Source organism: Polaromonas aquatica (assembly GCF_042659145.1).
In the GTDB taxonomy this organism is placed as follows: Bacteria; Pseudomonadota; Gammaproteobacteria; order Burkholderiales; family Burkholderiaceae_C; genus Polaromonas; species Polaromonas aquatica.
In genome coordinates this window covers 171,471-227,593 of record NZ_JBHSRS010000083.1, presented here as the reverse complement: position 1 = coordinate 227,593, position 56,123 = coordinate 171,471, and the positions used below count along the sequence as shown (strand labels likewise).

Sequence of the window (56,123 nt, the reverse complement as noted above, 5' to 3'; positions counted from 1 at the left end):
GGGCGAACGAGAAGCCGCCTTCCACCTCGATGGCCACTACAAAGATAGCCAAAACAACGTGTTGTTGCACGACCTGCGGTTCCAGATCGATGGCGAGGTCGCCCAAATTGATCATTTGGTCATCAACCGCACCGGCTACATGGTACTGATCGAGACCAAAAACTATTCGGGCGACCTCGAAGTCAACGCCCATGGCGAATTCACTGTCCGCTACGGCAGGGAGCGCTACGGTATTCCTTCCCCCTACGAGCAAAGCCGCCGCCACGCACGCATCCTGGGCAAACTTCTGGAGCGACTGGAAATCAGTACCCGCACCGACAAGCTGCCCGAGTTCCATAACGTGGTGCTGATGCACCCGCAAGCCATCATCCAGCGGCCGGACGCAAAGGCGTTTGACACCAGTTTTCTCATCAAGGCAGACCAGTTCCGCGCCTGGCATGAAAAGCTGGTGGACCGCATCGGTACGGGTGCTGTGCTCAAGGCCATGCTCAACATCCGCAGCCCAGACACCATCAGGGAGTGGGGCGAAAAGCTCAAGCGCCAGCACCGCCCGCCAGACCTGCTGGATCTGCCCGACTTTATGCAGCCCAAGCCCCAGTTGGCCAAGGCTGTGATGGAACCTCGGCCTCCAGCGCCGGTGTTTGCAGCAGAACCAGCCGCCCCGGCGCCCACACAGCCCGACGCATCATTGGCCAAAAAACTGATCTGCGCTCATTGCCGTGAGAAGATCAGCTACTCCGAAGGCAAATTCTGCTGGAACAACGCCAAGCGCTTTGGCGGATTGCAGTATTGCCGGGAGCATCAGGGGTTGTTTGCTTAGAGTGGGGCAATTGAATTCGGCGTTTTAACTTCCGAGTTCCATATTTTTGATCAATGACAGACATTCAACTTAACTTAAGCGTTCTCGAAAACCATCTATGGGAGTCTGCCAACATCCTTCGGGGCCCAGTAGATGCGGCTGACTTCAAGACCTACATCTTCCCGCTTCTGTTTTTTAAGCGCATATGCGACGTTTGGGACGAAGAATTCATAGAAATAGTCGCCGAAACTGGCGATGAGCAACTGGCCTGGTTTCCCGAGTCGCATCGATTTCAGATCCCAGAAAACTGTCACTGGAGCGATGTTCGCAACAAGGCCTCCAATGTAGGCAGTGCACTGCAACGGGCAATGCGGGAGATCGAAAAGGCCAACCCCGATTCCCTCTATGGTGTTTTTGGTGATGCCCAGTGGTCAAACAAAGACCGGCTGTCCGATGCTTTGCTGAAGGATTTGATCGAGCATTTTTCCAAGCTTCCGTTCGGAAATCAGAACGTGAACTCCGACCTACTCGGTGATGCCTATGAGTATCTGATCAAGAAATTTGCTGATGCCACCAACAAGAAAGCTGGCGAGTTTTACACGCCGCGCAGCGTGGTGCGGCTGATGATCGAGATGCTCGACCCTCGTGAGGGCGAGACCATTTATGACCCAGCCTGCGGTACTGGTGGCATGCTGCTTGCCGCAGTTCAGCACGTGAAAGACACCCATGGTGATGTCAAACGCCTATGGGGCAAGCTCTTTGGCCAGGAAAGAAACCTCACCACCTCAGCCATCGCGCGGATGAACTTGTTCTTGCACGGCATTGAAGACTTTCAGATCGTGCGCGGGGACACCTTGCGCAACCCGGCTTTTTTTGACGGCGACCGCCTGGCCAATTTCGACTGCGTTATCGCCAACCCACCGTTTTCGCTGGAAAAATGGGGTGAAGAACAGTGGGTCAATGACCCGCTCGGCCGCAATTTCGCCGGTCTGCCGCCCTCCAGTTCTGGCGACTTTGCCTGGGTGCAGCACATGGTCAAGTCGATGGCCGAGGTCAAAGGGCGCATGGCCGTCGTGCTGCCGCAGGGCGCGCTGTTCCGCAAAGGTGCGGAGGGCGCGATTCGCCAGAAACTGCTGGAGATGGATTTGGTCGAAGCCGTCATCGGCCTGGCACCCAATTTGTTCTATGGCACCGGCCTGGCGGCCTGCATATTGGTTCTGCGAAAGAAGAAGTCCGTGAAACGGCGCAAAAAGATCATGATTGCCGATGCATCCCGTCTTTTTCGACGCGGCCGCGCGCAAAACTACCTGGAGCCAGAACAGGCTCTGGAAATTCAGCGCTGGTTTGAGAAATTTGAAGATGTGCCGGACGCCGTGCGCATCGTCAGCATTGACGACGTCAAGGCAGAGGAATGGACTCTCAACATCTCTCGCTACGTTTTGCCGCCCTTGCAAGAAGATATTCCACCTTTGCCAGAGGCCATCGCCACCTTCAAGGACGCACTTGTTCGCTGCCGTGAAGCCGAAACCCGGTTGGCCACTGTGATGGTCGAAGGAGGATGGTTGCAATGACTGTCGAACGTTCATCCAAGCCCAACAAAATCTTCACCGAAGAGATGGCGAATGCTGCAAGATCTCTATTAAAGAAAAAGCTTTCTCAAGTAGAACCAGCAAAGGCTACCGATGGCACACGCATCACCCAACAAGAACTAGAAAGCTACCTCTGGGGGGCTGCAGTTTTGCTGCGCGGCCTGATTGACGCTGGCGATTACAAGCAGTTCATTTTTCCGCTGCTGTTCTACAAACGCGTTGCTGACGTTTGGGAAGAAGAGTACCAGGCAGCCGTCGCCGGCACGGGCGGCGACTTGTCGTACGCCAAGTTCTCTGAAAACCACCGCTTCCAGATTCCGGACGGTGCGCATTGGAATGATGTGCGCCAAACCCCGAAAAACGTGGGTGCCGCCATTCAGCGCGCCATGCGTGCCATCGAATCGGCCAACCCCGACATGCTGGATGGCATCTTTGGCGATGCGCCTTGGACCAATCGCGAGCGCCTGCCAGACGAAACGCTGAAAAACCTGATCGAGCACTTCTCGACCCAAACTCTGTCGGTTGCCAGCGTGCCCGAGGATGAACTGGGCAATGCCTACGAATATCTGATCAAGAAGTTTGCGGACGACTCGGGCCACACGGCTGCCGAGTTTTACACCAACCGTACCGTCGTCCACCTGATGACGCAACTGCTAAGCCCCCAACCCGGCGAGTCAATCTACGACCCCACTTGCGGCACCGGTGGCATGCTGATCTCTGCGCTGGACGAAGTCAGGCGCTCTGGCGGCGAGTACCGCACGCTTAAGCTCTATGGGCAAGAACGCAACCTGATTACTTCCAGTATTGCGCGCATGAACCTGTTCTTGCATGGCGTGGAAGACTTTGCAATCATCCGTGGCGACACACTGGCCGACCCACGGCATATTGAGGGTGACCGCCTTCGGCAGTTCGATGTCATCCTGGCCAATCCACCCTATTCCATCAAGCAGTGGGATCGTGAAGCATGGACACAAGACAAATGGGGGCGGAACTTCTTTGGCACACCGCCACAAGGCCGGGCTGACTACGCATTTCAGCAGCACATCTTGGCCAGCCTGACCGCCAAGGGGCGCTGCGCAGTGCTGTGGCCGCATGGGGTGTTGTTCCGCAATGAAGAACAGGCCATGCGCGCCAAGATGATTGATCAGGACTGGGTCGAGGCCGTAATTGGCTTGGGACCAAATCTGTTCTACAACTCCCCGATGGAGTCATGCGTAGTGGTCTGCAACCGAAAAAAGCCTGCCAAGCGCAGAGGCAAGGTCATCTTCATTGACGCAGTGAACGAAGTCACCCGCGAACGGGCGCAGAGCTTTTTGAAGCCGGAGCACCAGCAGCACATTTTGCGAGTCTTCAAGGCCTTTGCGGATGTGCCCGGCTTCGCCAAGGTCGCCACGATCGCCGAAATCGATGCCAAACTGGGAAACCTGTCGATACCTGTTTATGTGAAGCGGGTTGCTGCTGCGCCGGTGACAGATAGCTACGGCGACGCAGTGACGTTGCACTCAACCTGGAAGGAATGGCAGGCGACAGGACCAGCCTTTTGGCAGCGCATGGATACCTTGGTAGAAATGCTCGATTTGCGTGTTGCCGAGAAGCCCGCTGCCGAAGTAGTACCGTTGCAAAAGAGTGCGAAGCTGCCTGTTCAGCCAGCTTTCAAGCGAGCCGTGCTGGCAGCTGAAATAGTGCATCAGCTCTACTCTCAGCAGCGCTTTGGTAGCGTCAAGCTGGAAAAATTGCTTTTCCTAAGCGAAAAGCACTTTAGCCTAGAGGCAGACATGCAAAGCCATTACTACCGGCAAGCGGCAGGGCCTTATGACCCCAAGGCAATGCGCTCCGTCGTGAGCAATCTGAAGTCGCACAAATGGTTTAGCGTCTCCAAAGTGAATGGCCGGACGCACTATGCCCCGCTAGAAAAATCTGGTCAGCACGCAGACTATTACGCGCGCTACTTTAAACAGGTGAGAGACCGTATTGATCTTTTAATTTCTCGCTTCAAAACGGCTACCACCGAGCAATGCGAAATCGTCGCCACGCTGTACTCAGCCTGGTTTGACTTGAAGTCCAAGAGGGAACCATTTTCTGATGAAGACATCCTCCACGAAGTGACTCAAAACTGGCATCCTAGCAAGCAGCGCATTGAGACAGAGCGCTGGCACAAGGCGTTAGCCTGGATGCGTAACCACCGGCTTACTCCTGAGAATTTGGGGGAATTGATATGACTGCACGCCGGGTTAAGTTTGGCGATGTTGTGCGGCTATCGAAAGCTCGCAGTCAAGACCCGCTGGCCGAAGGCGTGGAGCGATACATTGGTCTGGAGCACTTGGAGCCAGGCGAATTGCGGATTCGCAATTGGGGCAGTGTTGCCGACGGCGTCACCTTCACGAGCGTCTTCCAACCCGGGCAGGTGTTGTTCGGTAAACGTCGCGCTTACCAGCGCAAGGTGGCGGTGGCGGACTTTTCTGGTGTGTGTTCAGGCGACATCTATGTGATAGAGACAAAGGATGCACAGGTCTTGCTGCCTGAGTTGCTGCCGTTCATTTGCCAGACTGATGCCTTTTTTGAACATGCGGTCGGCACATCTGCGGGCTCATTGAGTCCACGAACAAACTGGACAAGTTTGGCAGATTTTGCGTTTGAATTGCCGTCGTTGGACGAACAGCAGAAGATTATTGAAGTGCTAGCAGCAGTCGGTGAACTATCGGAAAGTCTGCGGTTAGCCAAGGCGGCCATTAGCAGGCTGAAGTCTGCGCTGGTTGAAACGACATTTCCAATATCGGAAGCGCGAAACTACCTGGAAGCACCGAGCGAGTACAAGGGAAGGCAACTAGTAAAACTTGGCGAGATCATGACACTTCAAGTTGGTTTCCCGTTCAAAAGTGCGATGTATTCAGTCGAAGGTGATCGCCTTTTGAGGGGCTCAAATGTTGGCGTCAATCGACTTGTTTGGGACCCTGAGGTTACCTGTTACTGGCCAACTGACCGCCGAGGTGATGTGCTTGACTATGTATTGAATGTGGACGATTTGGTAATCGCAATGGACCGTCCTTTTATCTCAGAAGGCTTCAAGATTGCCAAGGTTAAGGAATGCGATTTGCCCGCTCTGCTCCTTCAGCGAGTTGGCCGATTCCGTCTCACTAATGGCATCAGCTCTGATTATCTTTGGGCCTTTTTACACTCTGAGTCGTTCAAGTGGCAGTTGCAGCGAATGCAAAAGGGTACAGATTTGCCGCACATCAGCAAATTCGATATTGAGGGCACATTGATTCCGGTCCTGCAAATGGATGACCAAAATGAGGTTGCCCGACAGTTTTCTGCAATTGACTCTTCGGAATCAGAATTGCTAAAGCGATATGTGGCGGCAGAGCATCATAGAAAAAGTGCGCTCCGTACTTTGGTCACATAAGGAGGAATATTGTTTAACGAAGCCAATACCGTTGAAGCCTTCGTCCGCGACCTGCTCGCCGGGCAGGTAAAAGCAGTTTCTACCAATGTTGCGCAAGAACCGCAGGCCAGTTATGGCACGAGTCCAAAAGGTATCGGCTGGCGTTACAAGGCCCCGGCCGAGGTGCCACGCCAGATTCAGGAAGTGTTGGTTGAATCCTGGTTGCGTGATGCGCTGATCCGCCTAAACCCCGAAATCGCCGCTCAGCCTGACCGTGCGGATGAGGTACTCTACAAGTTGCGGGCCATCGTGTTGTCGGTGCGCTCCGACGGGTTGATCCGTGCCAATGAAGAGATGACCGCCTGGATGCGTGGCGAACGATCCATGCCCTTCGGCGACAACAACCAGCATGTGCCGGTGCACCTGATTGACCTGGACGACCTGACGCAAAACCAGTACGTCGTCACCCAGCAGTACACCTACCGGGCTGGACCCACTGAGCGCCGTGCCGATCTGGTGCTGCTGGTCAACGGTCTGCCATTGGTGCTGATTGAGGCCAAAACGCCTGTCAAAAAGTGCATCAGCTGGGTGGATGGTGCTGTGCAGGTAAACGCAGACTACGAAAAGTTTGTCCCCGAGCTGTTCGTCTGCAACGTGTTCTCAGTGGCAACCGAGGGCAAGGAATACCACTACGGCTCCATTGGCCTGCCAGTAAAGGACTGGGGTCCATGGCACCTGGACGAAGGCAAAGAATCAGATGGCGCCCAACACCACCCGCTGAAAACGCTCAAACTGTCGGCTGAGAGCATGTTGCGGCCCAATGTGGTGCTGGACATTTTGGGCAGTTTCACCCTCTTTGCCACGGACAAGAAAAAGCGCCGAATTAAGATCATTTGCCGCTACCAGCAGTACGAGGCCGCCAACAAACTTGTGGAGCGCGTGGTGGCTGGCTATCCAAAGAAGGGGCTGATCTGGCACTTTCAGGGTTCAGGCAAGTCCCTGCTCATGGTGTTCGCGGCGCAAAAGCTGCGCATGCACTCACACTTGAAGAACCCGACGGTCATCATTGTGGTGGACCGCATTGATCTGGACAGCCAGATCACTGGCACATTCACCGGTGCCGACATCCCCAATTTGGAGAAGGCAGACACCCGCGAGAAGCTGCAACAGTTGCTTGGGCAGGATGTGCGCAAGATCATCATCACTACGATCTTCAAGTTCGGCGAAGCCACCGGCTGCCTCAACGACCGCAGCAACATCATTGCGCTGGTGGATGAAGCCCATCGCACACAAGAAGGCGACCTGGGACGCAAGATGCGGGAGGCACTGCCCAATGCGTTTCTGTTCGGCCTGACCGGCACGCCGATCAACCGCTCCGACCGCAACACCTTCTACGCTTTTGGTGCGGACGAAGATGCTTTGGGCTACATGAGCCGCTATGGGTTTGAGGAGTCCATTCGCGATGGCGCAACGCTAAAGCTGCATTTTGAGCCGCGACTGGTCAATCTGCACATCGACAAGGCTGCGATTGAGACGGCGTTCAAGGAACTGACAGGTGGCTTGTCAGACCTGGACCGGGACTCGCTGGGCAAGACCGCCGCCAAGATGGCTGTGCTGGTGAAAACGCCCGAGCGAATTCGGCGCGTGTGTGAAGACATCGTGCTGCATTACCAGAGCAAGGTGGAGCCCAACGGCTTTAAAGGGCAGATCGTCACCTTCGACCGAGAGTCTTGCCTGCTGTACAAAGCGGAGCTCGACAAACTGCTGCCACCCGAGGCAACAGATATCGTCATGTCGGTACAGGCCGCCGACAAAAAAGAGCACCCCGAGTACGCCGCCTATGACCGTAGCCGCGATGCTGAGGAACGATTACTGGACCGTTTTCGTGACCCTGCGGACCCACTCAAGCTCATCATCGTCACTGCCAAGTTGCTGACCGGCTTTGATGCGCCCATCTTGCAAGCGATGTATCTGGACAAGCCATTGCGCGACCACACGCTGTTGCAAGCCATTTGTCGGGTCAATCGCACGTATTCTGATCAGAAAACGCATGGCCTGATCGTTGACTATCTGGGTATCTTTGATGATGTTGCAGCCGCACTAGAATTTGATGACCAGAGCGTCAAGCAGGTGGTCAGCAATATTCAGGAGTTGAAAGACAAGTTGCCCGAAGCCATGCAGAAATGCCTGGCATTCTTTACTGGCGTGGACCGCAACCAGACTGGCTATGAAGGCTTGATTGCGGCGCAGCAGTGCCTGCCCAACAACACGGTGCGCGACAATTTTGCTGCCGAATACAGCCTGCTGAGCAAGATATGGGAAGCCCTGTCGCCAGACGTTGTGCTTGGTTTGTTCGAGAAAGACTACAAATGGCTGTCTCAGGTGTACCAGTCGGTCCAACCATCCAGCGGCCACGGCAAGTTGATCTGGCATTCACTTGGTGCCAAGACGATTGAGTTGATTCACCAGAACGTGCATGTGGATGCTGTGCGAGACGACCTGGACACGCTGGTGCTGGATGCTGACTTGCTTGAGGCAGTGCTGTCTAACCCGGACCCCAAGAGCGCCAAGGAGATTGAGATCAAGTTGGTGCGGCGTATGCGCAAGCATTTGGGCAATCCGAAATTCAAAAAACTGTCTGAACGATTGGACGCGCTGAAGGACCGGTTTGAATCCGGGCAGATCAACAGTGTCGAGTTTTTGAAGCAGTTGCTGGAGATTGCCAAGGAAACGCTTCAGGTCGAGAAGGAAATGCCGCCCGATGAAGATGAGGACCGTGGCAAGGCTGCGCTGACAGAACTGTTCAACGAGGCGAAAACTGCAGAGACGCCGATCATGGTCGAGCGTGTGGTGGCTGATATTGATGAAATTGTGCGGCTGATCCGCTTTCCCGGGTGGCAGAGCACGCAGGCCGGCGAGCGCGAGGTGAAGAAGGCTCTACGCAAGGCGCTCTTCAAATACAAGCTGCATGCGGATGAGGAGCTGTTCGAGAAGGCCTACAGCTATATCAAGCAGTACTACTAACCACCTGTGTGTGCGTTTGTTCATAGCGAAAAGCCCGCTAAGCTTTCACTTGGCGGGCTTTTTATTGGTGATAAGTCAGTTCTGACTTACTTACCCAGCTTCAAAAAGTCATCCCCCTTGCCAAGTTCCAGCATGCCGGCATTGGAATAGATCCCCAGCTTGGCTCGCGTATCCGTAATGTCCAGATTGCGCATCGTCAGTTGCCCAATGCGGTCCAGCGGCGAGAACGGCGCGTCTTCCACCTTCTCCATGCTCAGGCGCTCAGGCGCGTAGGTCAGGTTGGGCGATTCGGTGTTGAGCAGCGAGTAATCGTTACCGCGGCGCAGTTCCAGCGTGACGGTGCCGGTGATGGCGCTGGCCACCCAGCGCTGGGCGGTTTCGCGCAGCATGATGGCCTGGCTGTCAAACCAGCGGCCCTGGTACAGCAGGCGGCCCAGCTTGCGGCCGTTGTCGCGGTATTGCTCGATGGTGTCTTCGTTGTGGATGCCGGTGACCAGGCGCTCGTAGGCGATGAACAGCAGCGCCAGGCCCGGGGCCTCGTAGATGCCGCGGCTCTTGGCTTCGATGATGCGGTTTTCGATCTGGTCGCTCATGCCCAGGCCGTGGCGGCCGCCGATTTCGTTGGCCTTGAGGATCAGGCTCACCAGGTCGGGGTACTGCACGCCGTTGAGCGCGACGGGGCGGCCTTCTTCAAAGGTGACGCTGACTTCTTCGGCCTTGACGACGCAGTCGTCTTTCCAGAACGGCACGCCCATGATGGGGTTGACGATTTTGATGCCGCTGTTGAGGTTCTCCAGGTCTTTGGCTTCGTGCGTCGCGCCCAGCATGTTGCTGTCGGTGCTGTAGGCCTTCTCTGCGCTCATCTTGTAGCCAAAGCCGTTGGCCGTCATGAATGCGCTCATCTCGGCGCGACCGCCCAGTTCGTCGATGAACTGCTGGTCCAGCCAGGGCTTGTAAATCTTCAGCGCGGGGTTGGTCAGCAGGCCGTAGCGGTAGAAGCGCTCGATGTCGTTGCCCTTGAACGTGGAGCCGTCGCCCCAGATGTTCACGTCGTCCTGCTTCATCGCGGCCACCAGCATGGTGCCGGTCACGGCGCGGCCCAGCGGCGTGGTGTTGAAGTAGGTCACGCCAGCGGTGGTGATGTGGAAAGCGCCGCTTTGCAGCGCGGCAATGCCTTCGGCGGCAAGCTGCGGGCGGCAGTCCACCAGGCGCGCCTTGATGGCGCCGTATTCCATCGCTTTGCGCGGGATCTCGTCGTAGTCGCTCTCGTCGGGCTGGCCCAGGTTGGCGGTGTAGGCGTAGGGCAGGGCGCCCTTCTGCTTCATCCACAACAGTGCGGCGCTGGTGTCCAGGCCGCCGGAGAAGGCGATGCCGACCTTTTGGCCGGCGGGGATGTTTTGCAGAATGGTGTTGGACATATTTGAGGCCTGAATATCGCTGTAAGCCGCGCAGAACTTGCGCAAGCAGCTATGAAAAAAGGAGCGGTTTTTGGTGGGCTTAGGCGCTTTTTAACCGAAGTGGCAAATGTAGTGGTAGCCCTCGGCACTTTCAACGCGGATGTCGAATTTTGAATTGCCGGGAATGCTGAATTTTTCGCCTGCCGTGGACTTGACCCAGGCATCGCTGCCGGCCAGCTTGTACTCGCAGGCACCCGCCACGCATTCCATGATTTCAGGCGCGCCGGTACTGAAGGTCAGGCTGGCAGGCAAGATCACGCCCACCGATTTTTTGGTGCCGTCGGCAAAGGTGATGCCGTGGCTGATGCATTTGCCGTCAAAGTAGACGCTGGCTTTGGTGGCGACGCTGATGTTGTCGATTTTTTCGGTGGTCATGTTTGGGATGGGTAGGCGATGAAAAAGTAGCGGCTGCCGCTTCGGGCCAGGCCGTCATCCCCCGATTTTAGGGCACCCGGCTGCCCGGAGCCTGTTCATCCGGTCCGGGACCGGCGAGTGGGGGTAATCCATGGGGCTGAATCCGTTGCCGGGCTTCAGCCGTACCTTGGTAATGCATGACAATGAGATTCATGAAACCAGAAAGCCCGGATACCCAATTGATCACGCTTATTGACCGTGTCGCTTTGGCCGATGAAAAGGCTTTGCGGGAGTTGTACGAGTTGACCTCGTCCAAACTGTATGGGGTGGCGCTGCGCGTGGTGAGCAAGCGGGAATGGGCCGAGGACGTGCTGCAGGAGGCGTTTATCAATATCTGGCGCATTGCGGGCGATTACAAGTCCTCGCTGTCGCCGCCCATGGCGTGGATGGGGCTGGTGGTGCGCAGCCGGGGGCTGGATTTCCTGCGCCGCCGGGCCTCCGAGCGGGCCGACGTCATGCAGGAGCTGGACGACGTGATTTCGGACACGGTGGCGGGCAACTCGCCCAACCCGATGGATACCGCCCAGGCGAGCGAGCAGGCCTGGGCCCTGCACCAGTGCCTTGGCCGGCTGGAGAACAAGCAACGCGAGGTGGTGAGCCTGGCGTATTTGCGGGACATGAGCCATGGCGAACTGGCGGAACAGCTCAAGTTGCCGCTGGGCACGGTCAAGACCTGGATACGGCGCGGGCTGGAGCAGTTGCGTGCCTGCATGGCGAAGCTGGCATGAAGGGGACTTCCATGAACACTTTTTGGTTTCGTTTGAGCGCCGAAACGCCGGAAGAAGGTAGCGTATGAATTTGACCCAAAACCCCTCGCTGGTCGAGCAGCTTGCGGCCAGCTATGCGCTGGGCACGCTGCGCGGCGGTGCGCGCCGGCGGTTTGAGGCGCTGGCCAGGGAGCACGCCCAGATACGCGCGGCGGCCCTGATCTGGCAGGGGCGGCTCGCCTCGGTGGCGGAACTGCAGCCGCAGGCCGCCCCCAGTCCGGCGGTGTGGAAGCGCATTGAAAACCTCGTCAGGGCCGAAAAAGAGGCCAAAGCCATGCAGGCGGCGCGGGGGGCTGTGACTGCTGTGGCTGCCGGCCCGGGCTGGTGGGCCAGCCTGAACCTGTGGCGAGGCGCAAGCTTTGCCGGTGCTGCAGTTGCGGTCCTGGCTGTCGTTGCCGGGGTCAACCTCAGCAGCACCAACAGCCATCTCGACGGACAGGTTGCGAGCCTGGGCGGACAGGTGAAAGAGTTGTCTGCAAAACTGTCTGCAACGCCGGAAATCCGCTATGTGGCCGTGCTGGCCGACGACAAGTCGGCGGCGTCCATGCTGGTGACGTTTGACCCGAAAAACCAGAGACTGCTGCTCAAGCGGGTAGGGGGCTTCCAGGAGCAGCCGGACAAGTCGCTGCAGCTCTGGGCCTTGCCGCAAACCGGTGCGCCAAAATCCCTGGGGGTGCTGGGCAACGAGCCGGTGGTGCGACTAGCGGCGACCGGCAATGACGTGAGGGAAGTGCCTGCGCTGGCCATCAGTCTGGAGCCCAAAGGCGGTGTGCCTGCGGGGAGCGGGCCCACCGGGCCGGTGCTGTTCAAGGGTGCCTTGATCGAGACCGCTCTCTAAAACAGCTGCTGTCCGGCAGCCGCCAAAGAAAAAGGGTGCATTCAAGCACCCTTTTTTATGTGATTCTCGGCTTTGCCTTTACGCGTCTGCCGTTAGCGCCAGTGGCGATGCCCGCCGCCGTAAAAGCCCCGGCTGTAGCCAAAGTTCAGTGACAGGCCGACGGGCGGGTAGTACGGGGCGTAGTAAGACGGGTAATAGACCGGAGCCGGGTAAGCCACGGGCGCCACCGCCACGGGCTGCACGTAAGTAGCCTGGGGTGCCGGCTGCACATAGGCTGTTTGCGGCTGCGGTGCCACCGCGCCAACCGGGGTGACCTGCAGCCGGACGTACGGGCCGGGATCGTTGACCATCTGCACGTTGTACTGGGTGCCCTGGTATTCGTAGACCACGTTGTAATGGGTGGCCTGGTTCTCGTAGTAGGTCTGCGTGCCGCATTGCTGCACGTTTTGCACCTGGGTATTGGGGCCTTCGAGGCGGTCGCCCACCATGGCGCCACCAACTACGCCGACCACGGTAGCAAGAGCCCTGCCGCCACCGTTGCCGATGGCATTGCCGAGCGCGCCGCCCGCAACTGCGCCAAGGACAGCCCCACCACCGGATTTCGGTGTTTGCACGACCATGGGCTGGTTGTTGCAAACTTGCCGGGGCACAGCGACCTGTTGCACGACAGGGGTGCTGGAGATGACGCGGGCCAGGATGTCGGTTGCAGATGCGTTAAACGACAGCAAACCGGCAGCGGCTGCGGCGGATAAAACAAGTACTTTTTTCATGATTGAAACCTCTTTTCAGTCTTCTGGAACGGCCTTGTTCGGGGTACTCCATTGACACTTCCAGTTTAATGAGTCAGAGCCGTTTCAGGCAGCCAAGTTCAGTAAATCAAGGTAAAGGTGCCGTGCTGCTTGCTTTACAAAGCATGTGCGATGTGCCCCGATGCGTTGTTTAGAGCTGTTCCGCCCAGCTTTTGGCGTCAAATCCGACTGTAATCCGGTTCGCCCACTCCACGACAGGGCGCTTGATAACGCTGGGGTTGGCAAGCATCAGGGCTTGCGCACCGGCGGCGTCTGCGGCGCTGGCCTGGGCTGCGGCGTCAAGCTTGCGCCAGGTTGTGCCCTGGCGGTTAAGCAGCTTGTCCCAGCCGACGGCCTTGCCCCAGGCCGGGAGTTTTTCGCCGGGAACGCCCTGTTTTTTGAAATCATGGAATTCATGCGCCACACCGTGCCCGGTCAGCCAGGCGCGGGCTTTTTTGACGGTGTCGCAGTTGGGAATGCCGTAGACGATGATCATGGGGCAAATTTTGCCATGGATGCCCTGTCCGGGCCGGCGCCGGGCTTGCCAGGTGCCATTCGCTTTCAGGGCGGCAGTATCGTGACCAGCGCACGATACAGATGGCTGGGCGTGATGGGTTTGTGCAACAGCGGGATACCGCTGGCCAACGCTTCGCGCAATCGATCGGGTGCCGTGTCGCCGGTAATCAGCAACGCGGGCAAGTCGCTGCCCAGCAACTCGCGCAGGGCTGCGATGGCTTCCAGGCCGGTGCGTTTCTCGCGCAGGCGGTAGTCGCTGATGACCAGATCCGGGGCGTGGCGGGCTGCCAGCGCCAGGGCCTCTTCAATCGACTCTGCCGCTTCACATTCGCAGCCCCAATCGCGCAGCAGGTGGATCATTGCGGTGCGCACGGTTTCGTCGTCGTCAATGACCAGGGCACGGGCGCCCAGCATCTGGGGTTTGCCGTGCTCCATGGAGACCGGCTCAACCGTCAGGGACGCACTGGCAATTGGCAGGGCCAGCCGGAACACGCTGCCGCGGTGCAGGGTTGATGCCAGCGACAAGTCGTGCCCCAGCGTGCGCGCCAGGCCGTCGGCAATGGCCAGTCCCAGTCCCAGCCCCTTGTGGCGATCCCGCTCCGGATTGCCCAACTGGTGAAATTCACGGAACACCTCGCGTTGCTGCGTTTGTTCTATGCCAATGCCGGTGTCCCATACCTCCAGCACGGCGTGGTCGCCGTGTTTGCGGCAGGCCACCAGCAATCCGCCGCACCTTGTGTAGTTGATGGCGTTGGAGACCAGGTTTCGAAGAATCAGCTCAACCAGCGCCGGGTCGGACAACACGACCAGCGTGTTCTCCCTGGAGCGGTAAGTCAGGCCCCTGGCATCGGCTTGCGGCTCGAACTCCCGCTCGATCTTGTTGAGCAGCGGCTGCAGGCGAAATGCCCGCACCTGCGGTTCAATCACGCCGGCTTCAATGCGCGAAAAATCGAGCAGGGTGTTGAGCATTTCGGCGGACGCTTGGCTGGCACTGCCCACGCAGGCGACGAGTTCGCGCTGGTGCGGGGTCAGTTCCGTGCGTGAGAGCACGTCCAGGAACAGGCCCTGGGCGTGAATCGGCTGGCGCAGGTCATGGCTGGCCGCCGCGAGGAACTTTGATTTGGCAACATTGCCCTGTTCGGCCTGGCGCCGGGCATTTTCGGCGACCAGGGTTTCCTGGCGCAGTTTTTCCATCAGCCCGGTATTTTCGAAGCGCAACTCAATCGTGGTGCGCGCGGCCCGGGCGCTGCTGCGTGCCTGGTCAAACAGCGATACGAGGTACAGCAGGCAGACCAGGCCCAGGGCGTGATAGGCCGGATCACCCATCAGCCACAGCTTCAATGCGACGATGGACACCGCCGGAAACACGAAGGCAATAAATGCAGGCAGCACTGCCGATTGTGTTGACACCGCACCGCCTGCCATGCCGGCCACCACGGCAATGGCCAGGATGCGCCCTGCCAGCGAAGCGGTGTCGAAGGTAATCCAGATCAGGGCGCCCCAGACCAGGCCCGAAATGGCGCGCTGCGCAATGAGTGCCCGGACGATACGATGTGGCTGCCTGGCCAGGATCGCGTCGGGGAGGTGCTTGCGCGCATAGTAAAAGGCATACAGGTTCGCCAGCATGGCTGCGGCGCACCATGTCCGCAGTGCCGTGGCGTTGCTGTCGCTGGACAAGGAAAAGAGCACCAGCACCGCCAGCAGGCAAATAGGAACGACGGTGCTCCCTACATTGCCGAGAACCAGGCGCAGTTGCTCCACCAGAATGCGGCTTTCTGCAAGACGCAGCGGGTTAGCCCTCATGTGGCACGTGCATCTCAGCCAATCAGTCCTTGCTGACGCGCAGCAACCACAGCCTCGGCCCGGCTGACCACCTGAAAGAACTCCAGGATGTCCTGTACATGCCTGCGAACGGTGTTGTTCGAGAGTGCAAGCTGGCGCGCAATGAGTTTGTTGGACAGTCCCTGATGGAGCAGGTCAAGCACGTCACACTGGCGCGGCGTCAGGCGCCGTTCAGCAGGGTGGCTGTCCGCTGGAGACCGCTCGGCAAAGTGGCCGCCCAGAACCTGAACGATGGCCTCAATGATTTTTTCAGCCGTCTCGGCCTTCGACACAAAACCGGCTGCGCCGCGTTCCAGGGCCTGGCGGGTAATCTGCGGCTCATCCAGCGACGACAGCATCAGCACGGGCGTCAGCGGCCATTTGCGTTTGAGCTGTGCAATGCCTTCCATGCCGCTCAAACCGTTGAGCTTGATGTCCAGCAGCACCAGGTCGATCTGGTCCGGCGGGAGGGAGCTTGCTTCGTTGATGGAGCCTGCCTCGATGATTTTTGCATCCGGCATGGCGGCACTGATCACCATGCCCAGTCCCGAGCGAAACATGGCGTGGTCATCGACTAGCAAAATGCGGGGCGCTGGCATGGGAGGGTATTTGAACACGTGGATACGGGTCCGATATGGTCTTTAAGGACCATATGAAATTCCTTTTGCAATCCTTAGACTGCGTGCTGTTTTGCATCAAACCCGGGATTAAAAAATGACTTTCGTTGACGCTGTTTCTACCTGCCTGAAAAAATATGCCGACTTCAGTGGCCGTGCAAGCCGTTCTGAATACTGGTGGTTTGTGCTGTTCTTTACGCTGGTGCTGACCGCCAGCGCGTTTGTGCATGAGTGGGGCGTGCTGGTTGCCCTGCTGGCGCTGATATTGCCGCTCACGGCCGCTGCAACCCGCCGCCTTCATGACACCAACCGTAGCGGCTGGTTTCAGTTGCTCAACCTGGTACCGCTGGGCAATTTGTACGTGCTGTACCTCCATGTCCAGGATGGCATCTCCATCAACAACCGCTTCTGATGGCCGTACTTTCACGCGCCTGAATATCTGTACAAATCCTTAAATACCTGCCATGAAAATTGTTAAACACGTTTTGTTTGCTTCCACACTGGCATCGCTGATGGTGAGCGCTTCCGCGCTTGCCGGCGATGCGGATTTCACCCTGGTCAATCGCACTGGCATCACGCTGCGTGAAATCTACATCTCGCCGGCAAACAGGAACTCATGGGGCAATGACCGCATGGGCGAGGGTGTCCTGGACAACGGCAAATCGCGCCTTTTCAGGTTCTCCGACAAGAGCGCCTGCAAGCAGGACCTGAAAGTGGTTTTTGACGATGACTCGGGTGACGTGGTCTGGAGGAATTTCGACCTTTGCGAAATAGACAAGGTCACCCTCAAATTCAACAAGAGCACCCGTGCGGCTACTGCCGATATTGAATAGCCGGAAACGGACTGGCTGAAGAACACCCATGCGAGGGTGTTTTTTGCTTTTTTTATATTTATGCGGAGGCGATGGCGCGAATACGCAATCCCGGTGTTTCATGCTGCGGCTGGTTTGTGCGCTGGTGCCCGCCTGATCCCGGACCTTTGCATTTTGCTGCCCCAAACGCTGGAAACCGGCGCGGTTCCAGGGGGGGCGTTGACCGCAAAGGCGTCCGGGGTTGATAATTTTTGGATCAAGGGACGGGCTGTGAACCGCTTGAGGCCTGGAGATACCGGACGCGATGTCAGGTTGTCAGGCAGCGGCGACAATACCGGCCTGTATGAAAAATCTTCAAACCCTGGATGACTGGCTGGCTTATTGTGAGCACCTGCACCCGAAAAGCATAGACATGGGACTGGAACGCGTCAAAGCCGTGGCCCAGCGCATGGGGCTGGCGTTCGGTTGTCCCATCATCACCGTGGCCGGCACCAATGGCAAGGGCTCGACCTGCGCGATGCTGGAAGCCATTTTGCTGCAGGCGGGTTACCGCACGGGCGTGTTCACCTCGCCGCACCTGGTGCATTTTGAAGAGCGCTGCCGCATCCGCGGCGACATTGTCAGCGCCGAGCAGTTGTTGCCCTCGTTTGCCAAGGTCGAAGAGGCCCGCAAGACGGGCGGCAGCGAGATAACACTGACCTACTTTGAATTCACCACGCTGGCCATCCTGCAATTGCTGGCGGACGCAAATCTGGATGTAGTGGTGCTTGAAGTTGGTTTGGGCGGACGGCTCGACGCGGTCAACATCCTCGACACCGACTGCGCCGTGATCACCAGCATTGACCTGGACCACATGGAACTGCTGGGCAACGACCGGGAAAGCATAGGCCTTGAGAAAGCCGGCATCATGCGTGCCGGCAAACCGGTGGTGGTGAGCGACCCCGTGCCGCCGCAAAGCATCATTGACCACGCGGCTGCCGTGGGTGCTGATCTGTGGCGTTTTGGCACGGATTTCAATTTTTCAGGCGACAAGCAGCAGTGGGGCTGGGCCGGCCGCGGGCGGCGTTATGCCGGGCTGGCGTATCCGGCGCTGCGCGGCGCCAACCAGCTGGTCAACGCGTCTGGCGTGCTGGCGGCCCTGACCGCGCTGCGCGACAGGCTGCCCGTGACGGCGCAGGCCGTACGCAATGGCCTGTCCATGGTGGAGCTGCCGGGGCGTTTCCAGATCATTCCGGGACAGCCTACGCTGGTGCTGGACGTCGCGCACAACCCGCATTCGGTGGCTGCGCTGACTGAAAACCTCGATGCCATGGGGTTTTACGCCTGTACCCACGCGGTGTTTGGCGCCATGGCAGACAAGGACGTAGCGCCCATGCTGGCGCGGATCGGGCCGCTGGTCGACAAATGGTATTTCACCGACCTGCCCACGCCGAGGGCCGCTACCGGCGAGGCCTTGCAGGAAAAGTGGCAGGCCGTCAAAACCCGCACGGACGTAACAAGCGGCACTTACAAAAGCCCCGAGCTGGCCCTGCAGGCGGCCATAGAGGCTGCAGACCCCGCTGATAGAATTGTCGTGTTCGGCTCCTTCTATACGGTGGGCGGCATTTTGAAGGGCGGCGTACCGCGTCTTTTCGCCAAACACCTTGAAAGCTGAAGCCCTATCGGACGCCTTGTGAAGAGCCAGGCGCGCAGCGAGCCCCAGCCCCCAAGCCAAGCCGACCTACAACCGTCAACAGAGCCCAATCCGCACCATGCCGTTTTTTAACTTCCGCCGGGCCGGCTCGGCGCCTGCCGCCAACGCCGCCTCGGCCACCCAGCCCGAAAGCGTGGAAGTCATCCGCAAACGCGCCAAACACAGGCTGATAGGCGCTGCGGTGCTGGTGCTGGCCGGTGTTGTGGGCTTTCCCCTGTTGTTTGACACCCAGCCCCGGCCGATTGCCGTGGACATTCCCATAGAGATTCCGGGCAAGAACGCCGTCAAACCCCTGATGATGCCGGCCAAACAGGATGCATCTGCACCAGTGCCGGCCCCTGCGGTTGCGGTGGCTCCTGTGCCCGCGCCTGCAGCACCCGCCACGCCGGAAAAGGTCGCTGCCGCGTCCAGTTTGAGCTCCAAAGAAGAGATTTTGACGGAAAAAGTGGCTCAGGCCCCCGTGCAGCCTGCGCAGCCAGCTATCAAAACAGAAGCAAAACCAGCACCCAAACCTGAACCCAGGCCTGCCGCAGCTGTCGATGATGGCGCGCGCGCCAAGGCTTTGCTGAATGGCCAGGCCGTCGCAGCGCCGGCTCCGGCCGCAGCAGAAGGCCGCATGGTGGTGCAGGTTGGCGCATTTGCCGATGTTGCCAAAGCCCGTGAAGCCCGTTTGAAGCTTGAAAAAGCAGGCCTGAAAACCTATACCCAGGTGGCCGAAACCAAGGACGGCAAGCGCATCCGGGTCCGTGTGGGTCCTTTTGCCACCAAGGCCGATGCTGAAAAGGCCGCCAGCAAGATCAAGACCCTTGATTTGCCGGCTGCCATCCTGACCTTGTAAGAACGGTTAATGGACATTCGTGGCGGCCGTTGACTGGATTTTGCTGGGCGTGCTGGTTTTTTCCATGGCGCTGGGCGCATGGCGCGGCCTGGTTTACGAGGTCTTGTCCGTGCTGGGTTGGGCTGTGTCGTTTTACGTGGCGCAATGGTTTGCGCCACAGGTTGCAAGCTGGTTGCCGCTGCAATCTGCCTCCGATCCCGTGCGCTATGCGGCGGCGTTTGTACTGGTTTTTATTGCGGCAGTGTTTGCGGCGGGCTTGCTGGCTTTTTTGCTCAAAAAGCTGGTCGAGGCGATTGGCCTGCGGCCGGTGGACCGCACGCTGGGAGCCGCATTTGGCGTGCTGCGCGGCGTGATTTTGTTGCTGGCAGCCACCGTGGTCATTGACATGACGGCGCTCAAAAGCAGCGACTGGTGGCAGGAGTCCAGGGGGGCCGTGGCATTGACGGCCACGCTCAAGGGCCTGAAGCCCATGCTGCCGGAGCAGTTTGCAAAGTATTTGGATTAGAAATTTTTGGCCTCCACGCTTTTCACTTCGTGCAATGTGTTGATCCCCCGGGGAACGCATTTTTCCCGAAGCGGCCCAGCGGAAAACCTATCAACAGGAAACTAAATTTATGTGTGGAATCGTCGGCGTTGTCAGCAAGGCACCCGTTAACCAGCTGATCTATGACGGCCTGTTGCTGTTGCAACACCGTGGCCAGGACGCGGCGGGCATCGTCACGCAGCTCGGGCGCAAGTTTTACATGCACAAGGCCAAGGGCATGGTGCGTGATGTGTTCCGCACACGCAACATGCGCGCGCTGCCGGGCAACGTGGGCCTGGGCCAGGTGCGTTACCCGACGGCCGGCAATGCCTACAGCGAAGACGAGGCCCAGCCGTTTTATGTCAACGCACCGTTCGGCCTGGTGCTGTCACACAACGGCAACCTGACCAACGCGGCCGAGCTCAAGGCCGAGCTGTTTAACACGGACCATCGCCACATCAATACCGAGAGCGATTCCGAGGTGTTGCTCAACGTGCTGGCGCATGAGCTCGAAAAAACCACGCGCGGCCTGCCGCTCAAACCTGTAGACGTGTTTGCCGCCGTGCGCGGCGTACACAAACGAGTGAAGGGTTCTTATGCCGTGGTGGCACTGATTGCAGGCCATGGCTTGCTGGCATTCCGCGACCCCTTCGGCATTCGCCCGCTGTGTATTGGCCATGGCGAGAACGAAAGCGGCAAAACCGTCATGGTGGCCAGCGAATCGGTGGCGCTTGAGGGCACCTCGCACCAGTTCGAGCGCGACATCGCACCGGGTGAAGCGGTGTTTGTGGACATGGATGGCGTGGTGCATGCCGAGCAGTGCGCACCGAACGCAAAACTCAATCCCTGCATTTTTGAGTTTGTGTACCTCGCGCGGCCTGACTCCGTGCTCGACGGCATTTCGGTCTACCAGGCACGCCTGAACCTGGGTGAAACACTGGCCAAACGTGTGGTCTCCACCGTGCCGCCCAGCGAGATCGATGTGATCATCCCCATCCCTGAATCCAGCCGCCCCAGCGCCACGCAACTGGCGCATTTGCTGGGCATTCCCTACCGCGAAGGCTTTGTCAAAAACCGCTACGTCGGCCGTACTTTCATCATGCCGGGGCAGGGCGTGCGCAAAAAATCCGTGCGCCAGAAGCTCAACGTGATTGCCAGCGAGTTCAAGGGCCGCAATGTGCTGCTGGTGGATGACTCCATCGTGCGCGGCACCACCAGCCGCGAGATCGTGCAGATGGCACGTGATGCCGGTGCGCGCAAGGTTTACCTGGCCAGCGCAGCGCCGCCGGTGCGTTATCCCAATGTCTACGGCATCGACATGCCCACTTCAAGCGAGCTGGTGGCGCACGACCGCACAGTGGAAGAAATCCGCCAGGTGATTGGCTGCGATGCGCTGATTTACCAGGATGTCGAAAGCATGAAGCGGGCGATAGGCTCGCTCAACACCAAACTCGACGGTTTTGATGCCTCCTGCTTTGACGGCGTTTACATCACCGGCGACATCACGCCGGAAACCATTGCCAAAATGAATGAACAACGGGTTGACAGCAGCGAGGAGGGCGAGGTCGATGTATCGCGCCTGGCACTGCCCAACCCCCAAGAGGTTTGATGTGACTGCCCAAAAATTACCTGACAACCTGCACCGCGATACGCTGGCGGTGCGTGTGGGGCTGGAGCGCAGCCAGTACGGCGAAAACTCCGAAGCGCTGTACCTGACCAGCGGCTTTGTGCAGCCCGATGCTGAAACCTCGGCACACCGTTTTTCCGGAGCCGAAGAAGGTTTTACCTACTCCCGCACCTCGAACCCGACCGTGAGCAGTTTCGAGCAGCGGCTGGCCGCGCTGGAAGGCACGGAAGCCGCCATTGCAGCGTCCAGCGGCATGGGCGCCATCCTGATGATGGGCATGGGCCTGCTCAGGGCGGGCGACCATGTGGTGTGTTCGCAGTCGGTGTTCGGCTCGACGCTGAACCTGTTCGGCAAGGAGTTCGCCAAGTTTGGTGTTGAAACCAGCTTTGTGTCGCAAACCGACCTGGCGCAATGGCGCGCGGCCATGCGGCCCAACACCAAGCTCCTGTTTGCCGAAACCCCGACCAACCCGCTGACCGAGGTCTGCGACATACGTGCGCTGGCCGACATCGCCCATGCGGGCGGTGCGCTGCTTGCCGTTGACAATTGTTTCTGCTCGCCGGCCTTGCAGCGGCCGACCGAGCTGGGTGCCGATCTGGTGATCCATTCGGGCACCAAATACCTGGACGGGCAGGGCCGCGTCATGGCCGGTGCGATTTGCGGGCCGTCCAAACTGATCGTGGAAGTGTTCGGCCCCATCGTGCGCACCGCCGGCATGGTGCTGGCACCATTTAATGCGTGGGTTGTGCTCAAAGGCATGGAAACACTGCGTATCCGTATGCAGGCCCAAAGCGCCAGCGCGCTGGCGATTGCGCAATGGCTGGAGGCTCACCCCGCAGTGGCTCGTGTGTATTACCCGGGCCTGCCATCGCACCCCCAGCACGAACTGGCCATGCGCCAGCAGTCTGGCCTGGGTGGCGCCGTGGTGTCTTTCGACGTCCGCGGCAGCGACCCCGGGACCCTGCGCGCCAACGCCTTTCACGTGATCAACAGCACGCAGGTGGTCAGCATCGCCACCAACCTGGGTGACACCAAGTCCATCATCACGCACCCGGGAACCACCTCCCATGGCCGGCTCACCGAAGCACAGCGCCAGGCGGCCGGCATCGGCCAGGGTCTGATCCGTTTTGCGGTCGGGCTGGAACATATTGACGATTTGAAAGCCGACCTCGCACGGGGTCTGGAAACGCTGGCATGACACAAAAAACACGTACCCGGTTCGCCCCTTCCCCCACGGGCTTTATCCACCTCGGCAACATCCGCTCGGCCCTGTATCCCTGGGCGTTTGCGCGGGCCACGGGTGGTGACTTCATTCTGCGCATTGAAGACACCGATGTGGAGCGCTCGACGCAGGCTTCTGTTGATGTGATCATTGAAGGCATGCGCTGGCTGGGCCTGGACCATGATGAAGGCCCGTTCTACCAGATGCAGCGCATGGACCGTTACAAGGCCGTGCTGGCCGATTTGCAGGCTGCTGGTCATGTCTACCCTTGTTACATGAGTGTGGCGGAGCTTGATGCTTTGCGTGAGCAGCAGATGGCCAACAAGGAAAAGCCACGTTACGACGGCACCTGGCGGCCTGAGCCGGGCAAGGCATTGCCGCCTGTGCCGGCAGGCGTGCAGCCCGTGCTGCGTTTCAAGAACCCGCAAGGCGGCTCGGTAGTCTGGGACGACAAGGTCAAGGGCCGTATCGAGATCAGCAACGACGAGCTGGATGACCTCGTCATCGCGCGGCCGGACGGCACACCGACCTACAACTTCTGCGTGGTAGTCGATGATGTGGACATGGCCATCACGCATGTCATCCGTGGCGACGACCACGTCAACAACACGCCGCGCCAGATCAATATCTTTCGCGCGTTGGGCAAGGATGTGCCGGTCTACGCGCACCTGCCTACCGTGCTGAACGAGCAGGGCGAGAAAATGAGCAAGCGAAATGGCGCCAAGGCCGTGACGCAATACGCTGCCGAAGGCTACCTGCCCGACGCCATGGTGAACTACCTTGCGCGGCTGGGCTGGAGCCATGGCGACGACGAGATTTTCACGCGTGAACAATTCGTGCAATGGTTCAACCTTGACCATCTCGGCAAGAGCGCCGCGCAGTTCGACGAAGCTAAGCTTCGCTGGGTAAACGCGCAGCACCTCAAGGCGATGGGCGACGAAGCGCTGGCCGGGCTGGTGCAGCCTTTCCTGGCGGAAAAAGGTGTGGCAGGCCTGGACACTGCGCGTATCGTGCGCGGTTGCGGCCTGTTCAAGGACCGCTGCAGCACGCTGGTGGAGCTGGCCGGCTGGCTCCAGTTGCTGGTGACGGGTGGGCAACCCAGTGCAGAAGATATCAGCACGCATGTGACCGAGGCCGTGCGCCCGGCGTTGGCCAAACTGTCCGACGCATTGGCAGGCTGCGAGTGGAACAAGCCTGCCATTGCAGCAGCCATCAAGCAGGTGTTGGCCGAGACCGGCCTGAAGATGCCGCAACTGGCCATGCCAGTGCGTGTGCTGGTCATGGGCACGCCGCAAACGCCTTCGCTGGATGCGATTCTCGAGCTGATGAAACGGGAAGATGTGCTTGCCCGATTAAAGTTGAATTGAAAATTTGAAAGTACCCCGATTTTCGAGCTATAATTTGAAGCTCGACAAATGCAGGGTAACTTGCAGTGTTTGGGGGTATAGCTCAGCTGGGAGAGCGCTTGCATGGCATGCAAGAGGTCAGCGGTTCGATCCCGCTTACCTCCACCAAAAATTGTCGCGAAGGATTTAGTAGAGTTTTTTTGTCAGGCCATTGTGTAAAAGCAGCAGGCTTGTCCGGAAAGTTCCAAGGCTTTGACCCCATCGTCTAGAGGCCTAGGACACTACCCTTTCACGGTAGGTACCGGGGTTCGAATCCCCGTGGGGTCGCCAGCATTCACTGCGTCATGCTCAGTGCAGAAGGCAACAAGTCGTTAGCACTTGGTTCAACAGTGAAAACTGGAGAGCAAACGCTATCTACCAGGAGTGGTAGTTCAGTTGGTTAGAATACCGGCCTGTCACGCCGGGGGTCGCGGGTTCGAGTCCCGTCCACTCCGCCATAGCTATAGGAAAAACGCGGCTTCGAGCCGCGTTTTTGCTTTCTAGCCATAGTTCTATCTACAAGATGCTTTTCGCTGTCTTGTGCGTTCCTGAACATGTTCTTGCTGACTAACGCACTCCCAAACAACCGGATCAGGCGGTCCATGGGGAGTACCGCAATTCATTCACAGTAGTTTCCGCGATCTTCGGTGAGTTCAATGACCGCGTCGCGTGGACGCGCTTGAGCGGCAATCCCTTCAATGTTGATTTCAGCGCATACGTGGCCCATTTTTCCACTAACGCTTGATCCACCCATATTCCAGAGCACGCGCCTCCATTCCAATGCGCCATTGCGCAAAAGAGGGTCAACTCTTGCTTGGAAAATGGGGCAAGCGTGCGTGGAAATCTACAGGGTGGGTGGTGGTGGGCGCTGTGCGCTGTGCGCTGACCTCTACCGGGTTTCAAGACCTTCGAAGCATGTGCTGAGCACCAGGGCAATAATTTCATCGTTGCTGTACAACTCGCCCATTTTCAGAAATTCCAGCACCGGGTCGCAGGCGCGGGCGTACAGGGTGTACAGCACGGCAATGGGTGGAAGCTTGGGATTGATTGCGCCTTGCGTCTGTGCCGCCTCAATCCAGGCACCCAGGCGGTCGCTCACGTCCATCAGCCCGTCCATATAGTCTGTGTTGCCCATCAGCGTGATGCGCAGGCTGGAATTCTGGCTGGGCAACGAAGGCATTTCACCCGCCAGCTTCAGGCCCATGGTCCAGGTCACCACGCTACGCAGCTTGTCCATGGCGGACGCCTCGGCGGGCAATGCGTTCAAAAAAGCCTGTGCCCGGCGCATGACCGACACCATGGCCGCCGCTGCCAGGTCTTCCTTGCTGGGGAAGTGTTTGTACAGGCTGGCCTTGGCAATACCTACGTCGGCAGCCACTTCGTCCACCGTCATGGCTTCAAAGCCTTTTTCAGCCAGCAAGCGGTTAACGGACTGGATGATCGCGTCCTCACGCGCTAACAGCATTTGTGCTTTGAAAGAAACCTTGGTGGGAATAGTGCTGACCATGGGTGAATTGTAGCTGCCTGAGTTTTTAAACAGAATAATTTGGATTTATAAAAACTAAACGGTATTATTAAATACCAATAAGTATAGAATTGATCTGAATAATCCAAAGGAGTGCATGTGTCGATCAAAGTGGCCATCGTGGGTTCGGGTATTGCAGGCTTGGCGGCAGCCCATGCCCTGAGAGGCAAGGCGAACATCACGCTGCTGGAGGCTGGCGATTATTTTGGCGGCCACACCCACACTGTGGATGTGACGCTTCCTACGCCGCACGGCGATGTCACCCACGGGGTGGACACCGGATTTCTGGTCCTGAACGAGCGTACCTATCCGCAACTGATGGCGCTGTTCGCCGAGCTGAATGTGGCAAGCGCCCTGTCCGATATGTCGTTTTCGGTGCAGGCCCATGATTTCGCGAATGCACGCGCCATGGAGTGGAGCGGCTCCAGCCTGAACACCGTGTTTGCGCAACGTAGCAATCTGGCCAACCCGCGTTTTTGGGGCATGTTGCGCGACTTGCTGCGTTTTAACGCCCTGGCCACCCGCCTGGCCCTAAGCGGAACCGACGCGCAACTGCGCCAACCTCTGGGGGATTTTCTGCGCGAGCAGGGCTTTGGCACGGCGTTTTGCGACTGGTATTTCTTGCCCATGATGGCCTGCATCTGGAGCTGTCCCACCGCGCAGATGCTGCAGTTCCCGGTCTCCACCATGGTGCGCTTTTGCCACAACCACGGCCTGCTGCAAATCACCAATCGTCCCCAGTGGTGGACCGTGCAGGGCGGGGCCAGGCACTATGTTGAAAAAATCACCGCAGGCATTGCGGACAAGCGCCTGAACACCCCCGTGCGCCGGATCGAACACCTGGACAAGGCGCCCAACGGCAAAGGCAGCGTGTGCATTCACACCGACACAGGCCTTGAGCTGTTTGACAGGGTCATCATCGCCACCCATGCCGACCAGGCCCTGCGCCTGCTGGCCGAGCCAACGGCGCAGGAGCGCGAAATTCTGGGGGCCATTCGCTACCAGGCCAACAAGGCCGTGCTGCACACCGATGCCTCGGTCTTGCCGACGCGCAAGGCGGCATGGGCGGCATGGAACTATGAGCGCGCGGCCGTCCCCGGGCAGGAGGGGGCGCAGGTGTGCCTGCACTACCTGATCAACCGCTTGCAACCGCTCCCCTGGGCGCAACCCGTGCTTGTATCTTTGAACCCGGTGCGCCCCATCGGACAGGGCAAGATCATCGGCGAATACGACTACGCTCACCCGGTGTTTGATCTGAACGCCGTAGCGGCACAAACACACCTGCCCGCACTGCAAGGCAAGAACAAGCGCTACTTTGCGGGCGCATGGATGGGCTATGGTTTCCATGAAGATGGGCTCAAGGCTGGGCTGGCTGCCGCAGCGCAGTTGTTGGCAGACACATGAGCCACCCTGTACCGCTCATTGGTTTTGGCCAGGTGCGCCACAGCCGGCTGCGCCCGCAGCGCCACGCGTTTTCCTATCCCACCTACTTCCTGATGCTGCCGCTGCGCAGTTTGCAAAAGCAAGCGCCCCAGCCCGGCCAGTGGCGCATCAACCGTTGGGGCTTGTTGAGTTTTTTCGAGGTCGACCATGGTGATGGACGCACGCCGGAACAAGGCGGCGCCATGGCCTGGCTGGACGAACTGTTGCAGCGCGAAGGCATTCATGACGCGACGGGCGAAGCTTGGTTGCACACCTACCCGCGCGTGCTGGGCTACACCTTCAAACCGGTGAGCTTCTGGTATTGCCACCGCGCCGCAAACGACCAGGGCGGAGCGCTGCGTGCCATCGTGGTGGAAGTGAACAACACCTTTGGCGAGCGGCACTGCTATGTGCTGGACAGCCCACGCTACGGGATAGAACAGCGCGCAGACAAGGTGTTTCATGTATCGCCCTTCAACCCGGTGCAGGGTCACTACCGCTTTCGCTTTATGCGCAGCGAACAAGGCGACCAGGCGCGCACGGTGGCTTGCGTGGACTTTTACGACGACACCAGCGCCGACGCTGCTGTACTGCAAACCAGTGTGAGCGGCACGCTGCAGCCCATCGCGTCTGCGGTCTTGCGCCGCGCGCTGTGGCGCTACCCGGCGATGACGCTGGGTGTGGTGATGCACATCCATACCCAGGCCTTGCGCCTGTGGCTGAAAAAAGTACCCTTTTTTCGCAAACCAGCACCGCCACAAGCCTTTGTCTCGCGCTAGATCTCACCGCCCAAGCCCAGCCCAGTACATACGCCCGCTTCCAGGAGTCCACCATGAACACCGCCACCCGCACCGCCCAAGGCATGGCCTTCCCAAAAGACGCGCCGGCTGCTGCCCGAAGCGCGCTGCGCCTGCTGCAAAACCTGCGTCATGGCGCACTGATCTTGCAACTGCCCGATGGCTCGCAGCGCCGCTTTGGCGAGCACCCGCAACAGCACACCATGCATACGCCCAAGCACCCCAGCGCCAGCATCACGCTGCACAACTGGAACGTGTTTGGCGCGGCCCTCAAGTCTGGCGACATTGGCTTTGCCGAGAGCTACATCGCCGGGGACTGGAGTACACCCAACCTGACCGAGCTGCTCAAGGTGTTCTCCGCCAACCGCCAGGAGGTCGATGCCATGATCTTCGGCACCTGGTTCGGGCGGCTGCTTTACCGCGTCAAGCACCTGCTGCATCACAACAGCCGCGCCAACAGTCGCAAGAACATCCACGCCCATTACGACCTGGGCAACGCGTTTTACCGCCTCTGGCTGGATGAGACCATGAACTATTCCAGCGCCTGGTTTGAGGGCGACTTGTCCCGCCCCTTGCTGGAGGCGCAAAACGCCAAGGTGCGCCGCGCCTTAGACATGGCTGAGGTCAAACGCGGCGACCGCGTGCTGGAAATTGGCTGCGGCTGGGGCGCGCTCGCCGAGCAAGCCGCCGTGCACCGTGGCGCAACCGTGGTGGGTGTGACGCTGAGCACCGAGCAACTGGCCTACGCCCGTGTCCGCATGCAGCGCCTGGGCGTGAGCAGCGGTGCGCACGGGCATGCTGACCTGCGCCTGCAGGACTACCGCGACATTCCGGATGGGCCGTTTGACGCAATTTGCTCCATCGAGATGGTGGAAGCGGTGGGACAAGCCTATTGGCCCGAGTACTTTGCGACCGTGAGCCGTCTGCTCAAACCCGGCGGGCGGGCTTGCGTGCAAAGCATTGTGATAAACGACGCGCTGTTTGACCGCTATGTGGCATCGACCGACTTCATCCAGCAGTACATCTTTCCCGGTGGTTGCCTGCCCTGCCCGCGAGAGTTTCGTCGCCAGGCCCAGGCTGCGGGGCTGGAGGTGGTGGACGAATTTGCATTTGGCGCCGACTACGCCGAGACGCTGCGCCGCTGGCGCGATGCCTTCCTGGCCCGCAAGGCCGAGGTCGCCACGCTGGGCTTTGACGAGCGTTTTATGCGCATCTGGGAGTTCTACCTGGCTTATTGCGAAGCCGCATTTGACACGGGTGATATCAGCCTGGTGCAGTACACCCTGCATAAACCTGCCGCGATTTCGCTATGAAAAATGTAGCTGCTTGCGCAATATTGGCGCTGACCGGGTGCCTGTATGGCTTGCGAATTCAGGCCCAGCCCCTGCCGCCAGAGCTGCGCCCCACCTTGCCGGTGGCCAGCCTGTCAGGCCAGGCCAAGTTGAAGTTCTGGGGCTTGGAGGTCTACCAGGCTACCCTGTGGATCGCACCCGGATTTGCCGAGTCAGCCTATGAACAAAGCCCGTTTGCGCTCGAGCTGGCCTACCTGCGCGACTTCAAGGGTGTGGACATTGCCAAACGCTCTATGGCGGAGATGCGTCGCCAGGCGCCTATCAGCCAGGCGCAAGCAACCGCTTGGGAAAACCAGATGCGGGCGCTGTTCCCGGATGTGAACACCGGGGACCGTATCACCGGCGTGCACCAGCCCGCCACGGGCGCGGTGTTTTGGAGCAATGGCCGCTTGCTGGGTGAAGTGCGCGACCCGGCCTTTGCAAAACTCTTTTTTGGTATTTGGCTGTCCCCTCAAACGTCTGAGCCGCAATTGCGCCGCGCGCTGCTGGCGCAGGCCAGATCACCGGCGCCGGTGGGCGCAGCACCATGAGTCTTGGCAAGGCAACGGACATGCAAGCAGCGCCCCAAACCTGGAGCGTGGATGACGGTGTGCGTTATGGCCTGCTGGGTTTGCCCTTGGCGTTTTGCGCCCTGCCGCTGTATGTGCTGATGCCCAATCTGTATGCCCGCCAGTGGGGGGTGTCGCTGGCGGCTTTGGGAGCCGTGCTGTTGGGCGCACGCCTGCTCGATGCGGTGATTGATCCACTCCTTGGCCGTTTATGCGACCGCTTGTATGCCACCTCACTACAAGCGGTATTGGCAATGGGTGCATGGGCGGCTGCCCTACTGGCGGCAGGATTTTCTTTGCTGTTCATGCCGCTGGTGCGTGAACCCACGGCGCTGCTGTACTGGGCAATGTTGTGGCTGGTGCTGACCTATGCGGCCTACAGTGCCTTGTCGGTGGCGCACCAGTCGTGGGGCGCCATGCTGGGCGGCGATGCGCTGTACCGCAGCCGCGTGGTGGCCTGGCGCGAAGGACTAGGCTTGGTGGGCGTGCTTCTGGCGGCCATCACCCCCGCGCTCCTGGGCGTGCCCGCCATGCTGGCGCTGCTGTTCGTCGGTTTGGTCTGTGGCTGCTGGGCCTGGCGCGGAGCGCCTCAACCCGAACGCCGTCACCACGCGACGACAGGCGCTGAACCCACGGCACCCGGCGCGCTGTGGCACCCATGGCGCAGCCCCGACTTTCGTCGCCTGCTGGGCGTGTATCTGCTCAACGGCATTGCCAGTGCTATCCCCGCGACGCTGGTGCTGTTTTTTGTGCAAGACCGTTTGCAGGCCAACGAAGCCATGCAGTCCGCGGTACTGGCGGTCTACTTTGTATGTGGCGCGCTGTCCATGCCCATGTGGTTGCGCTTGGTAAGCCGCTGGGGGCTGGCGCGCAGCTGGCGCTTTGGGATGTTTTTGTCCATTGCCGTTTTTTTGGGCGCGAGCCAGCTCGGTGTTGGTGATGCGCTGTGGTTTTTGCTGGTGTGCGCCTTGTCGGGCATCGCTCTGGGGAGCGACTTGGCCCTGCCAGGCGCACTGCTGGCCGGCATCATTGCCAAGGCCGGTGACCGCGGGCGCGCAGAAGGGGCCTACTTCGGCTGGTGGAACTTTGCCACCAAGCTCAATCTGGCGCTGGCCGCCGGCCTGGCCCTGCCATTGCTGGGCTGGTTGGGCTATACGCCCGGCGCGCGGGATGCCCACGCGGCTACTTTGCTCACGATTGCCTATTGTCTCCTGCCGTGTGGGCTCAAAGCCCTGGCGGCCGGCGCTCTCCATTTTTTCATCATCCAACCGACGGCCCAGCCGCATACACCATGAAACAACGCAGCTTTTTTGACCGATCGCGCCTCTTCGTCGCCGTCATATTTACGGCTTTTCTGGGCGCATGCAGTACGCCGCAGGTTCAGGACTACGCCAAGGAAACCCCGGTGCTGGAGTTGCGCGACTACTTCAACGGCACCCTGGATGCCTATGGCATCTTCACCGACCGCTCAGGCAAAGTGGTCAAGCGATTTACAGTAGTGATGACCTGCACCTGGAACGGCGATGCTGGCGTGCTGGACGAAGCCTTTAGCTATTCGGACGGTACGACCCAGCGGCGCATCTGGCGCTTGACCCGCCACGCCAACGGCCGCTACACCGGTCGGGCGGATGATGTGGTGGGCAGCGCCGAAGGCCAGCAAAGCGGCAACGCATTCAACTGGACCTACACCCTTGCCCTGCCGGTAGACGGCCGGGTCATAGACGTGCAGTTTGACGACTGGATGTACCTCCTGAATGACAAAGTCATGCTCAACAAAGCCGCCATGCGCAAGTGGGGTTTTGCCTTGGGCGAAGTGACTCTCTCATTTATCAAGCGATAAATACACCATGGCACTGAACTCTCGCATGGCGGACTGGCGCGGTCGTACGGTTTGGCTGCTGGGCGCGTCCACCGGCATTGGCCGGGCCACGGCATCGGCACTGCACGCGCAAGGCGCGAAGGTCGTGGTTTCGGCCCGCAGCGCAGACGCCCTCAACGCATTCGTCGAGGCGCACGCCGGCGCCTTGGCTCTGCCGCTGGATGTGTGTGACGCACCGGCGGTCAAGGCGGCGGCGTCCGTCTTGGGGGCACGGGGCGCGCTGGACTGCGTGGTCTACTGCGCGGGACATTATCACGCCATGAATGCCACGCACATGGACCTGCGCGACCTGCTGCGCCACAACGAAATCAACTATCTGGGCGCGCTCAACCTGCTGGATGCGGTGGTGCCGCAACTGCTGGCGCAGCCGCTGGACAAGCGCACCGGTCAGCGCGCCCACATCAGCCTGATGGGCAGTGTGGCGGGCTACCGGGGCCTGCCCAATAGCCTGGCCTACGGCCCGACCAAAGCCGCGCTGATCAACCTGGCCGAGACCTTGTATCTGGACCTGCACGACCAGGGGGTGGGCGTGTCGCTGATCAACCCCGGCTTTGTGAACACACCGCTGACCCGCCAGAATCAATTCAAAATGCCCGCCTTGATCACGCCCGAGGAGGCGGCGCGTGAAATATTGCATGGTTGGGCACGCGGCGAGTTTGAAATCCACTTCCCCAAACGCTTTACCTGCTGGATGAAAGCCCTGCGGCTTTTACCCTATCCCGCATTTTTTGCGATCACACGCCGCCTCAGACAGGCTTAGAAACTTCATTGCATCCGTTTGGCCGCATTGCATAGGCTTTGCGGTCTCTCACCTGGGTTGGAGCGGAAGCGCTGGACGCCATATAGGTCTGCGATGCACGCGTTAAAGAACGGCAGGATTTAGCCGAAATTCAGCGTACTTTGCGCCACATGTAGGTGGCCTGGCAGCACCCGAACTGCCTGATCGCAGGGCGTATCGTGCAGGGTGAGATCAAAGTTCAATAGGGCAAAGTGCGAGACCTCGTCGGCTGCCAGGGTTATCTTTTACGGCAAGGTTGCAGCGCTGTTACCAAAGCGCCGAATCGCGCAGGTTCCGAAGCCGTTTTCGCGCATGCCGGCGTTGAGCGACGACCCAGCATGCGAGCGTAAGCGCCATGCCTAAGAATGTGACCGCGATCTCTTCGCCTGAAAGCCGGCGCCCGACTACCACAGCACCGACCAGGGTGAGCACAGCGGTTCCAGAAACTATGGCGACAATCAAGGCGGCAACTTTAAACATGACGTTAATACTGGAACTCGTGGTTGGGTGGCGGTGAAACAGAGCGTAAATTGGGTTATGGCAGTGCAGGATTTATCCCGAAAAGTTGCACATCCGAATTGGGGTTAACTTTGTGGATAACTGCTGGCACAACATGAAAATGTGGCGCCACCATTGGCTCTTCTTGGCTATGCTTGCCAAATAAGCAGCACCAAGTTTAGCCGCATGAGCTTCCTCGCTTAGCCGGCCGCAACACTTTGTTGTGCAAGGTGAATCTCAAAATGCGCATCGCTTTCACCAATGTTCTTCAGCCCAGCGCGCTGCGCCGTCTCAAAAGCCTTGGGCCACTTCACAGCCAGGCTTGCCGTTGACGCACTCAACTCACTGGCGTCACACTCACAGGCATCACGCCACGCGCGATACGTCTCCACAACAGCCTCCGCACCACCCAGGCCGCGGTCCAATTCCTTGATGACCCGCAGCTCCGCCGAAATTCTCTCTGCAGCGGGCAACCCCTCAACGCCATGAAGGCTGACGACGTATGGTTCGTTCATAAAATTGAGCTCCAATTAGTGCCTGTATAAATATACAGTATATTGGACTAGGATGCTTTCAAGTTGCCCGTACCACATGAGCCGCAGACGGGGATAACGACCATTGGCTGCAGCCCAAGTGATGACCGAACGCATGCGCTGCATTACACGTGTGACGCCACATATTCCAAACTTGGAATACTGTTTGCTCGGCAGAAGTTGCGGTGTGAGTTTGGCGACGATCGTCAACCTGTTTGAGCAATCTTTTTTTTCAGTCGCCCTTTGTTATATCGGGCTGCTCACTGATACTTCAGGAGCCGTCCTTGATCATTCTGGGCTGGCAATGGCAAATATGAGGATGGAGCCGGATGGATTCGCGGGGCTGTTTTCGGTGACGCGACGATCTCCACGCTTGGGGGCAACGCCGTTTCAAGCTGGCAAGTCTGTCCGGGCAGTGAGCGTAGGAGCTACCGGTGCAACAGCGAGCTTGCCGTTCCGGCGCAAGGCTTCTGTGGTCTGGCTTTTTCCGTTGGGCGACCAGCCGGGCGGCATTACTATCAACGCCAACTTGTGCAGCCACCTGGGCGTGTGGCGCATGTCGCTCCACAGATCCATCCATTGTTGAAATTCCATGGTGAAAATGTTGTGCGATCGCATCGGTTTGACCAAACCATAGATGCACGGCTCCTCTGCACGCTCTTCGCGATAAGTGCCAAAAAGCCGGTCAAACACAATCAGCACGCCACCGTAGTTTGCATCCAGATAGTCCAGGTTGGATGCGTGGTGCACGCGGTGGGCCGACGGTGTATTGAGCACATACTCCAGCCAGCCCAGCTTGGGTATCCAGGTGGTGTGTAGCCAGAACTGATAGAGAAGATTGAGCGACAGGGTCGCCAGTACCACCTGAGGACTAAAACCCACCAGCACCAGCGGTATGAAGAACAGGGTGGTGCCGGTCAGCTTGCCTGTCCAGCCCAGGCGGAATGCGGTGGACAGCGTGAGCTGGTTGGGTGAATGGTGCACTGCATGCGTGGCCCAGAAAAAGCGAACGCGATGCGCGGCACGGTGGTACCAATAGTAGAAGAACTCCAGCCCAACAAACAGCAGGGCAAAGAGCAGCCAGGAGTTCATCTCGAGAGTGAACAGGCGGTGTTGCCAGACCCAGGCAAACACCGGGGTGGCAATGTTCAGCGGCAGCAGCGCGATAAGGCGCCGCCCCAGCATGTCGCCCATCGACAACCATGCCTCCGACCAGTCGAATGTGCCGGGCTTGCGCCGCTGTAGCACCAGCGCCTCCAGCAGCGAGAAAAACAGCACTACCGAGGTGCCGATGATTTGGGTGAGTACCAGTGTGTTCATGGCTCAATCCATTGGAAAAACTTTGATGAATGAAACTATATGAGCTAAGCTCATGTTTTCATACTCGCGTTTCGCGCATGCTGTCATGAAGAAAAAAGCCGTTAAAAATCAAATGGTTACGCGCAGAAAGCCGTTGCAGGAACGCTCGCAGCAGAAGATTGAACTCATATTGGAGGCCGCCACACGGATACTCGACAAGGAGGGGCTGAGCGCCCTGACGACCAACCGCATTGCCGAAGTGGCCGGTATCAGCATTGGTACGCTTTATCAGTATTTTTCCCAGAAGAACGACATTCTGGTCATGCTGGGTCAACGCGAAATGCAGACCGTAACCAACCGGGTCGTAGCGCTGCTGAGCAACCCGGATCGGGACCCGGGGGAAGACCCGGCCCGTATGCTCATCCAGGCCGTCTTCGGTGCATTTGGCGGCCGTTCCCGGGTGCACCGGGTGTTGCTGGAGAACGCCCTGATGCAAGGGTCTGGGAAACTGCTCGACACCCCGCCCAATCTCATTGCCAACCTTCTTACCTCCTGGGGCGTACCGGGCCGCAGTGGCAAGTCCGTTCGTTTCAGCCCGGCACAGGCATTTGTGATCACACAGGCTTTTGTCGGTGTGACCCGTGCAACCGTGAGTGGCCATGCCCCAAACATCCCCAAAGCCGAGATTGAAGAAGCATTGCTGCAACTGATTAAGGGCTTTCTGGCAAAGACGGATCAGGCGCAATAAACAATGCTGTTTGGTAGATGAATTGATGCTTTGACGAAACTCTGGCCGCAGAGCAGCGAGGCGACTTCAGACGTATTCTGCAGTGCTGGTGTGGTAATACCTATGGCGCGCTGCGGCGCCCGTCAGTTCCCGGGTCGTTGTCGTCTGAAGCTGTACTGCGAATAACCAGAACAGGCACAGGTGCCAGCCTCAAAATCTGCTCCGCTCTGGGAAGGCTGTCAGTTCGGCTTCAGGCCTGCGCCATGAATCAGGCGACCCCACTTTTCTTTCTCGTTGGCGGTGAATGTCTTGAGTGTGTCGCCGGTCATGGCCAAGGGGTCGATGCCGAGTTGAAGCAGTTTCTCTTGCACGTTCGGGCGGGCCAGGGTGCTGCTCACAGCCGCAGCCAGGATGCGTGCGGTTTCAGGCGGTAAACCTTTTGGGGCGTACAACACGGTCCAGCCGACAAGCTCGTATCCGGCGACACCCTGTTCTGCAATTGACTTCACACCGGGCAGAAGCTTGCTTGATTTCGCCGAGGTGACACCGAGTGCCTTGACCTGGCCATTTAGTACAGCCGTACGCAGCGAAGTGATGGTGTCCACCATGTACTCCACCTGACCGCCTATCACTGCGGTGAGGGCCTGCGCGCTGCCTTTGAAGTCCACGGGGAACATGGGTGCTTCGGCTCGCTGCTTGAACAGCTCATGCGCCATCCGGCAGGTGGTGGTGGAGATGGCCGTGTTCAGTCCATCTGGCTTGGCTCGGGCGGCGCGAACCAGATCTGGAATGTTGCTGATCGGGTTGTTGGGTGCGGTGACGTAGACAAGTGGCAGGATGCCGACCATCGCGATTGGCTCGAAGTCTGCCTGCGGGTCGAAACCCGGATTGGTATACAGAAACGAATTGGCCGCATGCGTGGCATTGGTGCCGATCAGCAATGTATAGCCGTCGGCAGGAGATTTGGACGCGATCTGCGTGCCAATGTTTCCGCCAGCGCCTGGGCGGTTGTCGACAATGATGGGCTGATTGAGTGCTTTGGCCAGCTCGTCACCTACGTAGCGAGCGGCGATGTCCGTGCCCTGACCGACGGCGTAAGGGACGATCAGCTTGATGGGCTTGGACGGATAGGCTTGTGCATGCCCTGCCGAAGCAGCGAATCCAAACGCCAGAGCCGCGAAACTTTTAAACAGGGGATGCATGAGGTCTCCAAAGAAAGAATATTGTGGAAATCAAACGTTCTGGCGCATGGTCCGATCAGCGACGGCTGGCCTGGGCAGGTATCTGCGGATAGGATGCAGACATGGGGTCAGGGGCCAGTTTTGTGCAACCATAATCGTAATTTAGCATACGAATTTTCGAATGTATATAGATTTGCAGGCCGTAAATACTTTTGTGACCTGATATCGCACCGCCTCAATTCAGGGCTGGTCTTTTCCCGCTTGCGGCGTTGTCTGCAAGAGGCGCTCAATCTCCCTGTCGGTGTAACCCAGCTCCTGCAGTATTTCATGACTGTGCTCGCCGTGAAGTGGCGGAGGGCGCCGCATCCTTGCGCGCTCGCCGTCAAAACGAAGCGGCTGTGCTATGCCCTTCAGTTTGCCGAGCACTGGATGCTCGTAGTCAAACTTCATGCCGCTGGCGCTCGTGTGTGGATGCTCGGAAAGCTCTCCCAACGTATGCAATGGCGAGCTGGGAATGCCGGCCTCGTCAAGTGCCGCCAGCCACCGGTCACGGCCATGTTTGCGAAGCACCTCCGATACCAATGTGATGGTGGCTTCACGGTTGCGCACGCGATCAGCGTTGGTGCGGTAGTCCTGGTGATCTGCAATATCTTCAAGATCAGCCAGCTTGCAGAACCTTTTCCATAGTGTGTCGTTGGCAACGCCGAGTATCAACGGCTTGTCCGCCGTTTCAAATGCCTGGTAGGGGCAGAGCGATTCATGGCCTGAGCCGGGCTTTTGTGGCTCCGTGCCACGCTCCCAGAAGCTTTGCAGGAAGTAACCCAGCATGCCTGTCGCAGTATCGAATAATGATGCCTCGACGGTGCCGCCGCTGCCTGTGCGTTCACGCCGGTACAGCGCCGCCAATATGCCGATCAGCGCATGCAGTCCGGTGGCCTGGTCTACCGGAGAGAAGGGACTGCGCACTGCAGGTCCATTGGGCTCGCCGGTGATGGACAGCATGCCGGTAAAGGACTGCAGGATCACGTCGTAACCTTTGCCTTCACGCATGGGACCGACGCTGCCAAAACCCGAAATATCGCAATAAATAAGCCTTGGATTGCAAGTCCTTAGCGTTGCAGCGTCTACGCCCAGCTTTTCCGAGACGCCCGGGCCAAAGCTGGCAATCACCACATCGGCCCACTTTGCCAGTCTGTATATAGCGCCTCGGCCAGCATCGCTTTTCAGGTCCAGGCACAGGCTTCTCTTGTTGCGGTTTGCACTGAGGAAGACCGCGCCTGTCCTGTTGTTGTCGGGTGCTTCCCTAAAAGGCGGCCAGTGGCGTGTTTCATCGCCCTGGCCTGGTGTTTCTACCTTGATGACATCCGCGCCCATGTCGCCGAGGTATTGTGCGCATAGCGGCCCGGCAAGCACTTTGGACAGGTCGAGGACACGGATGCCGTCGAGGGGCGATGGGGTCATTGAATGCATCTTCCTATGTGGGGTGCGCGGTTGCTGGCGACTTTCATGAAAGCTCTAGTGTAAGGTACAGTAGCATACAAAATATGCGTGGCTGCTTGCTCGCGCTGTGAGGTGACTGTTTTTTTAGTGACCGCGGAAAACGGGTGCGCGTTTTTCAAGGAAGGCATTGACCGCCTCGCGGTGATCCTCTGTATAGAAGGCCACCATCTGGTGCTCAGCTTCCAGGTCAAGCAATGTGTTCAGGCTACCGGTTGCCGCTACTGCGAGGTTTTTCTTCAGCAATGCCTGCGCGATGCGCGGGCCGTTGGCAAAGCGCAAGGCGAGCCGCTGGGCTTCACGGGCCAGGTCGCCTGGTTCAAATATGCGCGAAACAAGGCCCATGGTTCTGGCCTCGGCCGCGTCGATTGCATCACCCATCAACAGCAGTTCGCGTGCTTTGGCGTTGCCGACAATGCGGCTCAGGTTCCAGGATGCGCCGAAGTCACTTGCCACCGCGATATTAATGAAGGATGTACCAAATCGGGCCGTTGTTGACGCGATCCTCAAGTCGCAGGCGCAAGCCAGTGCAAGTCCCGCTCCCATGGCTGAGCCGTTGATGGCAGCGATGACAACCTTGGGCATGGCGGCCAGCAAACCGGGAATAAGATGCGCCTGCTTGAGGGACGCCAGCCGCTCAGCCTTGCCAACCGGATCAATGTCGGCCATGCGCTTGATATCGCCGCCTGAGCAGAACGCCTTGCCATTGCCTGTGATGACGATTGCGCCCACATCGGGGTTGTCTGCGCAGGCCTTCAGTGAATCCAGTAGCCTGTCCCGCATGTCGGGTGACAGTGCATTGCGACTTTCGGGGCGGTTGAGCGTGAGTGTGGCCACCCTGTCCATGACAGACTGTGTCAGGATGTCGTTCATGATGGGTTCCCCTTCTGGAGTGTCAATCCGATGGAATAAACTGGCTGCGCACTTCACGGCGCAGTACCTTGCCCACATTGCTGCGGGGAAGGCTTTCGACGATATGGATAGCCTTGGGTGTCTTGACTGCACCCAGCCACTGGCGTGCGAATTCCATCAATTGCTCCGGATGGGCCGTGGCGCCGGCGCGCAACATGACGGCCGCCTCCACGCGCTCCCCCCATTTTTCATCAGGCACGCCAAAAACCACGGCTTCCTGCACGGCGTCATTGCGGCAAAGCACATCTTCCACATCAAGCGGGTAGACGTTGAACCCACCTGAAATCACCACGTCACGCAACCGTCCCTTGATGAACAGATAGCCACGTGCATCAAACATGCCGATGTCACCGGTGTGCACCCAGCCGCCCTTGACGGTTTGTGCCGTGATGTCCGGCATTTCAAGGTATTCGATCATGCGGATGTCACCACGAATGATGATCTCACCGGTTTCCCCCACGGGCAGGATGCTGCCGTCCGGTCCGGCTATCTCCACATGCGACAGCAGTGTCGGCCTGCCGGCAGAGGCGAAATCTTCATCGCTGACAACATCATGTGCACGCATCACGGTTGCGACAGACGAGGCCTCGGCCTGGCCATAGGCGGATTCGATGACATTGCCAAACAGCGCACGCGCCTGTTTGAGCTTTTCAACGGTCGCCGGTGCACCGCTCCATATCAGGTGACGCATGTGGCTTAAATCCATCGCGGCAATGCCAGGCACTTCCATCAGCATATACAGCAGGGTGGGTGGCATCCAGGTCATGGTGGCGCCGAATTTTTCCAGCGCTCCGGCAATCGATGCCGGGCGCGGTTTTTCAATGATCACACAACGCCCGCCGCGTGAGAGCACGGGCAGCATGAAAGCGCCGGCGCCGTGCGTCATGGGGGCCGTGAGCAGGTAGACCTCGTCTGCCTGCAAATCAAAAGCGGTGGCCACCGTGGAGGCTACCGTGTTGACGGTCCGGAAGGATTGGACGACAGCTTTTGGCCGGCCGGAAGAACCGCCGGTGAACTTGATTGCATTGGGCTCCGACGGATCGGTGCCCGCGAAAACAGGCTTCTCCCCATGATGCTTACTGACCAAGTGCGCGATGGTTTCGTGACTGTCTTCGTCATGGCCATGTATGCCGGTGTAAATAACCGGCATGCCGCATGTATCAAAACCCTCTGCATGCGCCGCATCAATAATGAACAGGTCCGGTTTGACCAGCGCGACCTGGCGCTGGACTTCGGCCTTCGCATCGCGCGGGTTCAACGGGATCAGCCAGAAGCCGCCTGCATGTATGGCCATGATGCCTATGGCCATCTCCAGCGAGTTGGGGGACAGCACGGCCACCCTGGGCCGCCGTAGCCCTGTCAACTGCTGGATGGCGGCTGCCAGCGCGCAAGCCTGTGACAGCAGTTCGCTGAATGTCAGTGTGCGCTGCTCGTCCTGGAAGGCGATGGCATCCGGCGTTGCCCGCGCCGCCTTGACGAGCAAGTCTATGGGAAACATGGCAGTTTAAAAATTGACTTGGGAACTGCCTTTGAGCTGGAGGATTTCCCGGGCTTCGTCCGGAGTGGCGATCTCGAGCCCCAGGCCTTCGAGAATCTCGCGCACCTTGCTCACTTGCTGGGCATTGCTGGATGCCAGTTGGCCTTTGCCAATCCACAGGCTGTCTTCCAGGCCGACCCGCACGTTTCCGCCCATGGACGCAGCCATGGCCGCAACCTTCATCTGGCTGGCGCCGGCGCCCAGTACTGACCAGCGGTAGTCTTCGCCGAACAGGCGGTCTGCCGTGCGTTTCATGTGTATCACGTCATCCGGATGGGTACCTATGCCGCCCAGGATGCCGAACACCGTCTGGACAAAAAACGGTGCTTTCACCAGGCCGCGCTCGACAAAATGCGCCAGGTTGTAGAGGTGCGAGGTGTCGTAGCACTCGAATTCGTAACGGGTGTTGTTGACAGAAAGCTCTGTCAGAACGGTTTCAAGATCGCCATAAGTGTTCCGGAAAATAAGATCCTTGCTGCCTTCCAGGTAAGGCCGCTCCCAGTCATGCTTGAATTCCTTGAAACGGTTGAGCATGGGGAACAGGCCGAAATTCATGGTGCCCATGTTCATCGATGCCACTTCGGGCTTGAGCACTTTCGCCGGCTGCATACGCTCCTGCACCGTCATATAAGGCGAGCCGCCAGTGGTCAGGTTGATGATGGCCTTGCTGCGTGCCTTGATCTGCTTGAGGAAAGGTGTAAAGGCTTCGGGCCGCTGGTCCGGTTTTCCGGTCACCGGGTCGCGGGCATGCAGGTGGATGATGGCGGCGCCGGCATCCGCTGCGGCAATCGACGCTTCGGCGATTTCATCGGCCGTCACCGGCAGGTAGGGGGACATCGAGGGAGTATGGATGGCGCCCGTGACGGCGCAGCTGATGATGACTTTTTTCTGCTGGAACATGTCGTTTCTCCTGTTGAGTGGCTGGATTCCGGACATGTATTTGTCCGGGTTGACGAGTCAGGTTAAGGGGCAGTTTCAGTTAATGACGGCGCGGCCGTTGTTTAAAACCAGTACATCCCGTTCTGCAACCCTTGCACGAAAGCTTACCGTCTGGCCATCACGCCAGATGTCGGTGAGCAGTGTTTCGCCCGGGTAAACAGGCGAGCTGAACCTGAGCTGCAGGGAGCGCAGGCGTTCAGGCTGGTTGCCGCAGCATTCCTGCAAAATTGCGCGGGTGGCAACACCGAGTGAGCACAGGCCGTGCAATATTGGTCGTTCAAAACCTGCCTTGCGTGCGAGTGCGGGGTCAGCGTGAATGGGGTTGTAGTCGCCGCTCAGCCGGTAGATGAGCGCTGCGCGCGGCAGTATGCTGATGGTGACGCTGGTGTCGGGCGTGCGCTCGGGCAGCGCGTGTGGCGCTGGTGCCACGTCCAGTGTGCCGCCGCTGCCGCCATCACCGCGCAGGAAGTAGGTCGAGTCCACCGTACTGACCAGGGTGTCATCGCCTTTTTCGCGTAATTCCTTGCGCATGAAGAGCAGGGATCCCTTGCCAGGCCCCTTGTCCAGTACGCCGGTGATTTTGTAGCGGCCGACATAGGTCTTCCCCGGCTCCAGCAGCTTGAGGATTTCAAACGCCTGCTCGCCATGCAGCAATTTGACCCAGTTGACTTCCAGCTCGGGGTTCATGATCCAGCCACCCGGATGGCAAATCACGTTGACCTGCGAGGGGAATATCTTCAGTCCCTTTTCGTACACAAACTGCAGGTCATCGGCTTCTTCGGGCCTGTCGCCGACGCCTATGCCCAGCGCATACAACATCGCATCGCGCGGTGTTGCGGTGTGTTCGAGCTCGGGAAATTTGAGTTGAAGCAGTTTTTCGAGATTCATGTTGTCTTCATGGCTGCGTGGAATAGTCGGTTTAAAGGAATGGAGCGGGATAAGTGCCTTCAGTCCTGCGGCTGCAGGCGGATCACCCGTTTGCCAAAATTTTCCCCCCTGTAAAGGCCGGCAATGGCATCAGGCGCGGCGGCCATGCCTTCGAGGATTTCCTCCCGGTACTGCAGGCTGCCATTGCGAACCCAGCCAGCCAGCTTTGAGACGGCTTCTTCATAGCGGTGTTCATAGTCCCACACCAGGAAGCCCTGCATGCGTGCGGCCTTGTTGAGGAGGTGACGCTCAACTCTCGGCCCGGCTGGCCAGGGCTCCCAGTTTGAGACCGACGCTGTGCCGCAGATGACGATGCGTGCGCCTTTGTTGATGTGGCGAACAACCGCGTCCGAGATTGCACCCGAGGTGTTGTCGTAGTAGACATCCACACCCCTGGGGCAGGCTTGCACCAGCGCATCGACAAAACCGGCACTCTTGTAGTCAACCGCTGCGTCATAGCCAAAGTCCTCCAGGCACATCCGCATTTTCTCGGGGCCGCCGGTGATGGCGACGGTGCGGCAACCTGCCAGTCTGGCGATTTGCCCTGCGGCCGAACCCACCGAGCCGGCTGCGGTAGACACCACCACCGTGTCGCCGGGGCGTGGCTCGCCCACTTCCGTGAGCGCGAAATAGGCTGTCACGCCGTTGATGCCCAACACGCCGAGGGAGAGCGACAGCGGCAGGTCGTCTTCCAGCACCTTGCGGCGTATGGTGCTGCCATCGCTCACGGCATAGGCCTGCCAGCCCAGCATGCCCATCACGCGATCGCCTTCTGAATAGCCGTGGTGACGCGATGCCACCACCACGCCGGCCGCAAAGCTGCGCATGACGCCGCCGACGGGTACGGGATCCGAGTAATTTGCTGCTGCATTGACCCAACCGCGCATGGCGGGTTCGACCGAAAGAAACTCGTTGCGCACAAGGAATTGCCCAGACTCCAGTACCGGCATGGGCGTCTGGACAATTTCGAAGTGTTCCGCCTGCGGAATCCCCTGTGGCCTTGATTTCAGCAGGACCTGCGCGTTGGTTTGGGGTAGCTTGGCCATGTTGTTATTGAAGATGGGTTGTGTCAGCTGTGAAGGCCGAGGATTGAAATGGCCGCAACTCCAAGGTAAGGTACGCCGCCAAGGTTGTGCGCCAGGCCGATGCTGGGACTGCTCAACTGGCGCTTGTCCGCTCGCCCCAGCAACTGGGTGTAGATCTCATAGGCCATGCGCAAACCGGAGGCACCGATGGGATGGCCAAAACACTTGAGCCCACCGTCCACCTGGCAGGGCACACCGTTGCCTTCACGGTCAAAAAAGCCGTCCATCACGTCAAAGGTCGCGCGCCCTTCGGCGGATACAAAAAGGTCTTCCATCGTGACCAGTTCCGTGATGGAAAAGCAGTCGTGTACTTCCATGAGGTCCAGTTGTTCACGCGGGTTGGTGATACCGGCTTCCTCGTAGGCCCTTTTGGCGGCGATGCGTGTGGTGTTCACGTAGCTGCCATCCCATTGGTCGGTGCCCGACTCCACGCCGGAGCTGGTAGCAAGTTGCAGTGCCTTGATGGTGACCAGGTCCTTTTTTCCCAGTGCCCGGGCGATTTCAGGTGTGGTGACGATGGCCGCTGCGCAACCGTCGCTGACACCGCAGCAGTCATAAAGGCCCAGCGGCTCGGCAATCATGGGGGCATTGATGATTTGCTCCATCGTGACCGCTTTTTGCAGATGAGCCTTGGGGCTCAAGGTACCGTTCTGATGGCTCTTCCAGGAAACGTGCGCGATGGCGCGCTTCAGGTCTTCCTTTGATATACCGTGTTTGGCCCGGTAGCCCGCAGCCAGTTGTGCAAAGCCTGCCGGGGCGGAGCCCAGTGGCATCCACATGTCATTGAGTGTGCCCTTGAAGGGCGTGGGCAAGCCGCCGTAACCGGTGTCTTTGAGCTTTTCGGCGCCAATTGCCAGGGCAATGTCCACGGCGCCTGAAGCCACGGCATACGTGGCACCGCGAAGCGCCTCGGTGGCGGTGGCGCACATGTTCTCGACGCGGCTGACTGGAATGCCTTCAAGCCGCAGCGCCATGGCTACGGGTATGGATGAGTTGCCGACGTTGATGGCGTCCATACCCGAGCCGTACCAGGCTGCGTTGATCTGTCTGCGCTCCAGGCCTGCGTCTGCCAGCGCTTCTTCAAATGCTTCCGCCAGAAGCTCGGGTGTGCCCGCATCCCAGCGCTCGCCGAAACGCGAACAGCCCATGCCGAGGATGGCGACCTTGTCTTTGATACCTGTTGCCATGAATGTGTCCTTAGTGCTTTTGTACGGCCGGTGCATGTGCCAGGACATGCAGTGGCCAGTGCTGCCGTGGAACCGGCTTCGCCGGGCCACAGGCGGCGTCCCCTTGAGGGTGGGAGGCGGCTACACGCAGTGGGCCGCAACGGGGGGGGGTCATATCGGCGTTGTTTTCCAGAAATACCGGCGGTAGCCGCGGGTTTTGTCGATTTCCTTGATGCGGTAGACCACACGCAAGGGCATGTCTTTTTCAAGCGCCTGGGCACTAACATCAACGGTCTCCATCAGGAGGCGAGCACCGTTTTCAAACTGCACGAAACCCACATACAACGGTGGCGCGGGATGGTAGGACAGCCAGTCTGCGGTATGGGTCAGTACCTTGCAGGGCACATCCCGCAGGGGGATGGGTTCGAAGTTTTCGCTGCCAGCATGGCAGCTTGGCGCCACACAGTACGCCAGTTGGGGGAATTGCACCGTGCCGCATTTTCTGCATTTACCCGCCACGAAGCCTGCAATCTGCCCGCTGGACCGGTATTGCTCTGTCAGCGAGGTTTTGGTGTTTTTCTCGGCACGCATGCCCCATTCGAGCTCGATGCCCTCGTCATATGCCAGCATGCGCAGGTAGTTGTCCTGTGACTGCGCGTCTGCGAGGGCACCGGCAACCCCGCGCACGGGCTGGAAGCTGCCAATGGCATCGGTGGCGCGAAACACCAGTGCATCGCAGCCCTGGCCAAAACCCATCACCAGAATCAGCTCACCGGGTTTGCAGGCCTGCAACACGTTCGAGAGCATCAGCAGCGCATGGGCCGCGCCGGTGTAGCCGCAATGCTCTTCCAGTCCGTCCGCTTCGCAGCCTGCGGGGAGACCTAATTTTTTGGACAGGGCGGAAGAAACGCCCTTGAACGGCGTGGGCATGATGAAATGGGCAATATCGCCAGCCCGGACGCCCGCATTTGCAAGTGCCGCAACTGCCACGGGGGGCGCGATCTTCAGGTAGCCTTCATCGCGTATCCAGCGCTCTTCCCAGAAGTAATCGTACTTGTTGTCGTTTGAGCGGAAATGGTCAACAAAGGACGCCGTACTGCTGGAGAACCCGAGGAAATCCGCCACGACGTTTTTGCTGCCCAGCGTGAAGGCTGCTGCTCCGGCGCCAAAGCCGATTTCCTGTGTGCTGGCTGGCTTGCCGCGCGGCCTGTCGCTGGCGACCACGAGTGCCGGTTTCCCCCCCTCCACCAGTGCGGCCAGCAGGGCTGAGGTGCCGGCACGCTGGGTTTGGCCGATGTCGAGCGCACGCACTTCTGCAGGTAAATCCAGGGCGCCGCAAACCACCGATGCATTGAGCATGTCTGCAAACGGCATGGTGGTGGATGCCAGCACAACTTTGGCAATGTCGCCGGGTTGCTTTTTGTTCAATGCATCGCGCGCCGCCTCCACAGCCATGGTGATGCTGTCTTCGTCCCAGTTGCAGAAAGCGCGTCGCCCCTTGGCAGCTGAGCGCAGCGCGGGAGCCATCCATTTGTGGGCTGCAGCAATGGCGCTGCGCTCCATCCGGAGCCGGGGGATGTAGCCCCCAAAACCCGTAATGCCATAGGCATTTGTCGAAGTCACGATGAGGCCTTTCGTGTTGCTTTTTCCGTTGGTTTAATATGCATCAATACTATATGAATGGTGGCGGTCTGTGGGGGACGTTTTCCCTGTCATCCGGCCAATCTTTGATCGGGTGTTCAGCCGAATGCCGAAAAATGTATTATGCAATACAATATGCAATCATATCAAATCGGGAGAACTTTCCATGGCTGGACTTTATTTTGAACAGTTTGAGGTCGGACAGACCTTCCGGCACGACATTCGCCGTACCGTGACGGAGACCGACAACCTGCTGTTCAGCACCATGACCCACAACCCGGCGGCCATCCACATTGACGCCGAATATGCCAGGACAACTGAGTTTGGCAAGCCGCTGATGAACAGCGTTTTCACCCTCGGCCTGATGGTTGGAATCTCCGTTGGAGACACCACGCTGGGCACCACCGTAGGCAATCTCGGCTGGGATGAAGTGCGTTTTCCAAAGCCGGTCTTTGCAGGCGACACCCTGCATGTTGAAACGGCGGTGCTTGAGAAGCGTGAAAGCAAGTCGCGTCCGGCCAATGGCATAGTGGTTTTTCAGCACACCGCATGGAACCAGCGTGAAGAGATCGTTGCGACCTGTAAACGCGTAGCACTGATGCACCGGCTTCCGGCCGCCGGCACCAAATAGATCGGGGGGCTGATGAGTACGAGAGACCTGTTCGGCGAAGAGCATGAGCTGTTCAGGGAAACCGCGCGACGCTTTATCGAGGCCGAGATCGCGCCGCACCATGCCCGGTGGGAGATCGATGGTGGCGTGCCTCGTGAACTGTGGCTCAAGGCGGGTGCCGCAGGGCTTCTGGGTTGCTCCATTCCTGAGGCATATGGTGGATCGGGCGCTGACGAGCTTTTCAACTTTGCGCTGGTGGAAGAACTGGCGCGCTCGGGTTTTACCGGGCCGGGCTTTCCCGTGCACAACGAGATGGTCATGCCCTACATCCTGGCTTTTGGCACCGAGGAGCAGAAGCAGCGCTGGCTGCCGCCCATGGTGCGCGGTGAAGTCATAGGCGCGCTGGGCATCACCGAGCCACAAGCCGGCAGCGATGTGCGCGGCATCAAGACGCGTGCGGTGCGTGATGGCGACGACTTCATCATCAGCGGCCAGAAGGTGTTTATCTCCAATGGCCAAATCTGCGACGTGATTGTGCTGGCCACCAAGACCGCCCCTGACGCAAAGGGCGGCGGCGTGTCTCTTTTTATAGTGGAGGCAACGCGCGCCGGTTTTGTGCGCGGCAGGCGGCTCGAAAAGCTGGGCATGAAGGCCCAGGACACCTCCGAGCTGTTTTTTGAAAACGTGCGCGTGCCGGCAAGCAACCTGCTGGGCGAAGAAAACGGCGGGTTCAAGTTGCTGATGAAAAACCTGGCACAGGAACGGCTCACGCAGGCGGTTCGCTCTGCTGCCGTGGTCGAGACAGTGCTGCAGTACACCATTGACTATGTAGCCGAGCGCAAAATGTTCGGGCAGACGCTGGCCGACTTTCAGAACACCCAGTTCAAGCTGGCAGAGATCAAGACAGAGGCCGTTGTCGGTCGCGTGTTTGTAGACCACTGCCTCCGGCTTTTCATGGATCGCAAGCTGGACGGCACCGATGCGGCGATGGCCAAGATGTGGATGTCGAACCTGCATTGCAAGGCGGTGGATGAATGCCTGCAGCTGTTTGGCGGTTGGGGCTATATGTGGGAGTACCCGATTGCACGTGCTTACGCCGATGCGCGTATTGTGAAAATTGCCGGCGGCTCAATGGAAGTGATGAAACAGATCATTGGCCGCAGTTTGTTCAAACCCAAAAAAGATTAATCCATCCATGACGACTCAATCCAGCCGGGGCTTTGCACCCGACCCTTACGCGCCGCTTCGCTCCATGCTGTTCATACCGGCAGACAGCGAGCGCAAACTTTCCAAGGGCGATGCCACTGGTGCAGATGCCCTCATTCTTGATCTTGAAGATGCGGTGGCGCCCTCACGCACCCATATCGCACGCGGGATGGCGCTTGATTACCTGCGCAGCCGAAGCGCTGGCGCAGGCCGCGGCAAGCAGCAACTATGGGTACGTATCAACCCACTGTCGACGCCTGCTGCCTTGCTCGACTTGATGGTTGTTGCGGGCGCACCTGACGGCATCGTTTTACCCAAGGTTGATTCTTCTGCAGACATCGTGCAACTCTCGTATTACCTGAATGCACTTGAAGTACGTGAGGGGGTGGCGCAAGGTTCCATCCGCATCATGCCGGTGGCAACAGAGACGGCCAGATCGCTGTTCACGCTCGGGTCTTACGACGGCTGCAGCGCGCGGCTGGCCGGCCTGACCTGGGGGGCAGAAGATATTGCCGCTGCTCTTGGTGCCAGCACCAACCGCCGGTCTGACGGTGAATACGACTCGGTTTACCAACTGGCCCGTGCACTGTGCCTGTCAGGCGCAGTGGCCGCGGGTGTGCAGCCGATTGATACCATCTGGGCCGACTTCAGCGATGAGGCCGGCCTGGCGCTGGATGCAGCAGCTGCACGCCGGCGCGGCTTTACCGGCAAGATTGCCATCCATCCCAACCAGGTTACGGCCATCAATGCGGCTTTCTCGCCATCCGCCGAAGAGCTGGCCTGGTCTAAAAAGGTGGTCGATCTGTTTGAAGCCAACCCGGGCATGGGTACTGTGGGGCTGGAAGGCAAGATGCTGGACATGCCGCACCTCAAGCAGGCCAGGCGCGTGCTTGAGCTGGCGCAGCGCTTCCCCGCATGAGCGGACCAGCCGTCCTCTATGAGCCAAGGGGGCGGGTTGCACTGATTACCATCAACCGCCCTGAAGCCATGAACGCCATCAATATGGATGTCGGCACAGGCCTGAGTGAAGCGCTCGCGCGCTTTTCTGCCGACCCTGAACTCTGGGTCGCCGTGGTCACGGGTGCAGGCGACAAGGCTTTTTCAGCAGGTGCAGACCTCAAGGCTGTCGCTGCAGGCGGGATGACACGCATCAGCGAAGCCGGAAAGCCCGGCATAGCGGACCTGCTGCGACGCTACATCGAGAAACCTGTGGTCGCGGCGGTGAACGGTTATGCGCTGGGCGGAGGCATGGAGATAGCGCTGGCATGCGATCTCATCGTCGCCTCGGAGAACGCGTCTTTCGGGTTGCCGGAAGTCAGGCGCGGGCTGGTGGCAGCCGGTGGCGGCATGCTCAGGTTGCCGCGCCAGATGCCGCTGAAAACAGCGATGTATCACGTGCTGACCGGCGAACTCATGAGCGCAGCAGAGGCCCTGCATTGGGGTCTGGTGAACCTGGTTGTGCCGCATGATGAGGTGCTTCAGAAGGCGATGGCGCTGGCCGGGCGTATCTGCGCCAATGCGCCGGTGGCGGTGCGCGAAAGTAAGGGTGTGGTGTATCGCTCGCTCGATGCATCCCTGTACCTTTCGGAGGATGCCTGGGCTATCAGCGATGCCGCTGCCGCGTGTAACCGCAGCAGCGAAGATGCGGCCGAAGGGCCGCGAGCGTTTGCGGAGAAACGCTCGCCCGTCTGGAAGGGGCGCTAGGCCCTAGACATCCAGCCAGGTATCGCGGTCAATGCCCGCGTTCTTGCGCGAGAAGCGGATGATCTCTTCAATCGACGCACCGAGTTCTGCCGGGTTTTTGCTGGCCTGCGTCATGGGGCCGTGCTGCCAGCTCTCGGCCACGGCATAACCGTAGCCCCAGGCTTCGAACACTTTTCCGCTGACCTTGCTGGCCTCAGGGCTGCATAGCCAGGTGACCAGCGCGGCAATCCACTCGGGGTCGCGGCGCTCCAGCTGTTCGGGCGTCCATTCACGCAGGCCTTCCGTCATGCGGGTGGTGGCGCGCGGCGCAATGGCATTGACGGTCACGCCGTAGCGCTGCAGCTCACGCGCAGCGACGATGGAGAAGCTCGCAATGCCGGCTTTGGCAGCAGCATAGTTGGCCTGGCCGATATTGCAGAACAGGCCCGAGTGAGATGTGGTGTTGATGATGCGCGCATCGACCGGCTTGCCGGCCTTGCTTTGCTGGCGCCAGTAGTTGCCGGCATGGTGTGCAGGTGCAAACGTGCCTTTCAGGTGGACCTTGATGACGGCGTCCCAATCTTCCTCGCTCATGTTGATCATCATGCGGTCACGCAGTATGCCGGCGTTGTTGACCAGGATGTCCAGCCCGCCAAATGTTTCGACAGCCTTGTCTATCATGGCCTTTGAGCCCTTCCAGTCCGACACATCTGACGTGTCAACCACGGCCTCACCGCCCATGGCCTTGATGGTTTGCACCACTTCTTCGGCGGGCGTCTGGTCATCGCCCCTGCCGTCTGCCGAGCCACCCATGTCGTTGACCACAACCTTCGCACCATGGGTAGCCAGCATCAGGGCATGCGCCCGGCCCAGGCCGCGGCCGGCACCGGTGACCACTGCAATACGACCTTCACATAATTTCATCTCAAACCCTTTTGGACAGTGAATGGGGACTTCTGCTTCCGGTCGTTCAATAGGATTTTGGAAGCTGCAGAACTTTTTCTGCTATGAAGGAAAGAATCAGTTGCGGTGAAACCGGCGCGATGCGCGGCAACATTGATTCGCGGAAGTAACGTTCCACGTGGTATTCCTTGGCATAGCCCATGCCGCCGTGTGTCAGCACCGCAGTCTCGCAGGAGCGAAAGCCCGCTTCGGCGCAGAAGTATTTCGCCGCGTTGGCCTCGGCTCCGCAAGGACGGCCCTGGTCGTAGAGCCAGGCCGCGCGCTGGTAGAGCAGGGTGCCGGCCTCCAGTTCAACCCAGCGCTCGGCCAAAGGGTGCTGCACGCCCTGGTTCTTGCCGATAGGCCGGTCAAAAACGATGCGCTCACCGGCATATCTGGCTGCACGTTTCAGGGCGGCCCTTCCAAGCCCGGTGGCCTCGGCAGCAAGTAACACGCGCTCGGGATTCAGCCCGTGCAGGATGTATTCGAAGCCGCGGCCTTCCTCTCCAATGCGGTCCTCCACCGGTATCTCGAGGCCGTCAATGAACAGCTGGTTGGAGTCAACGCATTTGCGTCCGAGTTTTTCAATCTCGCGCACCTCGATCCTGGTGCGGTCCAGGTCTGTATAAAAAAGACTGAGGCCATGGGTTGGTGATGTGACTTCCTCGATCGGCGTGGTGCGCGCCAACAGCAGGATTTTGTGCGCGACCTGCGCGGTGGATATCCAGATTTTCTGGCCGTTCACGATATATTTATCGCCCTTGCGGATGGCCATGGTCTTGAGCTTGAGGGTGTTGAGCCCGGTATTGGGTTCGGTTACGCCAAAGCAGGCCTTGGCCTCGCCCTTGATGATAGGGGGCAGCCAGCGTGCTTTTTGCTCTTCGTTGCCATGCATGACGACGGGGTGCAGGCCAAACACATTCATATGGATGGACGACGCACCCGACAAACCGGCACCTGAACCGGAGACGGCTTCCATCATGACGCAGGCGTCTGCTATGCCAAGGCCGGCTCCGCCATATTCTGTAGGCATTGCAATGCCGAGCCAGCCGGCCTTGGCGATTGCGGAGTAAAAGTCTTCAGGAAAGCCGCCCTCGCGGTCCTTGCGCAACCAGTAGTCATCGTCGAAATCGCTGCAAATCTCGCCGATGGCGTTTTTGATGGCTGTCTGGTCTTCGCTAAGGTCGAAATTCATGATTGCTCCGCAAGGAAAATCCTATATTTAATATTTGCATATTATATGCATGCGGACTATATTTGCAAATGCCAGCATGGTGAATGCACCGTTTTAATGTTTTTGGTGGTTGCCGCTCCGGGGCCCATGACCGGCATGGTTTGCCTTTGACGGCGTAGCCAGCACCGTGTGCCCGGATGGATATATCAGTTGGCGGGGGCGTCGCCCTTGATGGCCAGGAGGTTTCGCTTGACCAGGTTCAGCATATCCACCAGCGCATTGCGGGCTTCGGTGTCCAGGCCCTCCAGAATGCGCTCGCTCATGTCGTGGCTGCGTGAGCGCATATCGGTGATGATTTGCGTACCCTTGGTGGTCAGGTAGATGCGCTTGACGCGACGGTCGGTGTCATCCGACCGTCGTTCGATGAATTTCGACACCTCAAGCCGGTCAATCAGGCCGCCCAGTGCGGCCTTGCCGATATCCAGCACATTGGCAAGATCACTTTGAATCATGCCGTCATGGCGTGACAAGTGAGCCAGAATCCACCACTGGGAGCGGGTCATGGCCATGGGTTTCATGAACTCGTCAAACACGCTGCGCCGCAGGCGGGAAACATCGTGCATCAAAAAACCAAGCCGGCTGTCCCAGTTTTCAGCGTCCGTCGGCTTCGATTTGGCCTTGGCGGCCTTGGCCTTTGCGTTCGGAAGCTTGGTAATTTTGGTCGGCATGTCGCGTTTCCCTGGTGATTTTTGTGTGCGTGCCGGGGAGCGGCGCACAAGTTGGAGGATGTTCTTATTTTACGCTAGCGTCCTTTAATTGGCCTGCTACCGGTCCTGGCTTGCTGCCCTAAACGGGATCCCAGGAAAAAACGTCCCTGGACTTGTCCAGCGTATGGAAGGACGGTTTCATCATCGGGATGGCGACGTCGAGGCAGCTTTGTACCGTCCAGCCCGTGCCCGAATGTGCGGTGCGTATGGGGCGGGGCTGCGAGAAGAGGTAAATTTCGTTATTGCGCACGCCGAAAATCTGGCCAGTCACATCTTTGGCCGCGTCCGTCAGCAAGGCACAGGTGAACGGCGCAATTTTTGCGGCTTCAAGGCGCTGGTTGACTTTCATGCGCTCCATGCCTTCAGGGGTATCCGTGGGGATGGTATTGACCATGCGGGTAAAGGCAAAAGGTGCGATGCAATTGGAGCGCACGTTAAAACGCTCCATATCAAGAGCAATGGCCTTGGACAAGCCGACGATGCCCATCTTGGCCGAGCAGTAGTTGGCCTGGCCGAAGTTGCCGATGAGGCCGGATGTCGACGTCATATGCACAAATGCTCCGGTCGCTTCGCTCTTGAAGTGCGGTGCTGCCGCGCGGGACATGTTGAAACTACCCTTGAGGTGGACCTTGATGACCGCGTCGAAGTCTTCCTCATTCATCTTGTGGAAGATGACATCGCGCAGGTTGCCCGCATTGTTCACAACGCCGTCGATGCGCCCGTACAGGTCGAGGGCCTGGGTGATGATGGCCTGGGCGGATTTCCATTCAGCCACGCTGTCGGTGTTGGTTGCGGCGATGCCGCCAAAGGAGCGGATCTCGTCAACGGTTTGCTGTGCCGGCCCGCTGCTGGCGCCGCTGCCGTCGATGCTGACACCAAGATCGTTGACGATAACTTTGGCACCCTGGCGGGCGGCCTCGATCGCGATGCCTTTGCCAACGCCTGCGCCGGCCCCGGTGACCACGATGACTTTTCCTTCAAGCAAAGCTTGCATTGACGACTCCATAAGGTGAATTGAAACGAGAGTCCCGGTACACCGGGTGCAGGGAAAAACTGAAATCCATAACCATATGGTGATCCGTTACTTTGAGGGATGGGGCAGGTCAAAGCCTTGCCGCGATCCTGGTCCATGCGCGCGCGAGCTCATCGCGGAAAGCAGGCCCGGCGACGGCGATAATGGCCTGGGCCCGCTCATGGACGCTCGCATCGCTCAAATTGGCCACGCCGTATTCCGTCACGACATGATCAACGTCGACCCGGGAAATCGAGGTGATGGCTTTTTCGTTCAGGCAGGGAACGATGCGCGTCCCCTTGCCACCGTGGTGTGTCGCGTTAAGTGCAACAATGCTCCGGCCGCCAGCCGAAAGGCGTGCCGCCCGCGCGAAATCCGGTGCGCCGCCAGCACCGCTGATGGCGCGGCCGTCTGCATGTTCCAGGTTGCATTGGCCAAACAAATCCACTTCGAGGGCTGAATTGACGGAAACAAAATTGTCCAGGCCGAGCAGCACGCGCGGATTGTGGGTGACTTCGCAACCCAGAACGCGCACCTGATCGAAGTCTGCCATCTGGCGATAGAGTTCCGTGGAGCCTACCAAGGCGCAGGTTGTATGCGGGAAGTCCGGATCCAGCGCACCGGCACACGCCAGGTCGAGCAAGCCATCGGACAGCATGCCGGAGTGCAGGCGAAGCATTCGCCGGTCGCACAACAGGCGGGACAATGCCATGGGGACCTTGCCCAGGCCGATCTGCAGGGCGCTGCCATCGGCGACCAGTGGTGCAATATGCCGCGCAATGGCTTCCGTGATGGGACTGCTTTCCGAGTCGTAGGTCGGTAGCGGCGTATCGACTTCGCAGGCATGGTCGAGTTGTGAATAGTGGATGCTTGCCGCCCCCTTGATGCGGGGGGCCTGGTGGTTGATCAGGCCCAGCACCCGTCGGGCTTTTTGCAGTACCGCGGGCATGAACTCAACCGCCGGGCCCAGTGAGCAATTGCCTTCTGCGTCTGGCGGAGCGAGCTGGACCACCGCCAGGTCCGGTTCAACCCTGTCCAGTATGTGACGCACAAAGCCGGCATAACTCAGGGGCAGGCAACGGTACTGGCCGTTGCGTTGCGCCGCCTGCAGGCCGGGATGCATGAACAGGCCTGTCACGCAAACGCTTGCATCCATGGATGCCATCTCCAGCGTGTTGATGCCGGGCACGTAGCTGGTCAAAAGCCTGAGATCCTTTTGGTGTTCCATATGCGCCAACAGGCTGGAAACGAAAGCCAGGGGGGCACCACTGGCTCCCGGGACATAAACCAGCTCACCGGGGTGAACCAGGCTGGACAGTGCATCGCAGCTCACGAGGCGTGGCCCGGCGCCTGCCCGGGCTGGTGTTGCGGGGCGAATGTCCGGAAGGCCGGAGGACTCGAAGGCTCTCACTGACCTGTCCCTGGGGAAAGGGTGCCGGGACGGTTTGACAATTCAGGCTGCACGTGTAGTTTTCTTTTTTGTGATGATTCAATTATAGTATGTAGCCATACAATAATCTTGTCAATTAAATCTGGATTGGAACAAAACCCTACGTTTGCACCAGCCAATACGCATCGCATCGCCCAAAACTACAACCCGCCATAACTCAATCCTTACAAACCATGACCCATAACCTGCGCCACTGGGCGTCGCATTTTCCCGACCGCGTGGCTATACGCATCGGCACCGAATCGTTGACCTACAGCGTTCTCGAGTCCCAGGCGAATCAGCTGGCGCATGTGTTTGAAAAACTGGGGCTGGTGCGCGGTGATCATGTCGTTGCCTTCCTGCCAAATACGCCGTTCATGTTTGTTGTGGCCTGGGCTGCTTATCGAAGCGGGCTGTATTTCACCCCGGCGTCCAGTTTCCTGTCCGCGCAGGATGCCGCTTACATCGTGACCAACAGCCAGGCCCGGCTGGTGTTTGCCAATCCGGCAGTCAAAACACCTGTGGCAGAGCTTCCGGGGCAGTGCGGTGGCACCATTCACTGGGTTTCGCACGAAGGCGAACTGCCGGGGTGCAGCCCGGTGCAGGCCATGATGGCGCCCATGAGCAAGCTCCCGCGCGACACCGAATGTCCCGGTGCGTTGATGCTGTACACCTCGGGAACGACCGGGGCGCCCAAGGGTGTGTGGCGGCCCTTGCCGGCTGCAAACTATCAGGGGGCGCCTACTTTTGCCGCTGACTTGATAGCTCTTTTTTCACTGGACGAGCGCGTACGCTACCTTTCGACGGCGCCGCTTTACCACGCGGCGCCATTGCGGTTTGCGCTGACGATTACGGCGACGGGAGGCACAGTCCTCGGCTTGCCGAAGTTTGATGCGCAGGAGGCGCTGGAGATGCTGGCCGTGGAGCGAATTACGCATTCGCAAT

General features: G+C 59.1%; 51 protein-coding genes and 3 tRNA genes (2 of these 54 cut by a window edge). 31 read left to right on the top strand and 23 right to left on the bottom strand.

Annotation, left to right across the window (positions count from 1 at the left end; translation table 11 throughout):
* The 5 genes in view from ACFQND_RS20250 to ACFQND_RS20230 are tightly spaced (at most 53 nt apart) and all read left to right on the top strand, a layout consistent with a single transcriptional unit that may run on beyond the window.
* Window positions 1–820, top strand: partial view of a nuclease-related domain-containing protein gene (locus ACFQND_RS20250; protein ID WP_371438191.1) — the 3' portion only. 134 nt of this gene lie to the left of the window's left edge; 820 of the gene's 954 nt are visible here — the last part of the coding sequence; its start codon lies off the left edge, out of view; the stop codon is at window positions 818–820.
* Window positions 821–873: 53 nt separating this feature from the next.
* Entirely contained in the window at window positions 874–2,370 is a 1,497-nt protein-coding gene (locus tag ACFQND_RS20245; RefSeq protein ID WP_371438190.1) for a type I restriction-modification system subunit M, read from the top strand.
* Window positions 2,367–4,607 carry a type I restriction-modification system subunit M gene (locus tag ACFQND_RS20240; protein WP_371438189.1) on the top strand — a complete coding sequence of 747 codons (2,241 nt, stop codon included), beginning with the start codon at window positions 2,367–2,369 and terminating at the stop codon, window positions 4,605–4,607. The genes ACFQND_RS20245 and ACFQND_RS20240 overlap by 4 nt, the downstream gene beginning before the upstream one ends.
* The gene (locus ACFQND_RS20235) at window positions 4,604–5,791 is read left to right on the top strand and encodes a restriction endonuclease subunit S (protein WP_371438188.1); all 1,188 of its coding nucleotides are present in this window, start codon (window positions 4,604–4,606) and stop codon (window positions 5,789–5,791) included. The genes ACFQND_RS20240 and ACFQND_RS20235 overlap by 4 nt, the downstream gene beginning before the upstream one ends.
* Window positions 5,792–5,800: 9 nt before the next feature.
* The gene (locus ACFQND_RS20230) at window positions 5,801–8,794 is read left to right on the top strand and encodes a type I restriction endonuclease subunit R (RefSeq protein WP_371438187.1); all 2,994 of its coding nucleotides are present in this window, start codon (window positions 5,801–5,803) and stop codon (window positions 8,792–8,794) included.
* A gap of 86 nt (window positions 8,795–8,880) precedes the next feature.
* Here ACFQND_RS20230 and argG read toward each other — a convergent pair whose 3' ends face one another.
* Both argG and ppnP read right to left on the bottom strand, forming a co-directional pair.
* Window positions 8,881–10,212: an argininosuccinate synthase gene (argG, locus tag ACFQND_RS20225; RefSeq protein WP_371438186.1), complete on the bottom strand. Its 1,332-nt coding sequence runs from the start codon at window positions 10,210–10,212 to the stop codon at window positions 8,881–8,883.
* Window positions 10,213–10,302: 90 nt separating this feature from the next.
* Window positions 10,303–10,626, bottom strand: coding sequence for a pyrimidine/purine nucleoside phosphorylase (gene ppnP / locus ACFQND_RS20220; RefSeq protein ID WP_371438185.1), 324 nt, complete (start codon window positions 10,624–10,626; stop codon window positions 10,303–10,305).
* 191 nt (window positions 10,627–10,817) lie between these two features.
* On the opposite strand from ppnP, the gene ACFQND_RS20215 reads away from it, so the two are divergent.
* Window positions 10,818–11,393 carry an RNA polymerase sigma factor gene (locus ACFQND_RS20215; protein ID WP_371438184.1) on the top strand — a complete coding sequence of 192 codons (576 nt, stop codon included), beginning with the start codon at window positions 10,818–10,820 and terminating at the stop codon, window positions 11,391–11,393.
* A 64-nt stretch (window positions 11,394–11,457) separates the two neighbouring features.
* On the top strand, window positions 11,458–12,270 hold the full coding sequence (locus ACFQND_RS20210) for an anti-sigma factor (RefSeq protein WP_371438183.1): 813 nt from the start codon (window positions 11,458–11,460) through the stop codon (window positions 12,268–12,270).
* 92 nt (window positions 12,271–12,362) lie between these two features.
* Here ACFQND_RS20210 and ACFQND_RS20205 read toward each other — a convergent pair whose 3' ends face one another.
* From ACFQND_RS20205 to ACFQND_RS20190, 4 genes are all read right to left on the bottom strand, one after another.
* The gene (locus ACFQND_RS20205) at window positions 12,363–13,040 is read right to left on the bottom strand and encodes a glycine zipper 2TM domain-containing protein (RefSeq protein WP_371438182.1); all 678 of its coding nucleotides are present in this window, start codon (window positions 13,038–13,040) and stop codon (window positions 12,363–12,365) included.
* A 169-nt stretch (window positions 13,041–13,209) separates the two neighbouring features.
* Window positions 13,210–13,554, bottom strand: a complete 345-nt coding sequence (locus ACFQND_RS20200) for an arsenate reductase (protein ID WP_371438181.1) — start codon at window positions 13,552–13,554, stop codon at window positions 13,210–13,212.
* Between the two features lie 65 nt (window positions 13,555–13,619).
* Entirely contained in the window at window positions 13,620–15,377 is a 1,758-nt protein-coding gene (locus ACFQND_RS20195) for an ATP-binding response regulator (RefSeq protein WP_371438180.1), read from the bottom strand.
* A 14-nt stretch (window positions 15,378–15,391) separates the two neighbouring features.
* Window positions 15,392–15,994, bottom strand: a complete 603-nt coding sequence (locus ACFQND_RS20190; RefSeq protein ID WP_371438179.1) for a response regulator — start codon at window positions 15,992–15,994, stop codon at window positions 15,392–15,394.
* Window positions 15,995–16,109: 115 nt separating this feature from the next.
* Between ACFQND_RS20190 and ACFQND_RS20185 the strand changes: the two genes are divergently transcribed.
* The 11 genes from ACFQND_RS20185 to ACFQND_RS20135 all read left to right on the top strand — a co-directional run bounded on the left by ACFQND_RS20185 (window position 16,110) and on the right by ACFQND_RS20135 (window position 24,570).
* Window positions 16,110–16,424, top strand: a complete 315-nt coding sequence (locus ACFQND_RS20185; protein ID WP_371438178.1) for a DUF805 domain-containing protein — start codon at window positions 16,110–16,112, stop codon at window positions 16,422–16,424.
* Between the two features lie 52 nt (window positions 16,425–16,476).
* Complete coding sequence (locus tag ACFQND_RS20180) at window positions 16,477–16,845, top strand: hypothetical protein (protein WP_371438177.1); 369 nt, start codon at window positions 16,477–16,479, stop codon at window positions 16,843–16,845.
* Window positions 16,846–17,167: 322 nt separating this feature from the next.
* Complete coding sequence (gene folC, locus ACFQND_RS20175; RefSeq protein ID WP_371438176.1) at window positions 17,168–18,478, top strand: bifunctional tetrahydrofolate synthase/dihydrofolate synthase; 1,311 nt, start codon at window positions 17,168–17,170, stop codon at window positions 18,476–18,478.
* A 97-nt stretch (window positions 18,479–18,575) separates the two neighbouring features.
* Window positions 18,576–19,355 (top strand): SPOR domain-containing protein, encoded by a 780-nt coding sequence (locus tag ACFQND_RS20170; protein WP_371438175.1) that lies wholly within the window; start codon window positions 18,576–18,578, stop codon window positions 19,353–19,355.
* Window positions 19,356–19,374: 19 nt separating this feature from the next.
* Window positions 19,375–19,860 carry a CvpA family protein gene (locus tag ACFQND_RS20165; RefSeq protein WP_371438174.1) on the top strand — a complete coding sequence of 162 codons (486 nt, stop codon included), beginning with the start codon at window positions 19,375–19,377 and terminating at the stop codon, window positions 19,858–19,860.
* A gap of 109 nt (window positions 19,861–19,969) precedes the next feature.
* Window positions 19,970–21,487 (top strand): amidophosphoribosyltransferase, encoded by a 1,518-nt coding sequence (gene purF, locus ACFQND_RS20160; protein ID WP_371438173.1) that lies wholly within the window; start codon window positions 19,970–19,972, stop codon window positions 21,485–21,487.
* Window positions 21,447–22,703: an O-succinylhomoserine sulfhydrylase gene (locus ACFQND_RS20155; protein WP_371438172.1), complete on the top strand. Its 1,257-nt coding sequence runs from the start codon at window positions 21,447–21,449 to the stop codon at window positions 22,701–22,703. The genes purF and ACFQND_RS20155 overlap by 41 nt, the downstream gene beginning before the upstream one ends.
* Window positions 22,700–24,094, top strand: coding sequence for a glutamate--tRNA ligase (gltX, locus tag ACFQND_RS20150; RefSeq protein WP_371438171.1), 1,395 nt, complete (start codon window positions 22,700–22,702; stop codon window positions 24,092–24,094). Before ACFQND_RS20155 ends, gltX begins: the two co-directional genes overlap by 4 nt.
* A 71-nt stretch (window positions 24,095–24,165) precedes the next feature.
* Window positions 24,166–24,241, top strand: a tRNA-Ala gene (locus tag ACFQND_RS20145).
* 86 nt (window positions 24,242–24,327) lie between these two features.
* Window positions 24,328–24,403 (top strand) — tRNA-Glu (locus ACFQND_RS20140).
* Window positions 24,404–24,493: 90 nt separating this feature from the next.
* Window positions 24,494–24,570: transfer RNA gene (locus tag ACFQND_RS20135), tRNA-Asp, on the top strand.
* A 431-nt stretch (window positions 24,571–25,001) separates the two neighbouring features.
* On the opposite strand, the gene ACFQND_RS20130 is transcribed toward ACFQND_RS20135, so the two are convergent.
* Entirely contained in the window at window positions 25,002–25,619 is a 618-nt protein-coding gene (locus tag ACFQND_RS20130; RefSeq protein ID WP_371438170.1) for a TetR/AcrR family transcriptional regulator, read from the bottom strand.
* Between the two features lie 123 nt (window positions 25,620–25,742).
* On the opposite strand from ACFQND_RS20130, the gene ACFQND_RS20125 reads away from it, so the two are divergent.
* From ACFQND_RS20125 to ACFQND_RS20095, 7 genes are read left to right on the top strand one after another with little or no spacing between them, the layout of a single operon-like run.
* On the top strand, window positions 25,743–27,041 hold the full coding sequence (locus ACFQND_RS20125) for an NAD(P)/FAD-dependent oxidoreductase (RefSeq protein ID WP_371438229.1): 1,299 nt from the start codon (window positions 25,743–25,745) through the stop codon (window positions 27,039–27,041).
* Window positions 27,038–27,838: a DUF1365 domain-containing protein gene (locus ACFQND_RS20120; protein ID WP_371438169.1), complete on the top strand. Its 801-nt coding sequence runs from the start codon at window positions 27,038–27,040 to the stop codon at window positions 27,836–27,838. Before ACFQND_RS20125 ends, ACFQND_RS20120 begins: the two co-directional genes overlap by 4 nt.
* 53 nt (window positions 27,839–27,891) lie before the next feature.
* Window positions 27,892–29,169 carry a class I SAM-dependent methyltransferase gene (locus ACFQND_RS20115; protein WP_371438168.1) on the top strand — a complete coding sequence of 426 codons (1,278 nt, stop codon included), beginning with the start codon at window positions 27,892–27,894 and terminating at the stop codon, window positions 29,167–29,169.
* The gene (locus tag ACFQND_RS20110; protein ID WP_371438167.1) at window positions 29,166–29,738 is read left to right on the top strand and encodes a chalcone isomerase family protein; all 573 of its coding nucleotides are present in this window, start codon (window positions 29,166–29,168) and stop codon (window positions 29,736–29,738) included. Before ACFQND_RS20115 ends, ACFQND_RS20110 begins: the two co-directional genes overlap by 4 nt.
* Window positions 29,739–29,758: 20 nt before the next feature.
* On the top strand, window positions 29,759–31,051 hold the full coding sequence (locus ACFQND_RS20105; RefSeq protein ID WP_371438166.1) for an MFS transporter: 1,293 nt from the start codon (window positions 29,759–29,761) through the stop codon (window positions 31,049–31,051).
* The gene (locus ACFQND_RS20100) at window positions 31,048–31,596 is read left to right on the top strand and encodes a DUF3833 domain-containing protein (RefSeq protein ID WP_371438165.1); all 549 of its coding nucleotides are present in this window, start codon (window positions 31,048–31,050) and stop codon (window positions 31,594–31,596) included. The genes ACFQND_RS20105 and ACFQND_RS20100 overlap by 4 nt, the downstream gene beginning before the upstream one ends.
* A 7-nt stretch (window positions 31,597–31,603) precedes the next feature.
* A complete protein-coding gene (locus ACFQND_RS20095; protein ID WP_371438164.1) occupies window positions 31,604–32,395 on the top strand; it encodes an SDR family NAD(P)-dependent oxidoreductase in 792 nt (263 codons plus the stop codon).
* A gap of 716 nt (window positions 32,396–33,111) precedes the next feature.
* On the opposite strand, the gene ACFQND_RS20090 is transcribed toward ACFQND_RS20095, so the two are convergent.
* Both ACFQND_RS20090 and ACFQND_RS20085 read right to left on the bottom strand, forming a co-directional pair.
* Complete coding sequence (locus ACFQND_RS20090; protein WP_371438162.1) at window positions 33,112–33,426, bottom strand: hypothetical protein; 315 nt, start codon at window positions 33,424–33,426, stop codon at window positions 33,112–33,114.
* 408 nt (window positions 33,427–33,834) lie between these two features.
* The gene (locus tag ACFQND_RS20085) at window positions 33,835–34,764 is read right to left on the bottom strand and encodes a sterol desaturase family protein (protein WP_371438161.1); all 930 of its coding nucleotides are present in this window, start codon (window positions 34,762–34,764) and stop codon (window positions 33,835–33,837) included.
* A gap of 85 nt (window positions 34,765–34,849) precedes the next feature.
* Here ACFQND_RS20085 and ACFQND_RS20080 point away from each other — a divergent pair, with 85 nt between their 5' ends.
* Window positions 34,850–35,491 (top strand): TetR/AcrR family transcriptional regulator, encoded by a 642-nt coding sequence (locus tag ACFQND_RS20080; protein WP_371438160.1) that lies wholly within the window; start codon window positions 34,850–34,852, stop codon window positions 35,489–35,491.
* 218 nt (window positions 35,492–35,709) lie between these two features.
* Here ACFQND_RS20080 and ACFQND_RS20075 read toward each other — a convergent pair whose 3' ends face one another.
* The 9 genes from ACFQND_RS20075 to ACFQND_RS20035 all read right to left on the bottom strand — a co-directional run bounded on the left by ACFQND_RS20075 (window position 35,710) and on the right by ACFQND_RS20035 (window position 46,337).
* Entirely contained in the window at window positions 35,710–36,672 is a 963-nt protein-coding gene (locus ACFQND_RS20075; RefSeq protein ID WP_371438159.1) for a Bug family tripartite tricarboxylate transporter substrate binding protein, read from the bottom strand.
* Window positions 36,673–36,891: 219 nt separating this feature from the next.
* Complete coding sequence (locus ACFQND_RS20070; protein ID WP_371438158.1) at window positions 36,892–38,112, bottom strand: CaiB/BaiF CoA transferase family protein; 1,221 nt, start codon at window positions 38,110–38,112, stop codon at window positions 36,892–36,894.
* Window positions 38,113–38,235: 123 nt separating this feature from the next.
* Window positions 38,236–39,021 carry an enoyl-CoA hydratase/isomerase family protein gene (locus ACFQND_RS20065; protein WP_371438157.1) on the bottom strand — a complete coding sequence of 262 codons (786 nt, stop codon included), beginning with the start codon at window positions 39,019–39,021 and terminating at the stop codon, window positions 38,236–38,238.
* A gap of 22 nt (window positions 39,022–39,043) precedes the next feature.
* Complete coding sequence (locus tag ACFQND_RS20060; RefSeq protein WP_371438156.1) at window positions 39,044–40,558, bottom strand: class I adenylate-forming enzyme family protein; 1,515 nt, start codon at window positions 40,556–40,558, stop codon at window positions 39,044–39,046.
* A 6-nt stretch (window positions 40,559–40,564) separates the two neighbouring features.
* A complete protein-coding gene (locus ACFQND_RS20055; RefSeq protein WP_371438155.1) occupies window positions 40,565–41,497 on the bottom strand; it encodes a BKACE family enzyme in 933 nt (310 codons plus the stop codon).
* A gap of 75 nt (window positions 41,498–41,572) precedes the next feature.
* Window positions 41,573–42,424 (bottom strand): MaoC family dehydratase, encoded by an 852-nt coding sequence (locus ACFQND_RS20050; protein ID WP_371438154.1) that lies wholly within the window; start codon window positions 42,422–42,424, stop codon window positions 41,573–41,575.
* 59 nt (window positions 42,425–42,483) lie between these two features.
* Complete coding sequence (locus tag ACFQND_RS20045; protein ID WP_371438153.1) at window positions 42,484–43,509, bottom strand: NADP-dependent oxidoreductase; 1,026 nt, start codon at window positions 43,507–43,509, stop codon at window positions 42,484–42,486.
* 23 nt (window positions 43,510–43,532) lie between these two features.
* Window positions 43,533–44,735: an acetyl-CoA acetyltransferase gene (locus ACFQND_RS20040; RefSeq protein ID WP_371438152.1), complete on the bottom strand. Its 1,203-nt coding sequence runs from the start codon at window positions 44,733–44,735 to the stop codon at window positions 43,533–43,535.
* 150 nt (window positions 44,736–44,885) lie between these two features.
* Entirely contained in the window at window positions 44,886–46,337 is a 1,452-nt protein-coding gene (locus tag ACFQND_RS20035) for a hydroxymethylglutaryl-CoA synthase family protein (RefSeq protein ID WP_371438151.1), read from the bottom strand.
* A gap of 184 nt (window positions 46,338–46,521) precedes the next feature.
* Here ACFQND_RS20035 and ACFQND_RS20030 point away from each other — a divergent pair, with 184 nt between their 5' ends.
* Genes ACFQND_RS20030 through ACFQND_RS20015 form a run of 4 tightly spaced genes read left to right on the top strand, consistent with a single transcriptional unit; the run spans window position 46,522 to window position 49,875 of the window.
* Complete coding sequence (locus ACFQND_RS20030) at window positions 46,522–46,986, top strand: MaoC family dehydratase (RefSeq protein ID WP_371438150.1); 465 nt, start codon at window positions 46,522–46,524, stop codon at window positions 46,984–46,986.
* 12 nt (window positions 46,987–46,998) lie between these two features.
* The gene (locus tag ACFQND_RS20025) at window positions 46,999–48,153 is read left to right on the top strand and encodes an acyl-CoA dehydrogenase family protein (protein ID WP_371438149.1); all 1,155 of its coding nucleotides are present in this window, start codon (window positions 46,999–47,001) and stop codon (window positions 48,151–48,153) included.
* A gap of 7 nt (window positions 48,154–48,160) precedes the next feature.
* A complete protein-coding gene (locus ACFQND_RS20020; RefSeq protein WP_371438148.1) occupies window positions 48,161–49,090 on the top strand; it encodes an HpcH/HpaI aldolase/citrate lyase family protein in 930 nt (309 codons plus the stop codon).
* Complete coding sequence (locus ACFQND_RS20015; RefSeq protein ID WP_371438147.1) at window positions 49,087–49,875, top strand: crotonase/enoyl-CoA hydratase family protein; 789 nt, start codon at window positions 49,087–49,089, stop codon at window positions 49,873–49,875. Before ACFQND_RS20020 ends, ACFQND_RS20015 begins: the two co-directional genes overlap by 4 nt.
* Window positions 49,876–49,878: 3 nt before the next feature.
* On the opposite strand, the gene ACFQND_RS20010 is transcribed toward ACFQND_RS20015, so the two are convergent.
* The 5 genes from ACFQND_RS20010 to ACFQND_RS19990 all read right to left on the bottom strand — a co-directional run bounded on the left by ACFQND_RS20010 (window position 49,879) and on the right by ACFQND_RS19990 (window position 55,160).
* The gene (locus tag ACFQND_RS20010; protein ID WP_371438146.1) at window positions 49,879–50,778 is read right to left on the bottom strand and encodes an SDR family oxidoreductase; all 900 of its coding nucleotides are present in this window, start codon (window positions 50,776–50,778) and stop codon (window positions 49,879–49,881) included.
* Between the two features lie 46 nt (window positions 50,779–50,824).
* On the bottom strand, window positions 50,825–51,991 hold the full coding sequence (locus tag ACFQND_RS20005) for an acyl-CoA dehydrogenase family protein (RefSeq protein WP_371438145.1): 1,167 nt from the start codon (window positions 51,989–51,991) through the stop codon (window positions 50,825–50,827).
* A gap of 185 nt (window positions 51,992–52,176) precedes the next feature.
* Entirely contained in the window at window positions 52,177–52,698 is a 522-nt protein-coding gene (locus tag ACFQND_RS20000; protein ID WP_371438144.1) for a MarR family winged helix-turn-helix transcriptional regulator, read from the bottom strand.
* Window positions 52,699–52,816: 118 nt separating this feature from the next.
* Entirely contained in the window at window positions 52,817–53,731 is a 915-nt protein-coding gene (locus ACFQND_RS19995; RefSeq protein ID WP_371438143.1) for an SDR family NAD(P)-dependent oxidoreductase, read from the bottom strand.
* Between the two features lie 109 nt (window positions 53,732–53,840).
* The gene (locus tag ACFQND_RS19990) at window positions 53,841–55,160 is read right to left on the bottom strand and encodes an acetyl-CoA hydrolase/transferase family protein (protein ID WP_371438142.1); all 1,320 of its coding nucleotides are present in this window, start codon (window positions 55,158–55,160) and stop codon (window positions 53,841–53,843) included.
* A gap of 212 nt (window positions 55,161–55,372) precedes the next feature.
* Between ACFQND_RS19990 and ACFQND_RS19985 the strand changes: the two genes are divergently transcribed.
* On the top strand, window positions 55,373–56,123 hold the start of the coding sequence (locus ACFQND_RS19985; RefSeq protein WP_371438141.1) for an AMP-binding protein. 800 nt of this gene lie beyond the right edge of the window; the window shows 751 of its 1,551 coding nt (coding positions 1–751); it begins with the start codon at window positions 55,373–55,375; its stop codon lies off the right edge, out of view.

What these genes read in the sequence shown, in the direction of transcription:
- ACFQND_RS20005 (WP_371438145.1), bottom strand. Translation starts at nt 51,991, where the DNA reads ATGAATTTCGACCTTAGCGAAGACCAGACAGCCATCAAAAACGCCATC.
- ACFQND_RS20060 (WP_371438156.1), bottom strand. Translation starts at nt 40,558, where the DNA reads ATGTTTCCCATAGACTTGCTCGTCAAGGCGGCGCGGGCAACGCCGGAT.
- ACFQND_RS19995 (WP_371438143.1), bottom strand. Translation starts at nt 53,731, where the DNA reads ATGCAAGCTTTGCTTGAAGGAAAAGTCATCGTGGTCACCGGGGCCGGC.
- argG (WP_371438186.1), bottom strand. Translation starts at nt 10,212, where the DNA reads ATGTCCAACACCATTCTGCAAAACATCCCCGCCGGCCAAAAGGTCGGC.
- ACFQND_RS20180 (WP_371438177.1), top strand. Translation starts at nt 16,477, where the DNA reads ATGAAAATTGTTAAACACGTTTTGTTTGCTTCCACACTGGCATCGCTG.
- ACFQND_RS20100 (WP_371438165.1), top strand. Translation starts at nt 31,048, where the DNA reads ATGAAACAACGCAGCTTTTTTGACCGATCGCGCCTCTTCGTCGCCGTC.
- ACFQND_RS20010 (WP_371438146.1), bottom strand. Translation starts at nt 50,778, where the DNA reads ATGAAATTATGTGAAGGTCGTATTGCAGTGGTCACCGGTGCCGGCCGC.
- ACFQND_RS20040 (WP_371438152.1), bottom strand. Translation starts at nt 44,735, where the DNA reads ATGGCAACAGGTATCAAAGACAAGGTCGCCATCCTCGGCATGGGCTGT.
- ACFQND_RS20170 (WP_371438175.1), top strand. Translation starts at nt 18,576, where the DNA reads ATGCCGTTTTTTAACTTCCGCCGGGCCGGCTCGGCGCCTGCCGCCAAC.
- ACFQND_RS20240 (WP_371438189.1), top strand. Translation starts at nt 2,367, where the DNA reads ATGACTGTCGAACGTTCATCCAAGCCCAACAAAATCTTCACCGAAGAG.
- ACFQND_RS20245 (WP_371438190.1), top strand. Translation starts at nt 874, where the DNA reads ATGACAGACATTCAACTTAACTTAAGCGTTCTCGAAAACCATCTATGG.
- ACFQND_RS20000 (WP_371438144.1), bottom strand. Translation starts at nt 52,698, where the DNA reads ATGCCGACCAAAATTACCAAGCTTCCGAACGCAAAGGCCAAGGCCGCC.
- ACFQND_RS20130 (WP_371438170.1), bottom strand. Translation starts at nt 25,619, where the DNA reads ATGGTCAGCACTATTCCCACCAAGGTTTCTTTCAAAGCACAAATGCTG.
- ACFQND_RS20080 (WP_371438160.1), top strand. Translation starts at nt 34,850, where the DNA reads ATGAAGAAAAAAGCCGTTAAAAATCAAATGGTTACGCGCAGAAAGCCG.
- ACFQND_RS20025 (WP_371438149.1), top strand. Translation starts at nt 46,999, where the DNA reads ATGAGTACGAGAGACCTGTTCGGCGAAGAGCATGAGCTGTTCAGGGAA.
- ACFQND_RS20030 (WP_371438150.1), top strand. Translation starts at nt 46,522, where the DNA reads ATGGCTGGACTTTATTTTGAACAGTTTGAGGTCGGACAGACCTTCCGG.
- folC (WP_371438176.1), top strand. Translation starts at nt 17,168, where the DNA reads ATGAAAAATCTTCAAACCCTGGATGACTGGCTGGCTTATTGTGAGCAC.
- ppnP (WP_371438185.1), bottom strand. Translation starts at nt 10,626, where the DNA reads ATGACCACCGAAAAAATCGACAACATCAGCGTCGCCACCAAAGCCAGC.
- ACFQND_RS20020 (WP_371438148.1), top strand. Translation starts at nt 48,161, where the DNA reads ATGACGACTCAATCCAGCCGGGGCTTTGCACCCGACCCTTACGCGCCG.
- ACFQND_RS20015 (WP_371438147.1), top strand. Translation starts at nt 49,087, where the DNA reads ATGAGCGGACCAGCCGTCCTCTATGAGCCAAGGGGGCGGGTTGCACTG.
- ACFQND_RS20075 (WP_371438159.1), bottom strand. Translation starts at nt 36,672, where the DNA reads ATGCATCCCCTGTTTAAAAGTTTCGCGGCTCTGGCGTTTGGATTCGCT.
- ACFQND_RS20105 (WP_371438166.1), top strand. Translation starts at nt 29,759, where the DNA reads ATGCAAGCAGCGCCCCAAACCTGGAGCGTGGATGACGGTGTGCGTTAT.
- ACFQND_RS20205 (WP_371438182.1), bottom strand. Translation starts at nt 13,040, where the DNA reads ATGAAAAAAGTACTTGTTTTATCCGCCGCAGCCGCTGCCGGTTTGCTG.
- ACFQND_RS20215 (WP_371438184.1), top strand. Translation starts at nt 10,818, where the DNA reads ATGAAACCAGAAAGCCCGGATACCCAATTGATCACGCTTATTGACCGT.
- ACFQND_RS20090 (WP_371438162.1), bottom strand. Translation starts at nt 33,426, where the DNA reads ATGAACGAACCATACGTCGTCAGCCTTCATGGCGTTGAGGGGTTGCCC.
- ACFQND_RS20185 (WP_371438178.1), top strand. Translation starts at nt 16,110, where the DNA reads ATGACTTTCGTTGACGCTGTTTCTACCTGCCTGAAAAAATATGCCGAC.
- ACFQND_RS20045 (WP_371438153.1), bottom strand. Translation starts at nt 43,509, where the DNA reads ATGGCCAAGCTACCCCAAACCAACGCGCAGGTCCTGCTGAAATCAAGG.
- ACFQND_RS20055 (WP_371438155.1), bottom strand. Translation starts at nt 41,497, where the DNA reads ATGTTCCAGCAGAAAAAAGTCATCATCAGCTGCGCCGTCACGGGCGCC.
- ACFQND_RS20120 (WP_371438169.1), top strand. Translation starts at nt 27,038, where the DNA reads ATGAGCCACCCTGTACCGCTCATTGGTTTTGGCCAGGTGCGCCACAGC.
- ACFQND_RS20195 (WP_371438180.1), bottom strand. Translation starts at nt 15,377, where the DNA reads ATGAGGGCTAACCCGCTGCGTCTTGCAGAAAGCCGCATTCTGGTGGAG.
- ACFQND_RS20115 (WP_371438168.1), top strand. Translation starts at nt 27,892, where the DNA reads ATGAACACCGCCACCCGCACCGCCCAAGGCATGGCCTTCCCAAAAGAC.
- gltX (WP_371438171.1), top strand. Translation starts at nt 22,700, where the DNA reads ATGACACAAAAAACACGTACCCGGTTCGCCCCTTCCCCCACGGGCTTT.
- ACFQND_RS20085 (WP_371438161.1), bottom strand. Translation starts at nt 34,764, where the DNA reads ATGAACACACTGGTACTCACCCAAATCATCGGCACCTCGGTAGTGCTG.
- ACFQND_RS20210 (WP_371438183.1), top strand. Translation starts at nt 11,458, where the DNA reads ATGAATTTGACCCAAAACCCCTCGCTGGTCGAGCAGCTTGCGGCCAGC.
- ACFQND_RS20155 (WP_371438172.1), top strand. Translation starts at nt 21,447, where the DNA reads ATGTATCGCGCCTGGCACTGCCCAACCCCCAAGAGGTTTGATGTGACT.
- purF (WP_371438173.1), top strand. Translation starts at nt 19,970, where the DNA reads ATGTGTGGAATCGTCGGCGTTGTCAGCAAGGCACCCGTTAACCAGCTG.
- ACFQND_RS20190 (WP_371438179.1), bottom strand. Translation starts at nt 15,994, where the DNA reads ATGCCAGCGCCCCGCATTTTGCTAGTCGATGACCACGCCATGTTTCGC.
- ACFQND_RS20070 (WP_371438158.1), bottom strand. Translation starts at nt 38,112, where the DNA reads ATGACCCCATCGCCCCTCGACGGCATCCGTGTCCTCGACCTGTCCAAA.
- ACFQND_RS20065 (WP_371438157.1), bottom strand. Translation starts at nt 39,021, where the DNA reads ATGAACGACATCCTGACACAGTCTGTCATGGACAGGGTGGCCACACTC.
- ACFQND_RS20200 (WP_371438181.1), bottom strand. Translation starts at nt 13,554, where the DNA reads ATGATCATCGTCTACGGCATTCCCAACTGCGACACCGTCAAAAAAGCC.
- ACFQND_RS20095 (WP_371438164.1), top strand. Translation starts at nt 31,604, where the DNA reads ATGGCACTGAACTCTCGCATGGCGGACTGGCGCGGTCGTACGGTTTGG.
- ACFQND_RS20235 (WP_371438188.1), top strand. Translation starts at nt 4,604, where the DNA reads ATGACTGCACGCCGGGTTAAGTTTGGCGATGTTGTGCGGCTATCGAAA.
- ACFQND_RS20050 (WP_371438154.1), bottom strand. Translation starts at nt 42,424, where the DNA reads ATGAATCTCGAAAAACTGCTTCAACTCAAATTTCCCGAGCTCGAACAC.
- ACFQND_RS20110 (WP_371438167.1), top strand. Translation starts at nt 29,166, where the DNA reads ATGAAAAATGTAGCTGCTTGCGCAATATTGGCGCTGACCGGGTGCCTG.